Here is a 57,671-nt window from a genome sequence, read left to right as displayed (position 1 = left end):
GATGACAACCTTGCTGAAATTCCTGTGATTATGCTCACTGCACGTGGCGAAGAAGATCACAAAGTTCAAGGTTTAGATGCTGGCGCGGACGACTACATGACTAAGCCGTTCTCGACCCGTGAACTGGTGTCACGTATTAAAGCGGTCTTACGTCGTGCCAATGCCTTAAGCGGTGAAAAAACTATTGATGCCAACGGTTTAATTTTGGACCCAGTCAGCCAGCGTGTCAGTTTTGGTGACAATATTTTAGAAATGGGCCCAACCGAATATCGTCTATTGGCGTTCTTTATGACGCACCCAGAGCGCGCTTACACCCGAGCGCAATTGCTTGACCAAGTCTGGGGCGGCAATGTATATATTGAAGACCGAACTATTGATGTGCATATTCGTCGTTTACGTAAAGTTTTAGAACCGTATGGCGTAGACCGTTTTGTACAAACGGTACGTGGTACAGGCTATCGCTTCTCGACACGTGCGGATGTTGCTTTAGGCTAAAATTATTTTATGTACGAACCTTACCCAGTCCCTGAACTCGCCCGTGACCTCAAACAAGTTCGTTACAGCAGTTTATGGACTTTTGCCAAACAAGATTTTCGTTTATTGGCCTTTTTCCTAATTATTGCAAGCTTGATTGGTTTTGGGATTGGGTATTTTTGGATTTGTATTAGCCTCGCCTTTTTGCTGTTTTTTCTTCAGCAAATGCGCTCCCTCTATTTAGTTAATGATTGGATTTCCAATCGTCCTTATGATGTGCCGCCAAATCTGCATGGTATTTGGGGTGCATTACTGTTCAATGTTTATCGCTCACAACGTCAGGAACGTATCGTTCAGGCCGAAATGGTCGGGTTGATTGATCGCGCCCAGTCTTCATTGGTGGCGTTGGATGAAGCCGTGATGCTGATTGATGAAAATCATCAAATTGAATGGTGGAACCCTGCTGCTGAAAAGCTATTGGGTATTCAGCCTTTAGACCGTGGACGCAACATCCTCACTATTTTGCGCCAACCTAGTTTTATTGAATATTTTAATCATATTGATCAAGCACCTGACGGTTTAAAAATGAAATCTAGCGTGCATGAAGGGCAATATGTGCAAGTCAAAATGACTCAGTTTGGTGGCGATAGCCGTTTGTTATTTGCTTACGACATGACGCGTATGCATAACCTAGAACAAATGCGTAAAGACTTTGTCGATAATATTTCACACGAATTACGCACTCCGCTAACGGTGCTGAGTGGTTATATCGAAACCTTTACCGATCAGGAAGATATTAACCCGCGTTGGAAACGTGCTTTTGAGCAAATGCAGTCACAAACCCGACGCATGAACGCTTTGGTAAATGACCTGCTGCTGCTGTCGCGTCTGGAAAATGAAAAAACCATCGCCAAAAATCAAATTATTGAAATGCCAAGTTTAATGAATCAATTATTTGACGATGCACATGCCTATAACGTCGATTATGGACATACGCTCAACTTAAATATTGACAGTCATTATGATCTGATTGGTTCAGATGTAGAACTGGCTAGCGCCTTTAGCAACCTAATCACCAATGCAATTAAATACACCCCAAAAGGCGGGACGATTACCATTGGCTGGCATGATGATGGCAATCAAGGTTATTTTACTGTGGAAGATACAGGCATCGGGATTGATCCGAAACACTTACCACGCTTAACCGAACGCTTTTATCGTGTAGACAGCGCACGTAGCCGACAAACAGGTGGTACTGGTTTAGGTTTAGCAATTGTGAAGCACGTTTTGATGCAGCATAATGCACACTTAGAAGTCGAATCTAAAGAAAATCAAGGCTCTACATTTAAAGTCGTGTTCCCAAAAGAGCGTTTGTATTACGAGACTTAATAGGAAAACTCTCCCCTCTGATAATATAAGAAGGGAGGGTCTATTTAGTTATATATCACGTTGTTGTAATTGCAGTGTTGGTTGTGTATGAAGCGTAGTCCATTCTTCAAAGCTCATCCACTGTTCTGTCCCGACTTCTGATAAACGCACTTGTTCAACCCAATTTGGATCTTCAGCCAACATAATAATTTCTTCTATTTTTACAGGACCTTTTGGTGTCGAATCAGATAATAAATAGAAGAATTTAGTTGTACTTGGCTTCCCCATATAAACATTTGCTTTATCTACAATTCCTTGTACTTGTTCACTAGACGCAATTTTTTTGCTTGTATCTGCTGCTTTATCCAATACAACTTTAGAGGTTGAGGCTAAGGCTTTAGAACCATCTACAATATTATCTTTTGCTGATTTAAATAAAGCATTCAAACGCTCTCCATCATCCATTTTAAAATCTTTTAAAATAGTTTGTTCTGCATTTTCTATTGTTAAATCAAGATATGGTGCTTCAGAAAAACCCATCCCGTTAGCAACAAAAATCGTAGGGATAGATGAACGATGTGAGTTATAAGCTTTCACGCGAGCATTATATTCATTGCGCCATTGAGAAATTTCATGCTCACATTGCTCAATATTTGTAATTAAGCGATGGTATTGTTGGTCTGCCTTTAAATCAGGGTATCTCTCAGCCATACCCTGTAAGTTCGTTAACATCATATTACTATCTTGATAACTAGAATAGATAGCATTCATTCCTGTTTCTTTAACTACTGTTAAATGTGTCAATTGCTCACTTTCTTGATAACCTCGAACAACATCCATAAGCTGATTAATTAAATTAACTTTTTTACTAATTGAGACAGAAATATTGGATAAAGACTCTTTAATATCATGCGCCTTACGCTGCAGCGAATTATAAGAAGTAAGAACCAAATAAATAATCGCTGCAATTAAGGCAAGTAAAATCCATAACCACATAAATAAAACCCTCATTTTATAATGCATCTGCCTACAAAATAGGCAGATATTTAATATTGAGGGATAATTGTAACGTTATAAATTGAAAATTAAAGTAAAAAGCCTAACTTTTTCCCCATTTCCACCACAGAGTTGGCTTTGAATTCGGCATCCCACTGCATTTTATTTTCTTCAAACAAAACAATCGCGGTTGAACCCAAATAAAAACGTCCTAATTCTGCACCTTTTTCAAGGAATAATTGGTGCTGATTCAGCTCCAAACGCCCCGATGGTTTGACCTTGCCTGTCGCCACGGTTTCAATGCCCGCTACAATCATGGCACCCACTAAAACAACTGCCATACGCCCCAGTTCGGTATCAAACAAACACACCATGCGCTCATTGCGGGCAAATAAACCCGGAATATTTTCGGCTGTGGTTTGATTGACAGAAAACAACTCGCCCGGCACATATAACGTTTCGGTGAGTGTGCCTGCAAAAGGCATGTGTACACGGTGATAATCGCGCGGAGATAAATACACGGTTGCAAATTGACCATTTTTAAATGGTTCAGCCAATTGCGGGTCGGCAATTAAGTTTTCAACAGTAAATTGCTGACCTTTGGCCTGAAAAATTGCCCCATCTTCAATTTTACCCAACTGTGAAATCGCCCCATCTGCAGGCGATACAATGCTGTTCGGATTGCTGTCAATTTCCCGCACACCCTGCTTTAAAGAACGGGTAAAAAATTCATTAAAAGATTTATATTTCAAGGCATTGCTTTGTTCTGCCAAAGACATATCAATGCCGTATTGCGCCTTGAATGCAGTGATCACCGCATTTTTGAGCACAGGATGCTCACTGGCTGCAAGTTTACCCACAACACGTGATAATTGATGTTGTGGCACAACGCGTTGTGCCTGAATGAAAATTTGTTTTTTTAAACGTGATGTGAGGCTCAAGACGGCAACTCTCCAGTAATAACAGGACTGTCAGGGCGGTTGCCCCATTCACTCCACGCACCATCATAGGCCTGAATTTTCCAACCCAATAAACGCCCTAAAATGTAGGCCAAACCTGAACGGTGATGTGACTGACAATACACCACTACAGGTTCGTTTAAATTGAATCCGAGTTGTTCCAGACGCTGTCGTGTGCGTTCTAAGGGATGCAATTTTAAATGATTTTCACGATTAAGGGCAGTACTCCATTCAAAATGCAATGCCCCAGGAATGTGACCGCCGCGTCGTGCAGCCAAACGCAGCCCTGTATATTCATCTATGGTGCGGCAATCCCAAAGTTGCACCGACTGGTTTTGGCACTTTTCTAATAGCTCATCATATTGAATTCGATACTGATTTTTCTCAATAACAGGAACAAGCGTGCTGACGGGTGTTATTGGTTCAATCTCAGAAGTGGTTGGAAAACCTGCTGCCAACCATGCGTGAATCCCACCATTGAGCAAACTGGTATTTTCAAAGCCTAAACAGTGTAAATTCCAAATCAGACGCCCTGCCCATGCGCCACCTTCATCGTCATAGGCGACCACATGATGCTCAGGCGAGATATTCAAATACTGAATCAAGTCTTGTAAAGCCTCGGGTTCAGGCAATAAACCCGATGTATCTTCATCCTGACGTAGCAACATGCTCGGTTTGACCTGTAAAGCATGCGGAAGATGCAATTGCTCGTACACCGAATTGCGGCTCAAATCGACAATGCGCAATTTTTCATGCCCTAAAAAGGGAACTAAATCTTCTGCTTCAATCAGCAGTCCAAAATTGAATGGAGAAGTGCTCATTTTTATGCGGTTCAGTCTGTTTGGCAATCAACTTTAACTTAGTATAGGTCATTTTTGATAGCATGCTGTTTTTTTCATAACTTTCGCAGAATTTTAACAATCACATGCTTTAATCTAGAAAAAAACCGAAGATTTTCTTCGGTTTTTTCAATGTGCTCAGGTTTTAAACAGGCGTTTGTATTTCAAAAACTTGGCGTAAATATGCCAAGAAGGTGTCATTATCGGTCATGGTTTTACCCGGACTATCGGACAATTTCGCCACCGACTGACCATTACATTCCACCAATTTCAACACAATATTTAGCGCAGTTTGCCCCATATCATTGGTTAAGTTGGTACCAATCCCAAAACTAACCTGAAAACGGTCTTTAAAATACTGATGCAAGGCCCATGCTTTTTCGACATTTAAACCATCACTGAAGGTCAGCATTTTAGTTTTACTGTCAATTTTTAGCTTTTTATAATGTGCATAAGCTTTATCGCCCCACACATACGGGTCGCCACTGTCATGTCGCAAGCCATCAAATAACTTGGCAAAATACAAATCAAAGTCACGCAGGAAAGCATCCATCCCGACCACATCAGTCAAGGCAATGCCTAAATCACCCCGATATTCTTGCACCCAAGTTTCTAGTGCGGCTTTTTGGAAGTCACGTAAACGTACATCTAGCGCCTGAAATGCCTGTAAAAACTCATGTGCCATTGTCCCAATTGGGGTAATGCCTAATTCTTTAGCCAACAGTACATTACTAGTACCACGAAACACTTCAGGTACAGCTTGATGAAAAGCCGCAATCACGTGCTTTTGCCATGCAAAACTATAACGGCGGCGCGTACCAAAATCTGAAACCAAAAATGGTGGATCTTCAGGCAGTTGCTGCTGTTGGTAACTTTGAATCAGGGCAATTTTTTGCTGTAAACGGCGCTCACCTTCTGCCCAAACCTCATCATTACGGATGCGCTGAAAATACAGTTCATTGACAATTGCCAGGACAAAAATCTCGAACATCATGGCCTGTACCATCGGGCCTTCTACCCGAATATCCAAACGACCTTGCGCATCAATACTGGCGTGAATAAAACGACGCTTGAGCTGAAATAATTCTAAATAATCAACAAAGTCACTTTTAATAAAGCGTAAATTACGCAAATACTGCAATTCATCTTCTTTAAATTTCAACTGACACAAATGATCAAGCTGCGCATTCAACTCAGCTAAAATATCGCTCAGTGGATACGCGGTATCTTCAAGATTACGGCAGCGGAATTGATACACACTGTGCGTTTGCGGAAATTTATGCAGCACCACCTGTAACATGGTGAATTTATATAAATCAGTATCGAGCAGAGATTGAATAATGGGGGTCATAGGGATCATCATTTCGCGGTACTTCTTGCATTAAAGCATACTTTATTCAGCAAAAAAGGGCTTTTATCGACAATCTTGTTACAACTTTGCTGAAGTGTAGCCTTCCCAAGATATTTTACCTCTCTGCGGGCAGCTACCGTTCTGATGCTTTCGTGATTGATGTTAATGCACGCCAAAGTGCCTAAGTTTGCTACAATCTGCAGCCATCCCCCACACTGAGAAAATTAGTCCCCCATGCGCGCATTATTACAACGAGTTCTTGAAGCCAAAGTCGTGGTCGATGGTGAAATCACTGGCGAGATTCAACAGGGTATTTTGGTATTTTTGGGCTTAGGCAAAGACGATAATTTTGAGAAAGGCAAAAAGCTGATTGATAAAATTTTAAAATATCGTTTTTTTGATGATGAACAAGGCAAAATGGGTTGGAATGTCAGTCAGGCCAATGGCAGTGTGTTATTGGTTTCACAATTTACCCTCATGGCACAGACTCAAAAAGGTTTACGTCCTGATTTTGGCCCTGCGATGCCCCCAAACGATGCCAAAGCGCTGTATGAACAATTGGTGGACTATGCCAAAAGTCAGTTTGACAGGGTGGAAACAGGTATTTTCTCTGCCGATATGAAAGTGCATTTGGTAAATGACGGACCTGTGACTTTTTGTTTGGAAGTCGAGTAAATCACATATAAAAAAACCTCTGTCAAAAATTGATCAGAGGTTTTTGTTTGGGTCTGAGCAGCTTATTTACCCGTTTTTTGTTTAATAAACTGGCGTGCCATTTTAATTTTTTCTTTTACAGGTTTTGGTAGTTTAGGTGGAATCAATTTCGCTGCTTGGTTAAACCACACCAATAAGCCAAAATCACCTTCCATTTTAATGCTGCCATTTTGCATGCCTGTCATAAATGCAGTTGGATCACCTTTCATTAAGGTTTTTACGCCTTGCTCGCTGTCTGCAAACTGCAAAATAAAATCGGCTTTTTCTGCATCGCCTGCCACAGTGTCAATATGTCCATTGTTGACAATAATTTGACGCGCCATACCCAAGTCTGTGCCAATTTGAATACGGAACTGGCGTTCATGCACCAACTCAATAAATTTTGGACTGGTACGTGCCAGTTGTTTCATACGCAATGCCAAACCTGCCACGAGAAGGTCAAGTGGATCGGTGCTGACATCAACCAAAGGAAGTTTGACCACAGGAATTGCAGAAAGTTTCATGACAGTGAAGCCTATTGTAATTGTTGGATAATGAACAGACTCATCCTATCACAACTCCCGCTTTTTGCTGCAAGGCTTTGTATAACAATCTTTAGGAGGGTGTTAAAATTTTGTCGCTGTTTGGATGGCGCAAACTGCCGTACAGATAAAGCAAAAAAGATGCAAACCAGTTGCATCTTTTTAAAGTTTTTGAATTTAGTCTGTACGATTTAGCGGCTTGAGCACTGCTGCTGATCGTCTTCATAGACTGGGGTATGTTCGATATAGCGACGTTTTGCCAAAGCACGCTCTGCCCGACGGTCTTCTCGTAATAATAATAAAGTCACCAAAGTCATCGCCAAGAAAATTGCCGACAAGTAACTGTAGGTAATTGGCAGTTCAAATACGCTTTGCACACTGTAGCGCACCACTTCCAATAAACCCCAAAACACCATACCTGCCAACATAAAGTTTAACCAGCGACGATAAGGCGAAAAGAAAACAGCAATCAACGCAGCTGCGACGAGGCTTAAGCCTACAATGGTCGCTAAATTCGCTGTTAGCATAAAAACCTCCGTCTAAAGATGCAGCCTCTTTTTGAATTGGTCTGCGACTTCAAATACCGTTTAAATAAATAATGGATGTCGATTTAAATTCTATGTCTGCATTATGCTGCGTTTTCTAGATAAAAAAAGACTTGTATTTTTATAAAGCGACACACCTTGTCGCAATATTATATTGTCATTACATTTTTTAAATTTTGTAGTTTTCGGGAAGCTAAGCTAGCTCTTTATTCGCGTGTCATTACAAAAAAACACCTTATTTTTTTGCCTTAAAAAATATTTTTTTCATTCAATGCTGTTGCGGTTTTTATCGACAGTTTTTGTTTACCGTTCATCGTTATCTGCTGATTATACAAACAAAAAACGCAGCATGACTGCTGCGTTTTTTTCATTGAATTGTCATATTAGGCACGGTTCAAGTCTTTGTCATGCACGCCCAATAAGTACAGCACACCATCTAAGCCCACGCTTGAAATGGCTTGATTGGCGTTTTGACGTACCAACGGTTTAGCACGGAACGCCACACCTAAACCTGCAATAGAAAGCATTGGTAAGTCGTTCGCACCATCACCCACCGCAATGGCTTGTTCCAAAGAAATCCCCATTTTGTCTGCCAGTTCACGTAGCAATAATGCCTTACGCGCACCATCCACAATGTGACCTTTTACTTCGCCTGTAACCATGCCATTTTCCACATCTAGAATGTTGGCATGCACTTCATCAATCCCCAATTTTTCCTGCAGATATTCTGCGAAATATTGGAAACCGCCCGACAAAATAGCGGTGCGATAACCCAAAGATTTCAGGGTTGAAATCAGGCGTTCAGCACCTTCGGTCACGGTCAGACGTTCGGCAATTTTAGGCAACACAGCAGCATCTAAACCTTTGAGCAATGCTACGCGCGCGCGGAAACTTTGCTGAAAATCCAGTTCACCCTGCATGGCACGTTCGGTAATGTCCGCCACCTGATCGCCCACACCTGCCTCAATCGCCAACTCATCAATCACTTCTTGTTCAATGAGCGTTGAGTCCATGTCAAAACACACCAAACGGCGGTTACGACGGTAGGCATTGTCTTCTTGTACCGCGACATCCACACTCAGTTCATTCGACAGGCTTAAACACGCAGCACGCATGGCAACTGCATCTAGCATTTGTCCACTTAATCCAAACTGAATGCAAGCACGTTTAGGTTCATCTTCGGCTACATTAAGCTGTGGGCGACCCGACAAACGGGTTACAGTTTCAATGTTAAAACCTTGGCTAGATACAATATGCGTGACCGCCTGTAAATGTGAGGCATTCAGCTCTGGTGCCAGTGCAGTCACGATATAACGGGTACGACCGCCTTCTTTGACCCATTGCTCATATTCAGTTGCAGAGATTGGTTTAAAACGCACAGTTAAGCCAATATCATGTGCTAAAATCAGAATCTCCTTCATGGCTAAAGCAGTTGCAGTCTGGTCTTCTGATGCAACAACAATACCTAAAGTCAGTTGATTATGAATAACAGCTTGGCCAACATCTAAGATTTGTAAGGAATGAGCGGACAATACCTGCATTAATCGAGTAAACTGATTAGGTTGGTCAGGTCCTAAAAATGATATAAGAATGATTTCTCGCATGAATTGACTCGGGTCTGAGCTACAACTATTGTGAGAATCATAATCTAAATTGAATATAAATGCCTTGGAAGTTTTACCTTGAATGCGCCTAGACAAGGGCTATTTGCTAGCCTATTGATTGTAAGTTTTGCTTTTCACACCTTTTTATTGGTGCTTGCAACAACACACCAATTAAATGAAAACCGCGCCAATCAGGGGCAGTTAATGACCAGCCAACTGGTCACAGACAGCCTTTCTGAGCTGGAACCTGCCAATACAGTATCACTGGCATTATTGGTGAATCGTTATGCCACCAATCCAAGCATTGCTTCTATTCGTATTTTAGATGCGCAAAATCAGGTCTTGGCGACAGGTGGACAGTCACGTACCCGTGAAGGTGAAGTCTTTGTCCGCGATGCAATCATCAATGAAAAGAAAGTCGGCAGCATTGAAATTACCTTAATTCAGCCAAGTATTGGTGAAATTCTGCGTACCCAATGGTTAGCGACACTTTTATCATTATTGGTTCATGGCTTGTTATGGTTGGCTTATCGCGCGATTGCCCGTCCAAGTCGTAGTGAATATTTAGCACGCATTAATAATGAATCTCGCCTTAAACACGAATTACAATTATTGACGCAAGCCCTTGAACAAGAAAAACATCAAACGGCTTTGGCACTTGCGCAGGCACAGCAACAGCCTAAACCTGTGATGTCGCCTAAAGCAAACAAAGCCATTGAGCAAAGCCAAGAGCAAAACAACATTGCGCTGAATATTCAGTTTTATGACCCGAAACAATTATTAGACACGGTCACGCAAAGTGTGTCTGTGCCTTATTTTAGCTTATGTCAGATTTTCCTGAACAAAAGCATTGAACTGTGCGTACAACACTACAAGTTAAACCGTTCCGACATTCAAACAGTACAACCATTCCATGAAGATGGCGCAACACTCAGTATTGCAGCCAATACACCAAATGCAGCAGCCTGTATGGCCATGATTGGCACGGTGTTCCAGTTATTGTCTGAAGTGCTGTATAAGCGTTATCGTGAAGAAAAGCGTTTTGTGTTGCAAACTCGCAGTGGTTTATCAACCGCAGTCGAAGCCATGCAGTTATCTGCAGTGCAGGCAGCAGAGCGTTTGGTGCATCAATTATCTGCTCGTGAAAATGCAGTGCATTTACCGAATGAATTACTAGATGAACTGTCTACGCATTATGAATTGGTGAGTATGCCAAATCCGACCAATGTGCTGATGCGCCATGCCTTTATGGTTAATGGCATGGACAGCCAATCGGCTGAGTTGGCGCAAAGCCTGCGAACTGAAATTCTAAAAGGCAAACATTCAAGAGCTTCTTAAAATAATCCATGAGATGCCTTAAAAGCATAAAAACCTGAGTATGCACACATACTCAGGTTTTTTATACTCACAGATGCTAGATCACATCCATTTACTGCAGCCCAATTTACACATTCAACTGCTTCTGCTCGACCAAATACATTTGCGCATTGTGTACAGCAGCCTGCCCCACCACAGCAGCTTTCTGCCATTCGCCATTGGCTTGTAGCTCCCACGCATTTTGATTGTCATGCAAATAACTCAGCAAGCCATCTTCTACAATACGCTGTTTAATTTTCTCATCCAAAATAGGGAAGCAAGTTTCCACCCGTGAAAATAAGTTGCGCCCCATCCAGTCTGCGCTGGCGCAGTACAATTTTTTTGCACCACCATGCTCAAAATAATACACGCGGGTATGTTCCAAAAAGCGTCCCACAATCGAACGGACATGAATACGCTCAGACATACCTTTCACTTTTGGAATCAAACAACAAATCGAGCGGATAATTAAATCGACCTGTACCCCTGCCTGCGAAGCACGGTACAAAGCCGTAATTAACTCAGGCTCAGTCAATGCATTGACTTTAATGATAATTCGGGCAGCTTTGCCTGCTTGTGCAAACCCGATTTCTTGTTCAATCAGTTTGAGCAATTCACTGTGCAAGGTAAATGGTGCATGCAGCAAGTTTTTTAATTTTGCCGATCTGCCCATGCCTGTGAGTTCCTGAAACACCCGATGCACATCTTCACAAATATCAGGATGTGTGGTCATCAAACCATAGTCGGTGTACATACGTGCATTGCCCGCATGATAGTTGCCTGTACCCAAATGCACATAGCGCACCAACTGATCTTGCTCACGACGCACAATCAAAATCATTTTGGCATGGGTTTTATAGCCGACAATGCCATACACCACCACTGCGCCTGCCTCTTGCAAGACGTTGGCGACCATAATGTTGGATTCTTCATCAAAACGTGCGCGTAGCTCGATCACGGCAGTGACTTCTTTGCCATTACGTGCGGCTTCTGCAAGTACCTGCACAATTTCAGAATCTGGGCCACTACGATACAGCGTTTGCTTAATCGCCAACACATTTGGGTCTTTCGCCGCTTCTTTGAGTAAATTAATCACTGGCTGAAAAGAGTCAAATGGGTGATGTAGCAACACATCCTGCTTTTTCAGAATCTCAAACATCGGTTTTTGCTTCCGAAATATTTTTGGAATCACAGGTGCAAAAGGTGGATATTTCAATTCAGGTCGGTCAAAACTACTGGTCAGACGCGACAGGTTAATCGGCCCGCTAATCCGATATAATTGCTGCTCATCTAAATCAAACTCTCTGAGCAAATAATCAATAATATCTTGCGGGCAATCATCTTCAATTTCTAAACGTACCGCACGCCCAAAACGACGTGACGATAATTCATCTTTTAAGGCAACTGCCAAATCATCGACATCTTCGGCCAAAATCAGGTCGGCATTGCGGGTCACTCGAAACGCATAGCAACCTGTGGCTTTCATGCCTGGGAACAGATCATTGATATGCTGCTGAATAATCGCAGTCAAGAAAATATGTTCAGTCGCACTACCTGCCACTTCTTTTGGCAAATTGATTAAACGTGGCAAAGAGCGTGGCGCAGGCACAATCGCCATTTCAATTTCACGTCCAAAAGCATCTTTGCCTTGTAAACTGACAATAAAGTTCAGACTTTTATTGACCAAACGCGGAAATGGATGCGATGGGTCTAGGCTAATTGGCGTTAAAACAGGCTGTACCTGACGGGCAAAATAATCGGCAATCCACGCTTTATGTTTATCCACAATGTCATGGTATTGAATAAAGTGAATCCCTAAACTTTGCAGCTGCGGCAAAATGGCATAATTTAAAGTGTCGTATTGCTGCTTCACCGCCTGATGCACTTTATCAGACAGTTCTACCAAGACCTGTTCAGTCGGAATGGCATCTGGGGTACGGGTAATGGCATTCAAATCGAGTTGCTTCATTAAACCTGCAACGCGAATTTCAAAAAACTCATCTAAATTACGTGAAAAAATAATTAAAAAATTGAGTCGCTCTAAAATAGGTAACTCTGGGTCTAAAGCTTGCGCCAAGACCCGACGGTTAAACTCAATTAAAGAGAGTTCACGATTAAAATAAGTATCAGATGAATGCTGAAAGTGTTCCATATCTTCTCTATGCTGTTTTTAAGACAGTCTGCTTATTTCGCCTCTGTGCAAGGCATGGTAGGTAGAGATTATGACAATCATGTTACACCCACAATCAATCGCAGAACATTTCGTCAAAATTGGGTATATGTAAAAAATTGATTTTTATTTATTTTATTTTACATTTAATCTATTTTTATAGCAAAAAGGAAGATTTCGCCCTTCCCTTTCGCGGCCAGTTCGTTATCTAGTTTTAGCCAAGTAAGTGCTGACTTTGTACTCGCTGTACTCCTTGTGCCAACATCTGTTGCCATGCTTGTTCTAAAGAGCCATTTAAATCAATCGCTTTGGTGGCATCTTCAATCACATAGGTGCTAAAACCCAACTCACAGGCATCTATTGCCGTCCACGCCACACAAAAGTCGGTGGCAATGCCCACAATATAAACCGTATCAATTTCACGGGCTTTTAAATAGGCCGCCAAGCCTGTGGTGGTTTTGCGGTCTGCTTCCATAAAGGCAGAATAACTGTCTATTTGCTCGTGAAAACCTTTGCGTATAATCAATTGTGCTGTAGGCAAATCTAAATCTGGGTGTAATTCAGCATCAGCTGTGCCTTGCACACAATGCACAGGCCACAACACTTGCTCGCCATAACTGAGCTGAATCTGCTCATAGTCCTGTTTGCCTGCATGGTTGGCAGCAAAGGACACATGCGTTGCAGGATGCCAGTCTTGGGTGATCACAATGTTCTGAAACACACGTCCCAACGCATTAATGCAGGGAATAATTTGATCGGCATTTGCAACCGCCAAATTACCTCCTGGACAAAAACCATTTTGCACATCAACCACAATCAAGGCATTATTCAGCTGCTGCATGCTGTTTCCTTTCCCATCTTAAACGCTACCCTCAGCATAGCTGAAATTTAAGTCTGAGTTGTATCGCTTTGATAAAAATAAAAAGAATCGTTTTCGGCACAATGTTGATAGTTCGGTAGCTGTAACAATAATTGCCGTACAAAACGTGGATAGATTTTGGCTTTGCGTGCAGTCGCGGCATGAAAATAAAAATAAGGCAGTGGATGCCGAGTTAAATAATTGACCAAATGCTGTCGGGTTAAACGCATCACCTGAAAGGCATCAATACCTGCGTTGACATCTTCATAAGTAGCTTGATCGGCAAATGCCAGCCACGCGTTTTGTTTTGGAGAAGTCCGTGTTGCTCGAAAATGGCGTTTCAGTTCTAAAATAAATTCATATTCAATCAGATACAGCGAAAACTGCTGTTGATCCAACTGAAATTCTGCAATCAATTTTTTCTGCTTCAAATGATACTCTTATATTTACTGTTTTTTAGGACTTATTATACCTTGCTTGCGTCATTGCCACCCAGTAGAACAGGCAGCTTTGCGACAGTACTTGTCACACTTCATTCGAGCATTTTCTCTCAAAAATCAGCGATCAACATACAAAAAAATAGCCTGCAGGTGCAGGCTATTTGGTCTTTCAACTGTTCTCATCCTTTTAAACAGTTTGAATACGACGTACCAATAACAACATGAAAATGGCTGAAATAATAATACATGGAATGGCTGCTGAAATAACCCCAGCCGCACCAAAGCCTGCTGCCAACAACTGACCTGCAATAGCAGGGCCAAGCATTGCGCCTACACGACCAACAGCAGAGGCAACACCGACCCCAGTACCACGTACTTCGGTTGGGTAGACAATACTACCAAAAGCATATAACACGCCCTGACAGCCAATCACAAAAGCACCGACCAAAGCTGAAGCCATATACATTTGCATGAGTGAACCCGCTGCATTTAGAGCAAATAAACCTGCCAAAATACCACCATACATCAATAAAATCACGTAGGCTTTTTTCCAACGGTCGGTCAGCATACCCAAAATTACAGTACCGACTGTCGCACTCACCATGAAATAGAACTGTGCAGTACTGCCTTCTTTACGCGAGAAACCTAATTCCATAAATAAAGATGGTAACCAGCTCAACATGATGTAAACCACCATCAAGGTAAAGAAGTAACTCACCCAAATAAATAAGGTACGCAATAAGTTTTGTGAATTAAACAAATCTTTAAAAGATGCTTTTGGCGCAGCATTTTGTGCTGTGACATCTTTACCTGCCGCTTGTGCTTTTAAGAATTCACGTGATTCTGGCAATAACCACATCATCAATGGAATGACAATAAATGGCAGCAAACCACCCAAATAGAAAATGTTTTTCCAGTTTGAGCCAAAATCTGTACTGGCAATTAAAGATAAAATGGCTGCACCCACAGGCATACCACAATACATCAAGCCCACAGCACGACCACGGTTTTGTGGCGAAACAGCTTCAGATGCCAAAGTAATTAAAATTGGCATGGCTGCCCCTAAACCTGCACCTGCCAAGAAGCGCACCGCCAATAGGCTTTCAAAGCTATTCACCCACACCGTACATAAGGTAAATAAAGCAAAGACTGCTGTAGACCAGATTAATACTTTTTTACGACCAATACGGTCTGCAAAACGTCCGCCAACCAAAGCACCTGGCAATAAACCTAAAATACCCGCACTAAAAAATACCCCAAGCTGCGAGCTGTCTAAACCAAAATGCTCACGGATACCTGCCGCAGCAATACCTGCTGCCTGAATATCCAGACCTTCAATCACTGCAATTAAAAAGCAGATCGCGACGGTAATAACCGCATGCCGCTGATCGCTATGTTGTGTTGATCTATCCATTGGGTCCCTCTACTAGAATTAGATAGCCATGTGAAAGCCTGCATCTTGCGCAGTTTTAAACTGCAGCAATAGCTATCAATAAGTGTTAGACCAAAGTGAATTTTTTCAGATCAGCGCAAACGTGTTGCGCAGCATGTAGAAAAAAACATAGCGAAAAAAACAATAAATCTGGCAAATTACACGCTATTTTCCCGCTTAAAGCAGTAAATTCAGCGCAAGATTTCTCACCATTTAAGAAGTCAGCGACAACATAGGTAGACTTAAAAGCTATTATTCTTAAGAATCAAAAATCAAAATATCCCGATTAAAACAGTCAGATATAAGAGCTATAAGGTCTGAATTGAGCGTTTTTTTATATAAATATCTAGGGTCTGTTGACAATTCATCTATGTTTGCGACGTGAGAGATATATCTCGCAAGATTTTTTAGCTGATATAAGGCATGAGACAGGAAATTTAGTCATTCTAAATGACTGGCACATAACGCAATAGCAGCAAAAAATATGCTCGCCCTGAAAGGCTGTGGCTAAAACTTTCTCAGATTGCGTTATGAAACTTGGCAATAGTCTCGCTATTCCCTGCGTTTCATGCCTGATCTGCTCAGTTTTAGCCTACAGCGCAAGCCATTTATGAAATGTCAACAGACCCTATATTCAGCGTTGTATTTCAAACTTGAGGCTAAAAAAGTGCTGATGGGGTTGCGCCATACCAATGAAAATTTGGGTACAAAGGAGATGGTTATTATTTTTTTATTTTGAACAACAAGCTGCTGATCCTAAAATACTAAATTAAACAAAGTTTATGATTGCTTTGACGAAAGCATATTGTTCTGACACACTGAATCAGTCATAATTTGGCTAAGCATTATTTAATCAATTTGATTGAATTTTGACCCAAATCAAAATACTGCAACCATCCACATCTACCTTTTCTACACCTCTGTGGATGGAAAAATAGGATCTTTTTAAAAAATGACTCAGCAAGCACAGACCATTCAAGGCTCAATTGTCGCAATTGTCACCCCAATGTTAGAAGATGGCAGCGTAGATTGGAAAGGTCTCGAGAAGCTCGTTGAGTGGCACATAGAACAAGGTACCAACAGTATTGTTGCTGTAGGTACAACTGGTGAAGCATCGACCTTAAGTATGGAAGAGCACACCAAAGTGATCGCAGAAATTATTCGCGTCGCAAATAAGCGTATTCCTGTCATTGCTGGTACTGGTGCAAACTCAACGCATGAAGCCATCGAACTGACCAAAGAAGCACAACAATTGGGCGCAGATGCGGCCTTATTGGTAACGCCTTATTATAATAAGCCAACTCAGGAAGGTTTATACCAGCACTATAAAGCAATTGCAGAAGCAGTTGATTTACCTATCATTTTATATAATGTACCGGGTCGTACTGGTGTAGATATGTCAAATGAAACGGTCATCCGTCTTGCAGACATCCCAAATATTGTGGGCGTAAAAGATGCAACGGGCGATGTGCCACGTGGTCAGCAATTATTGGCTGGCTTAACAGGCAAAAACATGGTGGTGTATTCAGGCGATGACGCTACGGCATATCAATTGATGCTGCACGGTGCAAAAGGCAATATTTCTGTAACTGCCAATGTTGCACCAAAAGCCATGAGCCAAGTTTGCGCGGCTGCAATCGCAGGTGATGCTGCAGGTGCAGAGCAACAAAACAGTGCGATTGCAAATTTACACAATATTCTATTTTGTGAATCGAACCCAATTCCTGTGAAATGGGCACTTCATGAAATGGGATTAATTGGTACAGGAATTCGCCTGCCATTAACTCCGCTTGCAGAACAATATCGTGCACCGTTACGCGAAGCCCTTCAGGCTGCGGGTGTCATTCAATAAAAGAGCTTAGTATGATGCAATTACGTTTTGGTTTTATCGCCGCACTTTCAGTATTGAGTTTGGCTGGTTGTAGTTCTCTTGCCATCAATAATGGTTCATTGGACTATAAAGACGCCGCTACTTTAGCACCACTTCAATATCCAGAAGGTTCTGTGGTTCGACCTGCAACACCGTTGTATCCTGCACCAAGCGTTGACCCTTTAGCAACGGCAAATGCACCTAAGCTTGAAAATGCACGTGGCAACCGTTTTGCGATGCCACGTCCTGAAGCCATGCAAGCCAGCAGCAACACAGTTCAAGACAGTACGCAAATTGGACATCCTCAACCCGTAGTTGACGGAAACCAAAATCCGTTGCTCAAAATTGATGGAAATTCTGCTACAATTTGGCAATACACACTTGCCACCCTCAGCAGTCTGAATTACAGCATTGTTGGTCAAAGTAAGAACCGTTACGAGGCAACCATTAAGGTCGGTCAACAGATTTATGTCTTAAGATTGACCTCTGTCGGTTCGAGCAACAACCTAGCTGTATTCAATGCCGATAACAGCTTTGCAGATCAAGAAAAAGCTGCAGATCTGTTGGCCCAGATTTACCAAAATTGGCCAGCCTAGCCGTACTAGGCATTTTTTTTTGAAAAAGGTTCCCTCATGTTAAAACAAACCTTGCTCTATACTGGTAAAGCAAAATCTGTTTATACCACAGACAGTGCAGACCACCTGATTTTAGTCTTTCGTGATGATGCCTCTGCGTTCAATGGCGAAAAAATCGAACAACTAGATCGTAAAGGTAAGGTGAACAACCGTTTTAACGCCTTTATCATGGAAAAATTGGCTGAAGCGGGTATCGAAACTCACTTTGAAAAACTACTTACACCAAACGAAGTATTGGTGAAAAAGTTAGACATGATTCCTGTAGAGTGCGTTATTCGTAACTACGCTGCAGGTTCACTCTGCCGTCGTTTAGGTGTAGAAGAAGGTAAAGAACTGACCCCACCTACATTTGAATTGTTCTTTAAAGATGACGCTCTTGGCGACCCAATGGTAAACGAATCTCAAGCGATTGCTTTAGGTTGGGCCAATGCTGAACAATTGGCAAAAATGAAAGAATTAACTTACCAAGTCAACGATGTATTAAAAGCATTGTTTGATGCAGGTAACATGATTTTGGTCGACTTCAAACTTGAGTTTGGTGTATTCCACGACCGCATTGTGTTGGGTGATGAGTTCTCTCCAGACGGTTGCCGTTTATGGGACAAAGACACCAAGAAGAAACTCGACAAAGACCGTTTCCGTCAAGGTTTAGGCGGTGTGGTTGAAGCTTATGAAGAAGTTGCTGCACGTTTAGGCATCGACTTAGACAATATCTAATTCAAGCTTTTCAATTTTAAAAGCTGAATTCCCAAAACCGAGCAACATTGCTCGGTTTTTTGTATTTTGCTGTAGACCAAACAGGGTTTACAAACCAAATCTTTGAAAAAATCGCCCCATCCACAATGCCCAGTCTGTCTGCCTATTTTTAAATTTATCTGAATTTAAATTGTGTATTCTGCAATTCCGTGTATGCTTGTTGTCATACTAGAAAAATATGAAGTTCGTTTTAATCGTCTAAGTCCGTAGTTTTATTTTGTAATCCTTCGTTTGTTCAGATTTTAAGTCGCATCTTTTTCCCAGTTATTCCAAATCTTTTTTAGATTGCAACATATTAAAATTCAGCAGGATATTTCCCTATGTCAAATCCGACAATGAAAGGCACGGTAAAGTGGTTTAACGAAACTAAAGGTTTTGGTTTTATTCAACCAGAATCTGGTCCAGATGTGTTTGCGCATTTCAGCGAAATCGCACACTCAGGCTTCAAGACTTTACACGAAGGTCAGCAAGTTGAATTCAGCATTGCGCAAGGTCAAAAAGGCCCGAATGCTGTAAACATCAAACCGCTTTAAACCTTTGAATGCAGCACTCAAGGCTGCAAACAAATCTAAAAAAGCTCAAGTTTATTCTTGAGCTTTTTTTATGCCAATACTTTTACAAATATCTTTTCAGCTATACCAAATCGCTTAGGATTGAGTCTGCTGCCAACGACGTTGTTGTAAACGCTCACCTTCCACTTCACGTTTATTACGTGCCGACTCATACAGCTTTGTGCCTTTCAGTTCAGGCGGCAAATAGTCCTGTAGCACAAAATGCTCTGGGTAATTGTGCGGATACAAATAATCTACGCCATAGCCTTGTTCTTTCATCAGTTTGGTCGGTGCATTACGCAAATGCAGTGGCACAGGTAAGTTGGCGGTTTTTTCAGCCAAATCCATGGCTTTATTAATTGCCAAATAAGTACTGTTACTTTTGGCACTGGTTGCCAAATATACTGCACATTGTCCTAAAATAATCCGCGCTTCGGGCATACCCAGCACTTGTACCGAGCGGAAACACTCGCCTGCCAATAACAAGGCATTCGGATTTGAATTGCCAATATCTTCCGAAGCAGCAATCAACATGCGACGCGCAATAAAGCTCGGGTCTTCACCGCCTTTGAGCATACGCGCCATCCAATACAATGCAGCATCGGGGTCACTGCCACGAATTGACTTAATAAAAGCCGATACCAAATCATAATGTTGCTCGCCTGACTTGTCATAACGGGCAATGTTTTGTTGCGCAACCTTGACCACAATCGCGTTGGTGATGATATTTTCCACCTCGGGTTCAAAGGTGCTTGCCACCAAGTCCAGTAGGTTTAAAGCCTTGCGTGCATCACCTGCAGCAAACTGAATCAGAGCATCAAATTCTTCAATCTGAATATAACGGTCTTTTAAGAATTGATCTTGCTGAATGGCTTGAGTAAGCAAAGTCTGAATCGAATCGGCATCTAAAGCCTTTAAGGTATAGACCTGACAACGTGAAAGCAGCGCACTATTGACTTCAAAAGATGGATTTTCAGTGGTCGCACCAATTAAGGTGATTTTGCCCTTTTCCACCGCATTTAATAAGGCATCTTGCTGCGACTTATTAAAGCGATGAATTTCATCAATAAACACCACTGGTGTGAGCAAATCGCCGCCTTCGGCAATAATTTCACGCAGCTCTTTGACCCCAGTATTCAAGGCAGAAAGGCTGATAAAAGGACGATCTACCGCCTGCGCCAACAGCAAAGCGATGGTGGTTTTCCCCACCCCTGGTGGCCCCCAGAAAATAATTGAAGGCAAATGCCCCTGATCAATCATTTGGCGTAACGGCGCTTGCTCACCTAAAAGATGATCTTGACCAATAATTTGCGATAAATCGCGTGGACGCAAACGCTCAGGCAGTGGAATATGACTCTCTGACATCTTGTTATTTCTATACTTGACTTCAACCTAGTCTACTATGATCTCAAGCTTTGGAGTATTTCTAATCGTACCGATTTATCGCTAAAACACGATTCAAAGTTTATTCTGCAGTATGAATTAACGCACCCAACGCACCACATAATCTTCTATATCTTCTTCTGCAACATCCAGTTCTGAAATACAACGCCCTGCCGCAGATTTTTTGGCTTTAATCACACTTTGGCGTGAGCCCGTATTTAAGTAATGCCAAGATGGCAAATTTTTGCCCTGTTTTAAACGACGATAGGCACAACTTGGCGGCAACCAGTGAATTTTTTCTAGTTTTTCGGGGGTAAGTTGAATGCAATCGGGCACAAAGTCAAAGCGATTGGCATAATCTGAACAACGTGCTGTGTTACAGTCCAGTAACTTGCACGCCACTTTGGTATAGGCCACTTCTTGCGTGTCTTCATCTTCTAGTTTGACCAAACAGCATAAACCGCAACCATCGCACAAGGCTTCCCATTCCGCAGTATTTAAGGCATTCAGCGGATAGTTTTTCCAAAATTCAGGTCGTAATTGATCAGACATAGCGCACAGAAAATAACAAAACTGCGTCATTATAACAGCCTTGTTTCAACTTGTTGCTTTTGTTTAGTCTTTAAATGAATCAAACACTTAACTCAAATAACTGAACATTTAATACACAAAAACAAAACAGTGTGCTGCGTTCAGCTCCCTATACTAAATTTCAGAAGCTATAAAAACACATGGAGAACAATTATGTTTCGTTGGGCTATAATCTTCGCAGTGATTGCGTTAATCGCGAGTTTACTTGGTTTTGGTGGTGTCGCTGGTTTATCCAAAGACTTTGCCATTATTTTATTGGTGATTGCTGTAATTTTGGCAATTGTTGGTTTCCTCTCTCGCGGAAAAATCTAGTGACCTCGTCTATAAATTCCTAAAAATCAGATAAAAAAAGAAGGATTTTTCCTTCTTTTTTTATATCTGCTTTTTACGCAACAAATGCCAATTTGACCATTTTAAAAATATTTTCTCACATTTATAGGCAGTATTTACCCTGTTTTTAAAAATGCGTGCCATATTATTATGCTTTAATCATGGCATTGAAAACGATAAGGAATAAGGCATGGCTTTAGCAATCAAAACTCGCGAAATTGAATATACCGCTGCAGATGGCAGCAAACTGATCGGTTATTTTGCTGCACCAGAAGCTGCACAAGCTATCGCGGGGGTGATTGTCGCACCTGAATGGTGGGGACGTAACGAATACACCGAACAACGCGCGCGTGAATTGGCTGAACATGGGTTTGCAGCCTTAGCGATTGATATGTATGGTGATAAAAAAGTCACCACCACCGCAGCCCAAGCCAATGAATGGATGATGCAAACTTTTGCAGATGCCGACACAATTGTGACTCGTGCGTCTGCAGCTTTGGACACTTTAGCTGCCCAACCTGAAGTAAATCGCGATAAACTCGCTGCAATTGGTTTCTGTTATGGCGGCAAAGTCGTTCTGGATTTGGCTCGTTCTGGCGCAGCATTAAAAGCCGTGGTGACCTTCCACGCCAACCTCAGCCCGAAAGCCCCTGCACAACAAGGTCAGGTACAAGCCGAGATTTTGGTGTTACATGGTGAACTGGACAGCATGGTGACTTTAGACGACGTCGCAAGTTTCCGTGAAGAAATGCACGCGGCTCAAGTAGAGCATGAAGTGATTATTTTTGAAGATGCCAAACACGGCTTTAGTAACCCTCAAGCCGATGAACGTGCAAAAGCCAATGGGGTCGATTTGGGCTACAACGCATCGGCAGAGCAACAAGGTTTAGCTGCCATGTATGAAGTGTTGGATCGTCATTTAGCAGATTAATCTGCTGTTCACATTACGCAGCATATACTCAACGCAAGCCAAGAAAATTTTAAAGAAGAGGATATAACAATGACTGAGCAATGCCCTTATTGCAATTTTGATGATTATGATGTTTTGGCAAAAAATGAATTTGGGGTAATTTTGCCTGAACCCAATGCCCTGTCTAAAGGACATTGCGTGATCATTCCGCTACGTCACGTCGGCTCTTTTTTTGACATTACAGACAAAGAACGTAAAAGTTTATTGTCTTTATTAGAATTGGCGCGCAATGAGTTGCAATTGCGTCATCAACCTGCAGGTTTCCATGTGGGTTTTAATGATGGCGATGTGTTTGATGCTAAATCTGAGCATTTACACATCCACATTATTCCACGCTATGAAGGTCAGACCTTAAAATTGGATAACCGTTGGGGTATGAGCGGTCAAATTTAAACCACGACTCGTTTTATCCCAAACCAAGTGAAACCAAACCTAAAGAAGAAGATGCACGCTCATCTTCTTTTTTTATGCACGTAATTCCCACGCCAGTTTGGCTATACTAAGCCGCTACTTTACAAACTGGGTTCGCATGACTGCTTTTTCATTTTCCGATGCTCTCCTCACGTGGTTCGATCAACACGGACGCCATGACCTGCCGTGGCAAGTCGCCGATGATCCCTATGCGGTGTGGGTGTCTGAAATCATGCTGCAACAAACTCAGGTCAAAACCGTATTGCAATATTTTGAGCGTTTTTTGCAGCGCTTTCCGACAGTGCAAGATTTAGGACGTGCAACTTGGGATGAAGTTGCACCGTATTGGGCAGGTTTAGGCTATTACGCCCGCGCCCGCAACTTGCATAAAGCCGCAGCCATTGTGGCACAGCAAGGACATTTTCCAAGTACGCTCGAACAGTGGATGGCTTTGCCGGGCATTGGTCGCTCTACGGGTGGCGCCATGATGTCGCTGGGTTTACGCCAATACGGCGTCATTATGGATGGCAACGTCAAACGGGTTTTAGCACGTTTTTTTGCTATTGACGATGACTTATCCAAACCTGTGCATGAACGTGCCATGTGGCAACTGGCAGAACAACTCTGCCCCGAAGTACGTAATCATGACTATACGCAGGCCATTATGGATTTGGGCGCAACCATTTGTACCCCCAAAAAACCACTGTGCTTATATTGCCCAATGCAACAACACTGCAAAGCACATCAACAAGGTTTAGAGCAGGAATTGCCCTTTAAAAAACCGAAAAAAGCCGTACCCGTTAAATCTGCACAGGTCTTAGTACTGCAATGCGCAGATCAGTGGTTATGGCAACAACGTCCCAATACAGGACTTTGGGGTGGACTATGGTGTTTGCCTGTCATTGAAGATGCACAGGCTTTTGAGCAACTGTGTCAAAGCTTGAGCCTTAAACAGGTACAGCAACGCGCACAGATTTCACATAGCTTTACCCATTTCACTTGGCAGCTTGAAGCACTGTGTTTTCAGGTCGATGCTGATCTACAAGAACACTTGGCAATAGAACTGAATGCAGATTGGTATAGTCCGCAACAAGCCAGCGATTTGGGCATTCCGACGGCCATGAAAAAATTGATCTCGGCAATCAATCTGTGACATAGTCAAGCATCGTGATGAATGAAATCTTTGCTTTCACTGCCATTACAAGGATGTCTTATGTTTCGATGGATTGCTGTTTTAAGCCTGTCACTCTTTACCTTATTGATTGCGGCCTGTAGTTCTGCACCGAAACGTCCTAGTACCCCACTCCCGCCTGCCTTGGTGCAAAAACTCAATCAAATGAGTTTAAAAACTCGCTTGCCCATTCCTGTGCAGGGCATTAAAGCGCATCAGTTGAATGACACTTGGGGTGCATCTCGTAGTAGCGGACGTTTGCATGAAGGCATTGATATTCTTGCCGCCAAAGGCAGCAAAGTGTATAGCGCTACAGAAGGTTTAATTGCAGACTTACGCGATAATCGCTTAGGTGGTAAAGTAATTTGGATATTAGGGCCTGCAGGCACTTGGCATTACTATGCACACTTGGATGGACATAAACGCGGTTTAAACGTGGGCGATTATGTCAAGGCAGGAACGCATATTGGCTATGTCGGCAATACAGGCAACGCCCGACACACTGCCGCACATTTGCATTACGGACTTTATTTAAATGGTAAAGGACGCGGTGCGGTCAATCCTTATCCTTATTTACGTTAATTTTGTTAGGAACATTTCATGTCTGAAGCCTTGATAAATCGATTGGTGGAATTTGCAGAATCTGGCAATCAACAAAAAATTGTATTGGCAGGACAAGTCCATCAAGGCTGGGTCATGGAAATTACTGAAGATGCCCTGCTCATCAGCACAGGCTATTCAGATAAAGTTGGTAAAGACAACTGGATTTCCTTTCACGATCTGCAACAGGCAGAACTATATTATTGGGATAACCAACATGACCAATGGGCAGCATTTCAGCTTTAAGCCTGTCCCATTCACATCTATTCAATAAGGAGCATGACCCATGACGATACAACGCTGTGGCTGGTGTTCCGATGATCCGCTCTATATTTCCTATCATGATTTAGAGTGGGGACAAGCTGTATTTGCCGAAGCACATTTATTTGAAATGCTGTGTTTGGAAGGACAGCAAGCAGGCTTGTCTTGGATTACTGTATTAAAAAAACGTGAGGCGTATCGTCAGCATTTTTTCCAATACAGCATTGCTGAAATTGCCGCATTTAGTGATGATGATCTTACGCTCAAATTACAAGATGCTGGATTAATTCGCCATCGAGGCAAATTACAAGCAATTCGTGACAACGCACGTGCATGGCAAAAACTAAAAGATGCCGATATAGACGTCGTGACATGGCTTTGGGATTTTGTCGCACAGCGACCTATTAGGAATGATGTACCTGACTATCGTCTTGCACCTGCACAAACCAACGCCAGTGTTACCATGTCGAAAGCCTTAAAGAAAAATGGTTTTAAATTTGTAGGCCCGACCACCTGCTATGCCTTTATGCAGGCTGTGGGCATGGTCGATGACCATGAAAATCACTGTCACTTTAAAACAACATCCAAGCTTTAGTATTCAAAACTGCTCACCCCATAACAGCAAGATCACCAATCAATACAGTCAGTCGATGACAAGGACGGTGCAATATGAGTAATACCATTCGAGCCTATGCCGCAATGCAGGCAGGTGAAGCCCTGCAAGCCTATCAATTTGATGCGGGTGAATTGCAGGCGCATCAGGTAGAAGTCAAAGTCGAATATTGTGGCTTATGCCATTCCGATCTTTCAGTCATTCAAAATGACTGGCATTCCTCGGTATATCCTGTGGTGGCAGGACATGAAATTATTGGCACGATTACCCAATTAGGCAGTGAGGCCAAAGGCTTAACCGTGGGGCAACGTGTAGGCATTGGCTGGACTGCAGACAGTTGCCAACACTGCGATGCCTGTATTGCAGGCGAACAAGTGCTGTGCAGCAATGGCACTACCGCAACCATTGTGGGACATGCAGGTGGTTTTGCCGATAAAGTCCGTGCAGGTTGGCAATGGGTAATTCCATTACCCGATGAGGTCGATCCTGTCAGTGCAGGGCCTTTGCTCTGTGGTGGAATTACCGTATTTGATCCGATCTTGAAACATCAAATTCAGGCAGTACATCATGTTGCGGTGATTGGTATTGGTGGCTTGGGGCATATCGCCATCAAATTATTAAAAGCATGGGGCTGTGAAATTACGGCGTTCAGTTCCAATCCAGACAAAACCGCAGAATTACTGGCTATGGGTGCAGACCATGTAGTGAACAGCCGTGATGCTGCTGCCCTTAAAACCCAGCGTGGCAAGTTTGACCTGATTTTAAGTACGGTAAACGTAAGCTTGGACTGGAATGCTTATTTAAGTACGCTTGCACCACATGGCACTATTCACATGCTAGGTGTAGCGCTAGAACCCATGCAAATTAAGGCGGGCAGCTTAATTGGCGGTGCAAAATCGGTTACTGGTTCATCGACAGGTTCGCCTGCAGCGCTGCGTCAATTACTACAATTTGCCGCACGCAAACAGATTGCCCCACAGGTGGAAGTTTTTCCGATGTCACAGATCAATCAGGCAATTGAACATTTGCATCAGGGCAAGGCACGCTATCGGGTGGTGTTAAAGGCCGACTTTGACTGACTTTTAAGATAAGTCATGATAGTCAAATATATTTCTATCTTTATTTAGGTAAAACCGCTCATCTAAAAACCTAGATCACATGAGGATACTCGGAAGTGTCATCCACAACCTGCGTAGCATTAGACCATTATTGTTTCTGCGAAATAATGAATGAGATACAAGAATTAAACAGGTTTTGTGGATGACAATGGTTTTGCCCACTTTTGCCGAAACAAAAGTGGGTCGAACCGAAGGTTAATCCTATTATTGGACAACAACCCATCAGGACGCTGTCTTGATCATTTATGCGATTACAATAAAAATTTACCTACAGCCCAAACGCAATCTGACTTTTCTTAAATGACCCACATCTAGTCCTGAATTGATAAGATTTATGTATAAAAAATGTTTTAGATATTCAGTCTGTTATAGAATAAACTGCGTAAGCAGCATATATTAAAAAGTTGAATCGACACAGGCTGCAAAGCCACGTGCCAAACTAGAAAAGTCTGTGAAAAAGTCTGCTAAGATGAATGCTGCTTTTTTAACTATAAAATGAATTTGAGAAAACCTATGAGTAAAGCCTTACCCATCGCTGTTGCTGTAATTTTAGGCGGTGCTGCACTTGTTCCTGTTTATTATGCCTCTCAAAACCCAGCAGTGGCGACCTCTAAAGCGTCGGCAAATGCTTCTGCGGTTGAAAAAATCAGCTACGCTTTGGGTTATGAAGTGGCACATCAAACCCCACCAGAGCTAGACATCAACAGCTTTGTAACAGGTGTGCGTGAAGGTCATGCGCGTAAACAACCTGCCTACACCGAAGAAGAATTACAAAAAGCCTATGAGCAATTCCAGCAAGAGTTGCAACAAAAACAAGCCACTCAAGCGCAAGCTGCACAAACAGCCAGTGATTCATTCTTAACTGAAAATGGCAAAAAAGCAGGCGTACAAACCACAGCTTCTGGCTTGCAATATCAAGTGATTAAAGAAGGCACAGGCAAACAGCCAACGGTAAGCTCTGTGGTCAAAGTGCACTACACGGGTAAACTGGTCGATGGCAAAGTATTTGACAGCTCGGTACAACGTGGTGAGCCAATTGAATTCCCACTGAATCAAGTCATTCCGGGCTGGACTGAAGGTTTACAGCTCATGAAGGAAGGCGGTAAAGCTACGCTGTATATTCCATCGAAACTGGGCTACGGCGAACAAGGTGTACCAGGCATGATTCCTGCCAACAGCACCTTAATTTTTGATGTTGAACTGATTGAAGTGAAATAACAACATCACCCTTTCAGGAGAGCTTGGCTCTCCTGTATGGTCTTAGGACGAAAAGAATGAAAAAACACCTTGCCCTTGTGTGTATCGCACTGCTCAGCAGTGGCAGTTTTGCCAAAACCGTGACCAATAAAAGTCCTGTTGCAGATCAGGTCGGTTATAGCTTTGGTTATTTAATGGGGCGCAGCAATGCGGAAACCTTAAAAGATATTGATCTCGAAGCCTTCATTGCTGGCTTAAAAATGGCAACACAAGACCAAGCCGCCAGTTTAAGCGATGAAGAAATGGCACGAGTGCTGACTCAATTCAAAAAGCAAGCCGAAGCCAAACAACTGATTGAGCTTAAAAAAGTAGCCGATAGCAATGCTAAAATTGGGCAAGCCTTTTTAAACAATAATGCCAAAAAGGCAGGGGTCAAAGTCACCAAGTCTGGCTTGCAATATCAAGTCTTACAGGCAGGTACGGGCAAATCACCCAAAGCCACCTCTACCGTTAAAGTCCATTATGAAGGTCGTTTAATTGATGGTACGGTATTTGACAGTTCTATCGCCCGCGATCAAGCTGCAGAATTTCAGGTCAGCCAAGTCATTCAAGGTTGGACTGAAGGCTTACAACTCATGAAAGTTGGTGCCAAATATCGCTTCTTTATTCCTGCTGCTCTAGCCTACGGTCAAATTGGCTCAGGCGATGCAATTGAGCCAAACAGCACGCTTATTTTTGATGTGGAACTTTTAGAAATTGTAAAATAATCCAAAGCCGCATCATCTTTAAACAAAAAAATACCGCAATTTAAATTGCGGTATTTTTTCAGATCAACTTCGCTTCATTAAGGTTTTAAATGACGTGGTCTAAAACCCGTTGCCAACAATCCAACCCCATAGGCCACTACGCCCACCACACACAGCGCAGTGACTTCTGCCACACGCATCCATTGTGATACATCACCGTTATACCAAGTTAAGGCATACCACAACGCAGCAATCATCACGGCATTTGCCACTGCAAACTGCACCATGAGTTTTTTCCAGTGCGCACCAAAACGGAAAATCTTGCGTTGATGCAAATAGAAATACAACATGCCTGCATTCACCAAAGCCGAACCTGATGATGCCAGTGCCAATGCCATGTGTTCAGCTTGCCAGTCAATCAGTTTAAAGAAGCCAATAAACACCACGTTTAAAATCGCATTGGCAGCCACAGCCATTAAACCCACACGTACTGGTGTTTTGGTGTCTTGCTGTGCATAAAAACCCGGTGCAAAGACTTTAATCAGCATGAATGAAATCACCCCTGCACTCATACATTGCAAGGCCAAAGCGGTCATTTGCGTATCTTTAAAACTAAACTGACCACGCTCAAACAAGGCTTGGATAATAGGCGTTGATAACATAAACAGTGCAATACTGGCAGGGACACCTACCAAAATAATCACCCGTGCAGCCCAGTCCATCATGCCGCGGAATTTATCCATATTTTGTTCTGCATGACGCGCAGACAGTGACGGTAAAATGACCGTCCCAATCGCTACACCAATTAAGCCCAAAGGTAGCTCTGTCATACGTTCCGCACTATACAACCACGACACCGAACCATCCTGCATAAAAGATGCCCAAATGGTGTTGAGTAGCAGGTTAATTTGCGTGACCGATACCCCAAATAAAGCAGGCAGCATCAGCTTCATAATCCGATCCACCCCTTCATGCTTGAAATCAACTTTAGGGGGTATCAGCAGCTTTTTACGCCATAGTTCTGGAATTTGAATCGCAAGTTGTAAAGCACCCGCGATAATCACCGCCCAACCCAGTGCCATAATCGGCTCTGCCATGTACGGTGTGAGCCATAATGCACATGCAATCATCGCCACATTCAGCAACACAGGCGCAAAGGCAGGCGTGGTAAATGAGCCATAGCTGTTCAAAATACTGCTGGCAAATGCCGTCAGCGACATAAACAACAAATAAGGAATGGTCAGGCGGAACATATCGGTGGCTAGCGCAAACTTTTCAGGGTCACTATGGAAACCCGGTGCGTAGATATACATCACCGCAGGCGCAGCCACCATGGCGGCGAAAGTTAGCCCTGTCATTACCGTCATTAAACAGCCAAAAACCCGACTAATTAAAATTTGTACTTCGGCATGAGTGCGGCTGGTTTTATATTCGGTCAATACAGGAATAAATGCCTGCGAAAACGCCCCTTCGGCAAACAGTCGCCTGAAAAAGTTGGGGATACGAAACGCCACCACAAAGGTATCGAAATCTTTACCTGCACCAAACACATTCAGCAATACCACATCACGGACTAATCCTAGCACCCGTGACAGCATGGTCATTGCACTGACAATAAAGGTCGATCGCCAAAGCGCCATCGTTACCACCCAATTAAAAATTTAGTCGCTATTGTAATCAAAGCATCAACAAAGTTTTGTTATTGATTGATCAATTTTTCCTGTGATGTCGAAGCTTTAAGTTGAGATAACTGTTCACGAAAATACTGCCAGTCAAAATACGGCCCCGGATCAGTTTTACGTCCCGGTGCAATATCGGAATGTCCTGCAATATGCTGTTGAATACTCGGATAGGCCTGCTGCAAACTGTGTACCACCTGCACCAAACTCTGATATTGCGCTGTTTCAAAAGGCAAGTCATCACTGCCCTCTAATTCAATCCCAATTGAATAGTCATTACATTCAGGCTGTGCCAAATAACTAGAACGCCCCGCATGCCACGCCCGATCTGCAAAATTAACAAATTGCAGCACCTCGCCTGTTCTTAAAATCAACAAATGTGCCGAAACCTGCAGGCCCTGAATGGTCTGAAAGTAAGGATGCTGCGACCAATCCATTTGGTTCTGAAAAAATTGCTCAATATAACCACCACCAAATTGTGACGGCGGCAAACTAATATTGTGAATGACCAGCAATTGAATCTCTTGGTCTGTCGGACGGGCGTTGAAATTCGGAGATGGGACTTGTCTTGCCCCTTGTAATTGACCCTCAACCACCTGAAACGACGGCACATGCTGCATAAGGCAATCCCCAAACCATTAGAATAGAAAAATAGAACAGAAATTTCAGTTTAATGCCAACGCGTGACAATGAACATCTTAAATTACACCCGAACGTGGCTAAAAAACACATCCTGACGCAGAACAGTGTTAATATAACGCGCAATTTTCATGGGCAAGATCGACACGGAAAATCTTATGAGCATCTCTCCAGCTTTGCTTGAACAATCCATCCAAATCAATATTCAGCAAGCCTTGCAAGAAGATATTGGCGATGGTGATATTACCGCATTATTGACCCCTGAAGATGAGCAGGCCACTGCCACCATTATTAGCCGTGAAGACATGATTTTGGCAGGTCAACCGTGGGTAAATGCCCTGATTCAAGCATACGATGCCAATGTGCAAGTCACGTGGTTAAAAAATGATGGCGACCACGTTGCTGCCAATGAAGCCTTTTTGAAATTGGCAGGTTCTGCACGCAGCCTGTTAACGGTAGAACGCCCTGCGCTGAATTTTGTGCAAACCCTGTCTGCTGTTGCGACTAAAACCGCAGCCTATGTGCAACAACTTGAAGGCTTAAATACCAAACTGCTAGATACCCGTAAAACCTTACCGGGTTTACGCATTGCACAAAAATATGCTGTCACGGTCGGTGGTGGACAAAACCATCGTTTAGGCTTATTTGATGCCTTTTTGATTAAAGAAAATCACATTATGGCAGCAGGCGGCATTACTCAGGCAATTGCCAAAGCACATGCCATTGCTCCGGGCAAACCTGTAGAAGTTGAAGTGGAAACTTGGGATGAACTAAATCAAGCCCTTGAAGCCAAAGCTGATATTGTGATGTTGGATAACTTTAGCCAGCAACAAATGATTGATGCGGTCAAGCATGTGGCAGGTCGTTGTAAACTTGAAGCGTCGGGCAACATCACCATTGAAAATTTACGTGAAGTGGCTAGTACAGGCGTAGATTATATTTCGATGGGTGTTTTAACCAAAGATGTCAAAGCTGTGGATTTATCAATGCGTTTTAATGCGTAAACGATTACTTTTAAAATTAAGGGTGCAATCTGCACCCTTAATTTTTTCCAAAAATTGATTTTAAGGAGGCAAATGAGCCTCCTTTTTTTATGCCTCAATTTTGAATTTAATCATCGTCCTTGTTGTCGTTGTCGTTGTCGTTGTCGTTGTCGTTGTCGTTGTCGTTGTCGTTGTCGTTGTCGTTGTCGTTGTCAGAAGCTTGACCGAGTACACTACGATTGTCTTCATTTTCACGCTCAGTACGTGAATCACATGCAGTTAAAAACAACATCATGGCAGACATTAAAATAATCAATAGTTTCATGCTTTCCTCCTCTTTTCATTCAGGCTCTTTGCATACAGTTTTCCATCTTAAAAGAACGCATCCTGCAATATTGTAGCTTTTTGCTTCACGCTTCCTATCGCAATCTAAATCTCATCCATAAAAAAACGCATCCGAAGATGCGCTCTTAAACAGCAGAAAAACATCAAAAAGCTTAGCTTACCAACCTAAAGCTTGCTGCTGTTTTTTTACCAATTCCTGAATACCTTTTTCTGCCATTTCCAACATGGCATTACATTGCACACGATTAAACGGCTTATCTTCAGCAGTACCCTGAATTTCAATAAATTCACCTGCTTGTGTCATCACCACGTTTAAATCAGTTTGGCAATTTGAATCTTCTTCATAGCACAAATCCAATAACACTTGGTCTTGGTACATGCCCACAGAAATTGCAGCCACCAAACCCTTTAATGGGTCATGCTTAATTTTTTTCTTTTCCAGCAACACATTCATAGCATCAATCAATGCCACTGCTGCACCTGTAATGGCTGCAGTACGGGTACCGCCATCGGCCTGAATCACATCGCAGTCAATGGTAATGGTGTTTTCACCCAGTTTCTTCAAATCGACCATGGCACGCAAGCTACGACCAATTAAGCGCTGAATTTCCTGTGTACGTCCGCTTTGTTTACCACGCGCCGCTTCACGGTCACTACGGGTATGAGTTGAACGTGGCAACATGCCATATTCTGCAGTTACCCAACCTTGTCCCTGCCCTTTTAAAAAGCGCGGTACAGAGTTATCAATACTTGCGGTACACAAAACTTTGGTATGACCAAACTCTACCAACACTGAACCTTCAGCATAGCGAGTATAGTTACGGGTAATTTTTACCTCACGTAATTGATCTAAAGCTCGTTGGTCAATACGCATAATGTGTCCTTATTTTTGGCTCAAATAAATTGCCCGCAAGTATAACAGATGCCACAGCGCAGGTCGCTTTTCCAAAGCTTGACGTGTGCTGTTTCGGTAAATTTTGCCTGTATTTTTACAAAGTGGCTTCATTCATCTTTTAGTATTATCGTGAAACACAGGTTTTTGTTAGACTGCGCGGCACTGGCAGAATCAGGAAATACAATGTCGATTCGGGAAGAACGAAAACAACAAAGTCGTCAGGCAATTATGGAGGCAGTGCTGCAACTCAGCAGCGCAGGACGTGCATTTAGCAGCATTAGCTTAAGAGAAATTTCACGACAGATTGGACTGGTGCCCACCGCATTTTATCGGCATTTTCAAGATATGGATGAGTTGGGGCTAGATTTGGTCGATCAAGTTGCCTTGCACATTAAAGGTATTTTGTATCAGTTGGGACAAGCTTATTTATACCAACCCGATGCACAGACCGAAAAGGCATTGACCCTATTTTTTAAATCTGTCGATCAACATCCACAACAATGGATTTTTTTAATTGCCGAACGCTGGGGCGGTTCGACCATTTTACGGCAAGCCATCGCCCGTGAAATTGATTTTTTAATTGAAGATTTAGCTAATGATTTACAACGGGTCGAAAGCGTACAACATTTTCAGCATGCTGAAGATTTTCACATTCTGGCCAATATTTTAATTAATTTATCGTTAAATTGGGCAATGAGCTGGATTGGTTTAGAACGCCAATTTGAAGCCGAAAAATTACCTGAACAACAGCAGCGTTTTATTCAACAAACCATTACTCAAGTACATTTATTATTTCGTGGCATTTGCCACTGGCAACGTCCGCAGCCTGTCGCAGATTAAACATACAACACACTTTTAACCTGCATTAAAAAAACCGCAATGACGTTGCAATCATTGCGGTTTTTAGCGATGCGCTGCTGATTCAGCCTTGCATCATCTTGTTATTGCATCTGCTTATTTCTTAGCTTTACGCTCTTGATCAACCAAGTAGTTCACTACTTGAATCACTTTGCCGTTATCGCCTTGAACGATATATTTACCATTCACCACCACCGCAGGTACACCTGTCAATTGGTACTGACGCGCCAATTGTTTAGCTTGTGAAATTTTAGAGGTGATCGCAAACGAGTTAAACATGCTGTTAAATTTCGCTTCAGGTACACCATATTTCACAAAGAATTTAGCTTGTGATTGTTGGTCAAAAATTTGCTGACCTTTGTCATGAATGGCATGGAAAAGTGGCAAGTGAGTTTTCTTGCGCACACCCAAAGCTTCAGACACATAATAACCACGTGCATTCATTTCCCAAACAGGATTCATGGCTGCAGGAGTACGCACAAAATTCACATCTTTAGGTAACTGGCGTAACCATGTTTGCATATATGGTTCTAAAGTAAAGCAGTGACCACAGCCATACCAAAAGAACTCACGCACTTCAATTTTACCCGGTACATCAACCTTACCCGGGTTGGCGACAACGCTATAATCTTTACCTGCTACAAAATTTGCCGCCATAGTGCTACCAGAAATAGCAAAGATGGCAGTTGCCAAACTACCTAAAAGGAATTTTTTCATTGCGTTTATAATCCTCTAAATCATTCTGTTTAGTGTATGGCAACACTATAAATCAATTATGCTGATTTCGTTTTCCTTCTGTGAACTTTTTTACAGCTTTTATCGCTTTTTTTAGAATTAACGCTACACTAGGGTTTATATCTATTTTTCCAATTATCACGACCCAATTGAGGTGGCACCCATGTCGCATTTGAATGTTGATCCACAAGAAATTGCCAAATTTGAAGCATTTGCAGCCATATGGTGGGATCAGCATTCCGAGTTCCGTCCCCTGCACATGATTAATCCACTGCGCTTAAACTGGATTGATGAGCACGCAGGCGGCTTGGCAGGCAAGAAAGTGCTAGACGTCGGCTGTGGTGGTGGTATTTTGGCAGAAAGCATGGCTCGTCGCGGTGCCAATGTGCTTGGAATTGATATGGGCGAAGCACCTTTAAACGTGGCACGCCTGCATGCAGAACAAGAAGGCGTACACAATATTGAATATCGCCAAATTCCTGTTGAGCAATTGGTAGATGAGCAAGCTGGTCAATACGATGTGGTGACTTGCATGGAAATGTTAGAGCACGTACCTGATCCGGCCTCGATTATTCAAGCCTGCCAAAAACTGGTCAAGCCGGGCGGTCATGTATTTTTCTCCACCATTAACCGCAATCCAAAATCATACTTATTTGCCATTATTGGTGCAGAATACGTGCTGCGTATGCTGGCCAAAGGTACGCACGATTATCATAAATTTATTAAACCATCTGAATTGGCACATGATATTCGCCAAGCGGGTTTAAAACTCAAAGATATGACGGGTTTACACTACAACCCACTGACTAAACGCTATTGGTTGGCACCAAATGTTGATGTGAACTACATGGTCTACACGGTCAATGAGGCAACAGAATGAAAGCCGTTTTATTCGACCTCGATGGCACCTTAATTGATACCGCTGCTGATTTTATTCGCATCATTCAAGACATGTGCCGTGACAAAGGCTGTGAGATTGTGGCAGCAGATGCCATTCGTACACAGGTGTCTGAAGGTGCACGGGCAATGGTAAAACTGGTCTATCCAGAACTTGAGGTAGATGACCCTGTATTTCTTGCGCATCGACAACGCTTTTTAGACCTGTACGGCGCAGATATTGCGGTAGAAACTGATCTGTTCGAGGGCATGTATCCACTGCTCGAAGCTTTGGAACAGCATCAAATTCCGTGGGGAATTGTCACCAATAAACCGCGCTGGCTCAGTGAAGCCTTACTCAATGCACTGAATTTAACTGACCGCTGTGCGGTTTTGGTCTGCCCTGAAGATGTCAGCCACACCAAACCTGACCCAGAACCCATGTATTTGGCAGCCAAACAGATTGAAATTGCCCCTGAAGATTGTATTTATGTGGGCGACCATCCACGTGATATTGATGCAGGCCGCAATGCCAATATGTACACCATTCTGGCCGCTTACGGTTATTTACCGTTACAACACAAAGATGACTTAACAGCGTGGCAAGCAGATTGTATAGTGGATTCAGTCGCTGAATTACATACGGTTTTAGACAAATTGGTGCTGCAAGCCGCAACATTATCAAGCAGCCTGAATGCCAATGCCTGAGTTGATTCTATAACACCTGTCAAAGCACGAATATCACCTTTAAAACATGACCAATAAAAAATCAATATAGGAGGGATGACCATGAAATACTCAGAATATCAACCTCGCCCCGATCTGTTAAAAGATCGCATTATCCTCATTACCGGTGCGGGAGATGGTATTGGACGTGCCGCTGCCCTCAGTTATGCCCTGCATGGGGCCACTGTGGTATTGCATGGTCGTACCCTCAATAAACTTGAAATCATTTATGATGAAATTGAAAGTTTAGGTGCACCACAACCTGCTATTTTACCGCTGCAACTGTCTAGCGCTTCGCCACGTGACTATGAGTTGCTGGTCGATACTCTAGAGAAACAATTCGGACGTTTAGACGGTATTTTGCACAATGCGGGCATTTTAGGTGAACGCACCGAGCTGGCCAATTACCCTGCAGATGTCTGGGATGATGTCATGGCGGTAAATTTACGTGCGCCTTTTGTCTTGACTCAGGAATTATTGCCGCTCTTGGCAAAATCAGAACATGCCTCGGTGGTATTTGCCAGTTCAGGGGTTGGCCGTGAAGCACGTGAACGCTGGGGGGCTTATTCAGTTTCTAAAATTGCGATTGAAGCAGTCAGCCAATTATTTGCCAAAGAGCAAGTTCACCCGAATATTCGCTACAACTGCATTAATCCAGGTGCGACCCGCACAGCCATGCGAGCCAAAGCCTATCCAGATGAAGATCCAAAAACCTTACCAACACCCGATGCAATCATGCCTGCCTATTTATATTTAATGGGCGATGACAGCTTACACATGAACGGTCAAAGTATTGATGCACAGGATTAATCCTGTGCGTCTGCTTCCCGTTTTTTATGACTATGCTTGTGCAAAAAATCGTCATTTTTCAGCTTTTTTAAATTGCTTGAATACGCATCACTTTTTTATATATATGCCATCTATAAACGAAAAACCTTATTTAGATAAAATATAAATATAAATTTTAACAACTTATGCTTTAGTTTTTAGCCCCAATCCATGCCTAGAGTGCATATCTAGAAATGAGATAACTTTACAGCTTTTGCTTATTTTACAGTGCACAGCCCAATCATGATTAATAGTGACATTCCAAATTAATTTATTTTTAGGTTGTTCAGCACATGTCATATTCTCAGCAAAAACCGCTCAATATTGTTGCCATTTCCGGGGGGCTCAATGCACCTTCTAAAACAGAAGCGCTGTTACAGACCCTAGTAGAGCGTTTGGCCAAAGCCATCCCGATTCAGGTACATTTCATTAAATTTAGTGAAATTGCGCCACTTTTAGGTGGTGCAATTTACCGCAATCAATTGCCTCAACAAGTGCAAGACGATTTAGCTACTGTAGAAAATGCAGATGCACTGATTGTAGGAACACCTGTCTATCGGGCTTCATTTACAGGTTTATTTAAACATTTCTTTGACTTTGTTGAACAAAATGCATTGATTGATGTGCCTGTATTATTGGCTGCGTCTGGTGGCAGCGAGCGACATGCACTGGTTTTAGAACATCAATTGCGCCCTTTATTCAGTTTTTTCCAAGCACAAACCTTGCCTATTGGTGTCTATGCCACAGACCGCGATTTTAGTCCTGAATATACCGTACAAAGTGAACTGCTTAATGAGCGAATCAATTTGGCCATTACCCGTGCAGTTCCAGTTTTGCAATGGGAAGCAGCCAAATCACAGTACACTATAGCCCAAACACAAGTGGCTTAATAACCACTACACATAGCACAGCTTGATCACAACCCACCCACACGGGATAGATATATGAAATACATTATCTATCCCACACATGACTTAGCCTTCATGCTGCCAGTGCTACAGCAAATTCAGATCAGCTTTCTTTTTTATGCAAGTTGCATATCATACTGCCAGTTTTCAGACCTTCATCTTGTGTAAAATAAGCACTTAAAGGCCACCGCAGTAATTGTCTGTATGCATCTTGCATAAACAGAATTCACTCGCTACGCTTCTGCCTTTCTATCCCACTCTTACGATGCAGAGAACAACATGACTGAATTAAATAACATCACCGTAACCCCGCTAGAAGATGGCATGGTGTCTTTACTGATTGATGGTCAGCCTATTTCTGAAAAATACGGCATGAAGTTTGAAGCCAGCATCGTGGATGATATTCAAGCGCTCGACAACGGCCAAAAAATCAAATTGTTTGATCAGTTTGTGTTTTCACATACCGATCTCAATTTTGAACACGCTTACCACTATGTCACTGGCATTGAAAAGTTGGATGATCGCTATCACGTGGTTAAAAACTTTGTCTATCGTATTAAAATTGAAGGGCAACCTGAAATTGAACACGTGATTACAAAACAAGGTGCACCGATGACAGCTGAAGATGTACGTGAATTTATTAATGCACATATTCAAAAATCACTCACCGACTATACCGACTTAAACTACGCCTATTAAGCAAAAATCACGGCAACGGGGGGTGTTAATCGTTTTGCTGAATTGATTTTATAAAATTAAACGGTTTTACAAATTAACATACATCACCTATGCTTGATGCATCTCCACAACAAGCATTAGGTAAATTGTGATGACTGATATTCAACGTAAAACTGCCGTGATTCAAAGTATTGAAAGCTTGCAATTAGGTCAGCATTTAATTGTGGCTTTGGATGATCGTGAAACAGCCGAATGTGTTGCCATCGCTGTGCAATCTTTACAAGGCTTAACTGAACATTGGAACTAAAGCAGACCATAGCAGTACGCTGCTATGGTGATGCCTCATCCTTTCCTGAGTACAACAAAAATCATCTAGCCTATTTTTCTGAGCTATACCTGCTAAATTTCGTATTTTGTCGCATAATAGAATCAATACCATGCCGCATCCTGCAGAGCGTATTTAAAAAATTCATGTGCTTTCTTCACAGTTTCTCTGCATTTAATGGTTAAAGTATGAACTGTGATATCAAGATGAGAGAATGAGGGGTTTACATGAAAAAGATTTTGACAGTTCTGGCAATGTCTTTCAGTGCTTTACTAAGCAGCAATTTTGCAACTGCCGCTCCTCAATTTGATCGAGACTCAGCTGACCATCCTCGTCACCAAGCACACAATAAACGTGAATTTCGTGCCGATGCTGAAGAGCGTATGCAAGACAAACGCCGCATGCGTGAAGAACGTGGTGTAAAACGTCTACAGCAACATAAATGGCAAACGGGTTATGTCATGCCGCAGCATTATCGTGGCAATGGTTATAAAGTCGATTATCAGGAACATAACTTGCCCCGCCCTGAACGCAAACAACAATGGTATAAAATCAACCAAGACTACATTTTGGTCGATTTGGAAAACCATCATATCTTGCGTATTGCAGGTTCTTGACATCCTCCCCCCTTAAAAGAGGGTGATTCCTACAGCTAGACGCTTATGCCCAAGCGCAAGTATTTTTAAAACTGTATTTACACAGAATTATTTACACCCTCCAATGCTTAAAGCTAAATTAACATAATCAGCTTATACGCAATTTCAATTTACCCCATATTATTCAATATCTTAGAAAAATCATAAAGCCCAAGTATATATATCTGGGCTTTTTATAGATTCTTTACTTTCCACGGTAATCCCTTCAAAAGAATAGATAACCAAGCACATCTTGGTTTCTCATCTTGCAAAGCGGTACATCCATTCTCCTCATTTTCTCCATCAAATTCACAATTCAGCCAACTATCCACCATCGTTTCTCTTGAGTTCTGCATTAATTTGAATGCATCAACTCAACATTCAAAAGAAACCGAAGGTGAACATTCATGAAAAAAGCGCTCAGCATTCTTGCCCTGTCTGTAACGGCCATCCTGACAACTTCTGCAATGGCTGCACCAGACCACCGTTATGATGACCGTCGCCATCAAGCAAATGCCACTTATAAACATCACAGCAACCACTGGGACAATCAACGTCAGCATACGCAATGGGAGCAAAAACGTTATAATCAGAAACGTGTGAATCCAAGCCGTGACTGGCGTGTAGGTCAAAACTTCCCACGTGGCTATGAAATTTCACGCAATAAAGTCAGTGACCGTGAAGCACGTCGTTTACCCAATACAGGTCGTTACCAACAATGGTACAAAATCAATGGTGACTATGTCCTGATCAATGAACGCACGCATCGTATCATTCGCATTATTGGCTAAAAGCATATTTCAGCCTCAACGATGAGTTCGCATATTCCCAACACCTGAATCACCATTCAGGTGTTTTTTTATATTTAGACTTCCGCTACAGATTTTTTTGATTAGAATCAAAGACAGCACTCGATCATTGAAATAGGCCAGCGCATGACTTCAGCAGAAAACCCTCACAGCACAACCTTACAATATGTGCATTGGTTTCGACATTCTGCGCCTTATATCAATGCCCATCGCAATAAAACCTTCGTGATCATGTTCGATGGCGAAGCGGTGCTGCATGAAAATTTTCAGCATATTATTCACGATATTGCCCTGCTGCATTCGCTGGGAATTCGTCTGATTTTGGTCCACGGCGCACGTCCACAAATTAATCAAAATCTGAAATTCAGCCAAATTGACACCCCTTTTCATTTGCAACGTCGTGTCACCACACGTGAGTCATTATCCTGTGTGATGAATGCGGTGGGTTCAATTCGTCTGCAAATTGAAGCCTTATTGTCGATGGGGCTGGCCAACTCTCCCATGTATGGCGCACGTATCGATGTGGTGTCGGGTAACTTCATTACCGCCAAACCGTATGGCATCCGTGATGGGGTCGATTACCAACTCACAGGTGAAGTCCGCAGTGTCGATACCGATGCCATTCAGCGCCATTTAGAAAACCACAATATTGTGTTGTTAGGGCCTACAGGCTATTCCAGCACAGGTGAAGTATTTAATCTTTTGGCAGAAGAAGTCGCCACCAAAACTGCCATTCATTTAAAAGCTGATAAGCTCATTTTCTTAGGCGAACAGCACGGATTAGTGAATACCGAAAGGCAATTGCAACGTGAAATTCACCCACAACACTTAAATCAATATATTCAGGCTGCGCAACAGCATCATCCTGAATTGGCACTACACTTAAATGCAGCACAAGAGGCTTCGCTCAACGGCGTGCATCGTGTACATCTGATTTCTTATGCTTATGATGGTGCATTATTAGAAGAGCTATTTACCCGCGATGGTTCAGGCACGATGGTCAGTGATGCACATTATGAAGAAGTACGTACAGCCAATATTCAAGATGTTGGCGGTCTGATTCGACTATTACGCCCTTTAGAAGAAGAAGGTGTATTGGTGTATCGCTCACGTGAACGTCTGGAAAATGAAATTGGGCAATTTGCAGTGATTGAGCGAGATGGCATGATTCTAGCCTGTGCAGCACTCTACCCTATTCCTACCACAGGCAATGAATTAAGGTCTGCTGAAATTGCCTGCGTGGCCGTGCATCCTGCTTATCGTAAATCGAACCGTGGCCGCCAAATTCTGGATTATTTAGAAGATAAAGCCAAAGCCATGGGTATTCAGCAGTTGTTTATTTTGACTACCCGCACCGCACATTGGTTTTTAGAACAAGGCTTTTCCCCTGCCAGTGTCGATGAACTGCCCGATGCCCGTCAGGCCTTATATAACTATCAACGCAACTCCATTGTTTGCAAAAAGTCACTATAAAGTGACTTTTTGCCTGTAGGCGATATAGCTCAATTTTGCATAAGCTTATGCAACCAGTTCAAAAAAATACTTCTATTTTGAAAACAAAGCCTTAGCTGTAAATTCACTATATTTATCTCTCAACTTCAATAATAAAAATAAGCAATAAAAATCATAAACTTAAAAATAAATACTGCTGACTATCCTCCTACAATTTGTGCAGTTTTAAACATAAGGTTTGCACTTTTTTATTTATCTCAATTTCTGCTTAGAAATTTCCGATTTATTATTTTTTTCAAAAAACAAACCTGTTTAGCGTATGTGTCATCCAGCCCGCTACACCCGTTGGGGTTTATTTTCAGGAGCACATTTGCATGTACCCAATTTCGACATCTTTTTGGAAAAAAACGATTTTTACATCTACGGCTTGGGTCGGAATCATGCTGCTCTCAGGCTGTACTCCAAACCAAGCTGCCAATCAAATCACCTTAAATATTGGCTATCAAAAATACGGTATTTTGCCAATTGTCAAAGAACGTGCCGTACTAGAAAATGCCCTTAAAAATCAGAATGTCAAAATTAATTGGGTAGAATTTCCTGCAGGCCCTCAGCTCTTAGAAGGCTTAAATGTCGGCAGTGTGGTTTTTGGGGAAGCGGGGGAAGCACCGCCTATTTTTGCACAAGCAGCACAAGCTAACTTGGTGTACGTGGCCAATCAGCCTGCTGCACCTTTGGCTGAAGCATTAATAGTACCCAAAAATTCAAACCTTCAGTCTGTCCAAGATTTAAAAGGCAAACGTATTGCACTGAATAAAGGCTCCAATGTGCATTATCTGCTGTTAAAAGTTTTGCAAGCGCATCAGCTCAAACTTGAAGATATTCATGTGGTGTATTTACCCCCTGCCGATGCCCGCGCTGCATTTGAGCGTGGTGCTGTCGATGCGTGGGTCATTTGGGATCCGTTCTTTGCTGCGGCAGAACAACAGCTCGGTGCACGTGTTCTGGCCACAGGACAAAACTTGGTGAGCAATCATCAGTTTTATTTGGCAGATCGTCAATTTTCCGAAGCTCATCCTGAATTGTTAAACACAGTGGTACAGCAACTGAATACCACCACACAGTGGATTCAGCAACATCCTCAACAGGCTGCACAACTCTTAGAAAAACCGACGGGTTTATCGGTCGATATTTTGAGCCGTTCTATTGCCCGTATGGGCTTTGGAGTGCAAAACATTTCTGCGCAAGTGGTTCAACAACAACAGCAAGTTGCAGATGCCTTCTATCAGCAAAAGTTAATTCCACAAAAAATTGACATTCAAGCTGCAATTTTAAAACCCACAACAAGCACATCGCCATAAAACAAAAATTAGGACAGTTAAATGAAAGCGCTACAAACATTCACATTATTCAGTTTAGGTCTATTCAGTCTGGGCTTCACAGGCTGTGAAAAAATTTCAGCCAATGCTGATTCAGCAAAAAGTTCTGCTGCCCCTCTACAACATCTCAGCATTGGCTACCAAAAGGCGGCTTTGAATTTACTGGTTGCTCGTCAACAAAAGTTATTTGAGCAGCAGCTGCCCAATGTCAAAGTTGACTGGAAAGAGTTTCCTGCTGGCCCACAAATGTTAGAAGCCTTGGCGGTGGGTGCTGTCGATTTTGGCTACGTGGGCAACACCCCACCTATTTTTGCCCAAGCTGCAGGCAAAGATATTCGCTATGTCGGTTATGAAGTGGTGACCCCAAATTCACAGGCTTTGGTCGTTCCATCAGGCAGCCCGATTCAATCGTTGCAAGATTTAAAAGGCAAACGCATTGCCGTACAAAAAGGCTCTAGTGCGCATGAATTATTGGGCAAAGTATTAAAGCAAGCCCAGCTAAGCTGGAAAGACATTCAACCTATTTGGCTTGCGCCTGCAGAAGCTCGTGCAGCATTTGATAAAAACAGCATTGATGCTTGGGTCATTTGGGATCCATTTTTAAGTGCTGCCAAGCTCGATGCGCAAGCACAGGTCTTGATTGATGGCACAGCATTCCCAAAAAGTTATGCCTTCTATATTGGCAATCCTAAATTTATACAGCAGCACCCTCAAGCGGTCAGCAAGGTTTTAGCAAGCTTGAATGCTGCAGATCAATGGATTCTTCAGCACCAAGATCAGGCTTTGTCTATTTACACCCAAAGTACAGGTTTAGCACCACATATTGCCACACCCGTATTTCAGCAACGCTTAAAACCCTCTCCAATTTACCCGCTGAACAATCAGGTCATTCAATCGCAACAACACATTGCCAACAGCTTTCAGCAAGACCAACTGATTCCGCAGTCTATCCAAATTCAAAGCGTGGTTTGGAAAGACCAGCACAGCATTACACCTTAAACATACACAACAAGGATATTAAGATGAAAATTTTTTGGTTTATTCCTACCCACGGTGACAGTCGTTATTTAGGTACCAACAAGGGCGCTCGCCAAGTTGATCATGCCTATATGAAACAAATCGCACTGACTGTTGAACATTTGGGTTATGAAGGGGTTTTAATTCCTACAGGCCGTTCTTGTGAAGATCCGTGGATTACTGCAGCCAGTCTGATTGACGCCACACAAAAGCTCAAATTTTTGGTGGCATTACGTCCGGGTATTACCACACCTGCGTTGGCGGCACGCATGGCTGCAACCTTTGACCGACTATCACATGGTCGTCTTTTACTGAATTTGGTCACAGGTGGCGATGAACAAGAGCTCAAAGGTGATGGGCTCTATGAAGATCACAGCACCCGTTATCAAACTGCGGCAGAATACACCCACATTTGGCGTGAAATTTTAAGTCGCTCACATACAGGTGAGTCGTTCAGTTTTCATGGCAAACGCTTACAGGTTGATGATGCTAAATTGCTATATCCACCTGTACAACATCCACATCCGCCACTATGGTTTGGTGGTTCCTCTGAAGCAGCCATTGAGCTGGCCAGCGAACAGGTGGATACCTATTTAACCTGGGGTGAACCACCTGCTGCAGTCAAAGAAAAACTTGAACTATTAAAAGCCAAAGCAGCTGCTAAAGGACGCAGTTTAAATTACGGCATTCGCTTGCATGTGATTGTTCGTGAAACCAATGCCGAAGCATGGCAAGCAGCAGAAGACCTGATTCAATATGTAGATGATGCCACCATTGCCTCAGCACAGGCTAAGTTCCAAGCCATGGACTCGGTTGGACAACGTCGCATGGCGGCATTGCATCAAGGGAATCGTAGCCAGCTGGAAGTATCGCCTAATCTGTGGGCAGGTGTTGGTTTGGTCCGTGGTGGTGCAGGAACGGCCTTGGTAGGCGACCCTGAAACGGTGGCAGCTCGCATTCAGGAATATGCAGACTTAGGCATCAGTACCTTTATTTTCTCTGGTTATCCGCATTTGGAAGAGTCTATTCGCTTTGCTGAGTTGGTTTTCCCACTGTTACCACTGGAAACCCAAAAGAAACTGGCTCAACCTAATTTAACTGGTCCTTTTGGTGAAATTGTAGCAAATCAATATGTACCTGCTGCTCATACATCTGCACAGCGTAAACTGGAGCAAGTCGAATGAGTCAGCAAATACCCTCAAGTTTAGGCAAAGCGCAAAAGGTTTCACGTGGAACATTGATTGGACAACAACTGCTGCCGTGGTTGTTCCCCGTCGCTTTAATTACCTTGTGGCAACTGGCCTCAAGCACTGGCCTTTTACAAAGCCGCATTTTACCTGCACCAAGTGCTGTACTCAGTGCTTTTTGGACATTACTTAGCAGTGGCGAATTGGCGCAACACGTTCAAGTCAGTGCAGGGCGTGCCCTGCTGGGCTTGCTGATTGGTGGTGGATTAGGGCTGCTGTTAGGCTTACTCAACGGCTCATCTAAAACAGCCTCGACGCTGCTTGACACCACCTTACAAATGATTCGCAACATTCCAGCACTGGCACTGATTCCATTGGTAATTTTATGGTTTGGAATTGATGAAACAGCCAAATTATTTTTAGTTGCTGTGGGGGTATTTTTTCCAGTCTATATCAACACCTACCACGGAATTCGTTCTGTAGATTCACAGTTGCTGGAAATGGGTAAAAGTTATGGGCTCACCCGCTGGCAATTGTATAAAGACATTATTTTACCTGGGGCGATGCCGTCTATTTTAGTCGGTTTACGTTTTTCGCTTGGTTTGGTGTGGGTGCTGTTAATTGTGGCAGAAACAATTTCTGCTCAGGCAGGCATTGGCTATATGACCATGAATGCACGTGAATTCCTACAAACCGATATTGTACTGGTGGGCATTTTACTTTACGCCCTGCTGGGTAAACTGGCCGATGTGTTCGCGGTACTGTTAGAAAAATATTTACTACGCTGGCATCCAGCCTATCAAAAATAAGGATTATCTCCATGACAGATCTAAGCTTGGGACGTCATGTACACAGCACAGACTTCCCTCACCAATCTCCAACTGCGCAGCACAACAATGCAATGGGTGCAGAAATTCTCATTGAACAACTGCACAAGTTTTATGGTTCAGTACAGGTTTTAACCGACTTAAATTTACATATTCAGCCTGGTGAGTTTCTGGCAATTGTTGGACGCAGTGGCTGTGGTAAAAGTACCCTGCTGCGTCTGATTGCCGATCTTGAACAAGCCAGCTACGGTTCCATTCAATTTAAGTCAGCACGACATATTCGGGAAGGCATTACATCCGATGATATACGGGTCATGTTCCAAGACCCTCGCCTATTGCCTTGGCGTAATATCCAACAGAACGTACAACTAGGTTTGGCCAACACTCAGCATGCAGAAGCCGCCAACTTACTTGAAAAGGTCGGTCTGCAAGCGAAGGCCGATTTATGGCCAAGCCAACTTTCTGGAGGACAACGACAACGTGTCGCTTTGGCACGTGCTCTGTCACATCGACCACGCATTTTATTGCTTGATGAGCCCTTAGGCGCATTAGATGCCCTGACACGTTTAGAAATGCAGAACCTGATTGAGCAACTTTGGCTCGAACAAGGTTTCACTGCCATTTTAGTCACGCATGATGTCAGTGAAGCCGTACAACTGGCTGATCGGATTATTTTGCTCGATCAGGGACGTATTGCCCAACAGTTTCAGGTGCCACTGGCTCGACCACGTCAAAAAAGTGTGCAATTTGCTGCATTAGAACAACAGGTCTTAAGTGCAGTATTGGCAACTGAATAATCTTGACGCTAACAATGGGCTCGACTCTCCCATTGTTAGGGCAATGCAAATGCTAATCCATTCCTCTTGATTAAGGCACTCGATTCATTCTTTAATTTTTTTAAATAAACCCAAGCTTAAGCACCGTAAAACTTCACTTTTACCATTTATAAATAAAATCAACAAACGCTAATCATTTAGTCAAAAAATACATGAGCAAATATACTCCCCAACCCTAATTGGTTTTTTGACTGATTGCATAGCTAAACTACAGAATAAATTATAAATATTTTAAAAATACATCTTTTAATGATGCACAAGACTGACGATTTGCCGTACAATTAATAATTCCCTTTTTTCATTGTTTTAAAATTACGAATGGAACAAAAAAAGAGTACACAAAAACGCCATCAGCTTCTCAATGCTGCACTCGACGTATTTTCCTTATACGGGTTTAGCGGTGCAAGTTTGGATGAAATCGCACAAATTGCAGAAATGCATAAGTCGAATATTTTCTATTATTATGAAAATAAAGAGGCGCTCTATGTTGAAGTACTGACCACAGTACTACAAAAATGGCTTGCGCCTTTACAAATGCTTGAAGCCGAACTTGAGCCAGAAGAAGCGATTACCAATTATCTGTTACAGAAAATTGAGGTTTCCCGTACTCAACCGAAAGCATCACGTCTATTTGCTTTAGAAGTGATTCAAGGTGCGCCAAATATTCAGGAAATTTTAAAAGGTCCTCTGAAAAAACTGGTAAAACGCAAAGCCAAAGTCATTACCATGTGGCAAGAACAAGGCAAACTGTCGAAACAGATTGATCCTGAATTGCTGATTTTGAATATTTGGGCGATTACCCAAAACTATGCCGACTTTGCAACGCAAATGGAAATGGTGACAGGTAAAACCCTGCGTAACCGCAGTATGTTGCAACGTGTCTTGCAACATACGGTTCACATGATGCTCTACGGTATTGTGCCTCGTCAGGACGAAATCAATGCTACAGAAGCAACTGTTGTCACGGCTGAACCAGCACAGGAAGCGCAAGAATAATCGCGCCAACCTGAACAAATATCCGAATTTAGCTCACGACCCTAGTTTTTACTCGGGTCGTGGCGTTTTGGGCAACTGTATTACTTAACACTTTGATATAACGATAATAATTTTTGTGCGCCTAGCAACAAGTTTTCTTCCCAGTCTAAATGTGCCGTATCATTGGCACCATCGGTAATATATTTGACCGACAGCATTCGCACCCCTAATTTTTTACAGACTTTGGCAATCGCATAGCCCTCCATGTCAACCAACTGACACGGTACTTTGGGCGTACCCGTTTCAAAGCTATCCCCCGTACCACAAATGCCACTTGGCAAATGCTCAAAATAGCGTTCCAAATGAATTTCTGCAGGATGTTCCTGATCCATTGGCGTGACTCCCACCTGAAAACCCAACGGAGAAACATCCATATCGCGCTGCACAAACTGGCACACTTCCACCAAAGCATGCGCATCAAAATGTGAGCTACCAGCCGTGCCTAAATTCAATAAAGTTTTACAACCAGTCTTTTGAATCACTTCAAAGGCTTTAAACGCAGCATTGACCTTACCAATACCACTATAATGCACCTGAATCCCAGCCTGCTCAAACAAGCCTTTAGACTCACTAGGCAATGCCATAATTAAAGCGAAATCAGAATTCATCACTATTTACTCGTGCAGATCATTGAAACTGAGCACATTAGAAAAGAAAATCTGGTGCGGTGCAAATCCAGTTCACCTTTCGCGCTCAAATAGTCGGATTTTGCCTGATTTTCAGATAATTTTTCAGGTTAAAAACACAACAGCAAGACGAAAGCGCGAGAATATGGCAATATATAGCCCTTACAAATTTTCAACTTTCATCCGATCATGCAGCTGCTCCGCCTGAATGCTTTATCTTCAACCACTGACCTCGCCCAAACTGCCGTGACCATTGGCAATTTTGATGGTGTGCATGTCGGTCATCAGGCGATGATTCAACAGCTCAAAGAAGTTGCTGCGGCGCAACAACTCAAAACCGTGGTGATGCTGTTTGAACCTCAACCATTGGAATTTTTTAAAGGCTACGATGCCCCACCACGCATCAGCTCGTTGCGGGAAAAAGTCGAATATCTGACCGAATTGGGCGTCGACTACATTGCAGTAGCGAAATTTGACAATCATTTCCGCAGTTTAAGTGCCGAAGCCTTTGCAAAACTTTTAAAAAATAGCCTGAATGCCTCGCATTTGGTCTTGGGCGATGACTTCCATTTTGGTAAAAACCGCCAAGGCAATAGCGAATTTTTACGCAACTATGGCTTTCAGGTCACCAATTTAAACACCATTGAACTGAATGGTGAGCGTGTTAGCTCAACTCGTATTCGTCAAACTTTACAAGCAGGTGATTTGGCACTGGCAGCCAAACTGCTTGGACGCCCATATAGCATTACAGGGCGCGTCCAATATGGCGATCAAATTGGTCGCACACTTGATTTTCCAACCATTAATGTACGCTTAAACCGCCATAAACCCTGCTTAAATGGCATTTATGGCGTTGAAGTGGTCTGCGAAACCACCTCCTTAACCGACACAGTCAGCAATGCACATCCTAGCAAAACAGGTGTTGCAGGCTACAGCCCAAACAGTTTATTTGGTGCAGGGCATGTCGGAACTCGTCCTGCCATCAAGCAAGAACATCCCGAATGGCGATTAGAAGTACATTTCCCCAATGTTTCTGCTAATCTGTATGGCTTGTTAATGCGGGTCACGTTTTTAAACTATTTACATGGCGAAAAAAACTACCCTTCGCTTGAAGCACTTAAAGCGGGAATTGATGATGATGTTGAAAAACTTCTTGAATTTCGACAAGATCATCCAAATTTCCCTTTTTAATTTACCCTAAATATTTAATGTAAAACGCGTCAGTCCATGGGCTGATTCAACTGGAAGACAACTTGCATGAGCGATAAGCAAACTCCTGAAAATGCAGTGGATTATAAAGCCACGCTAAACCTCCCAGGTACTGAATTTGCAATGAAAGCAAATCTCGCAGTACGTGAAGCGAAATGGTTAGAAGAGTGGTATGCCGACAACATTTATCAGCAGATTCGTGCATCGCGTATTGGCAAGAAAAAATATGTGCTTCACGATGGCCCTCCATATGCCAATGGTCAAATTCACTTGGGTCATGCGGTCAATAAAGTCCTGAAAGACATCATTATTAAAAGCCGTGTCATGGATGGTTTTGACGCACCCTACGTTCCGGGTTGGGACTGTCACGGTTTACCGATTGAACTCAAAGTAGAAGAAAAAGTGGGTAAAGTGGGTGTAAAAGTCGATGCTTCGACTTTCCGTAAAGCCTGCCGTGAATATGCTTACACCCAAGTCGAATTACAGAAAAAAGACTTCGTGCGTATGGGCGTATTTGGTGATTGGGACAATCCTTACCTCACCATGAACTTCAAGCAAGAAGCCGATATCGTACGTTCATTGGGTGCAATTGCCAAAGCAGGTCATATTGAACCGGGTCTTAAGCCTGTGAACTGGTGTTTGGACTGTGGTTCTGCATTAGCAGAAGCCGAAGTCGAATATGAAGATAAAAAATCCGATGCGATTGATGTCGGTTTTGCTGTGGTCGATTTAGCCGATTTATCTGCACGTTTGGATGTGCAAGTGAATGATGCCACTGACATCGTCATTTGGACGACTACACCGTGGACTTTGCCTGCGAACCAAGCCGTTGCATTGCATGCCGAAATTGAATACCAATTGGTGAAAGCACGTGCCGATGAAAAAGCACCACAAAACTTTATTTTAGCTAAAGAGTTGGTACAGTCAGCAACTGAACGCTATGGCTTTAGCAGCTATGAAGTATTGGCTGACTTCACAGGTGACAAACTTGAAAACCTGATCTTGCAACATCCACTGATTCAAGCTCGTCAAGTGCCTGTAATTTTAGGTGAACACGTGACCGCAACAAGCGGTACAGGTGCAGTACATACCGCACCTGGACACGGTGTGGACGACTATAAAGTTGGCTTACAATACAACCTAAAAGTTGACAATCCTGTCGGTGGCAATGGCGTATATTTACCTACTGCACCAATCTTTGCAGGCGAACACATCTACAAAGCCAATCCACAAATTATTGCGACTTTGGTAGAAAACAATAAGCTTTGGGCACATCACCCAATCAAACACAGCTATCCTCACTGCTGGCGCCATAAATCTCCAATTATTTTCCGTGCTACACCACAATGGTTTATCAGCATGGATGCCAAAGGTTTACGTCAAGGCGCACTCAATGCGATTGAAAATGACATCAGCTTTGTACCTGATTGGGGTAAAAACCGTATCCAAGCGATGATTGAAGGTCGTCCAGACTGGTGTATTTCACGTCAACGTACTTGGGGTGTACCAATTCCATTCTTCGTACACAAAGACACCAACGAATTGCACCCACGCACACCTGAATTGATTGAAGAAGTTGCGAAACTGATCGAACAAGAAGGGATTGATGGCTGGTACAACCGTGAAGCCAAGGACTTCATTGGCGATGATGCCGAGCACTACAATGCAGTACGCGACACCTTAGACGTTTGGTTCGACTCAGGTACGACGCATTATGCAGTTCTACGTGAGCGTGAAGAGTTACAAGACCCAGCCGATTTATATCTTGAAGGTTCAGACCAACACCGTGGCTGGTTCCAGTCTTCATTGCTCACCTCAATTGCGATCAATGAACGCGCACCATACAAAGGCTTGTTAACCCACGGCTTTGTAGTGGATGAAAAAGGTCGCAAAATGTCGAAATCGTTGGGTAACATCATTACTCCACAAGACATTATTAAAGACATGGGTGCAGACGGCTTACGCTTCTGGATTGCATCGGCAGATTACCGCTATGAAATGACCGCAGGTAAGGAAATCTTTAGCCGTGCCTCTGACGGTTATCGTCGTATCCGTAATACTTTGCGTTTCTTGTTGGCTAACTTAAATGGTTTCAAACCCGCTACAGATGCTCTGCCTGTAGATCAGTTGATTGCACTGGATCAATACATCCTGCAACGTGCCGCAGAAGTACAGAAAACCATTCAGCAAGCCTATGAAGATATGAACTTCCATATCGTAACCAGTGCGCTGACCAACTTCTGTATTAATGACTTGGGTGGTTTCTACCTCGATATCATCAAAGACCGTCAGTACACCACCAAAGCAGACTCGCAAGCACGTCATTCTGCACAAACTGCTTTGTATCACTTGGTTCAGGCTTTCGTTCGTTGGATGGCGCCAATCTTAAGCTTTACTGCACAAGAAGCATGGCCGCTAATTCCTGAGCAATCAGAAAAATATGTCTTCACTGCAGAATGGTATGACATTCCAGTGGCTTCTGAAGCTAACATCTTGGCAGAAGCGGAATGGCAAACCCTGATTGCAGTGAAATCTGCCGTCAATAAATTCATTGAAGCAGCACGTACCGCCAAAACAGTCGGTTCCAACTTATCTGCTAAAGTTGAACTTTGGGCGAATGACGAACTCAAAGCCGTATTGGATAAACTAGGCGATGAGCTACGTTTTGTCCTGATTACCTCACAAGTAATTGTGAATGGCTTTGATGCTGCACAAGGTGAAGCCTCTGATTTAGATGGCTTGAACGTGAAAGTTTCTGCAGCAGATGGCGAAAAATGTGTACGTTGCTGGCATGTACTCCCTGATGTGAATACACATTCTGCACATCCAGGTTTATGCTCACGTTGTATTATCAACCTTCCAACAGGTCAAGGCGAAGAGAGAAAATATGCCTAATCCACAACACAAAAAGGGCTTATTCCAGTTCTATCCACATAATTTATGGTGGGTGGGCTTGTCCATTGTCGCGATTATTCTCGACCAATGGACCAAATGGATTGCAGTATCGCATCTGAATTACGCAGATCCAGTGCCTGTATTGCCCTTTTTGAATTGGACTTTACTGCATAACTATGGCGCTGCCTTTAGTTTCTTGTCCGATGCAGGTGGATGGCAACGTTATTTCTTTACCTCACTGGCAGGTTTAGTGTCTGTAATTTTTGTATTTTGGCTAATGCGTATGCCAAAAAATGTCATCGTACTGCCTTTGGCGATTGCCTTGATTTTAGGCGGTGCGATTGGGAATTTAATTGATCGGGTCAGTCTTGGCTACGTGGTCGATTTTATTCACGTGTACTACAACAACAGCCACTTCCCTGCCTTTAATATTGCAGACAGTGCCATCACACTTGGCACCATTCTGCTGTTAATTGATACGTTTTTCCTAGAAAAGCACCGAATTGAACGAGCGCAGGCGCAACATGACTGAAATTATTAATCCAAATGATGAAACTCGTATTGAAGATGGCTCAAAAGTCGAATTGCACTTTTCTGTCGCCATTGAAAATGGTGTAGAAATTGACAACACCCGTAGCCGCGCTGAACCTGTAAGTTTGGTCATGGGCGATGGCAGCCTATTACCTGGTTTTGAAAAGTCATTATTTGGTTTACGTGCAGGTGACCGTCGTACCGTGAGTCTTCCACCTGAAGAAGCATTTGGTCCATGGAATCCTGAAAACGTACAAACTTTTGATACGGTTAAATTTGAGCAACATCCAGTTGAAGGACACATGATTGAATTTGAAGATAAAGCCAAACAAAGCCTCTATGGCGTGGTGAAATCTGTCAACGATGATGTGACTGAAGTAGACTTTAACCACCCTTTAGCGGGTAAAAATATTACCTTTGAAGTTGAAATCTTTAGAGTGACCCCAGCAGGACAACAAGGTATTAAGTTGATGTAATCAATTTGCATACTTACTGCATCTTTCTGCTGTTCAAATCTCCCAAGTACAAGAAAATGAATTTGGGAGATTTTTTATTGAATAAGATAATTATTAAATATAATCAAATACTTAAAATTAAATAAATCCAGTTTATTGATCTATATTTTACCGATATATCGTTGTACGTTTTAGCTTACATGCACTGCAGAAAATTGACGCTAGGCAAAGATCAGCTTTCATTTTATATTTAACACATACAGAAACAGGATGTTTCTAAAAGCAAGAATAACAATAATAAATAATATAACGGCAGGACGCTGAAAGGTATAACAGGAGTAATACCTAAACATAAATCTGAAAAAGCCCCGACATGATGTTGGGGCTTTTTTCTATTTGTTTTTTGTCCTACTTTGAAATAAGTTTAGACCTGAAGAAATTTATTTTATGGAGCCACCAATTTAAGCAATCTGGCAGATTGACCATCTTCAATCACCCAAATATTGCCATCCTGTGCTTGAAGTACGCCACGAATCCGCTGACCCATCTCGATACGCTGTAACTCCCGAACAGGCTGTGCTTGCGTATCCACCACAATAATTGCTTTTGAAGATAAACCACCAAGAATCGCTTTATGCTTCCAATGTGGGAATACATCTCCCGTATAAAACATCAAACTTGAGGGAGAGATGACTGGCGTCCAATCCAGAACAGGGGCTGTAAATTCAGGACGAGTTGCATGGTCTGGAATGGGCAACCCATTATAATGATCACCATTCGACACCAGTGGATAGCCATAGTTTTCGCCCTTGACAATCAGATTCAACTCATCGCCACCTTTAGGTCCCATTTCTGCAACCCAAAGCTGCCCTGCGGGATCGAATGCCATGCCTAAAGGGTTGCGATGCCCCAAACTCCAGACTTGCTTGGCAATCTCTCCATGTGTTTGAAATGGATTGTCTAAAGGGGTTGTGCCATCTGCATTTAGACACAAAATTTTGCCTAAATTAGATTTTAAATCCTGAGCAGGTTCAAACTTTTGTCGCTCACCAGAACTTATCCACAATTTGCCATCTGCACCAAACTTTATACGATGCGCATAGTGCCCCTGTCCCGATACTTTCGGCACTTGCTGCCAGATTCTTTGAATTTGGGTGAGTTTTGGCGTGGGTTTGGCATCTAATACAAGCTTGCCCCGAATCACGACTGCACCGTAACCACCCGCACCCGCTTCGGCATAACTTAAATAAATCTGCTGATTCTGTTTAAAGTCAGGATCTAAAATGACGTCACCCAAACCACCTTGTCCGCCATAGGCGACTTCAGGGATAGCTTGAACATCTAAGCTTTGACCTGTTTTTGGATCAAAAAGTTTTAATTTCCCCGCTTTTTCTGTAATTAATAGGCGTCCATCGGGTAATTCTGCCAATGCCCACGGCTCATTAAAATCTGCAATTGGCTGTATTTGATAGCGTTGTAAATTTTGTGCAGAAGTTGATTTTGACTCTAAAGCAGCCGTGTTCTGTTTCGGCTCAACTTGCGCATTACACCCTGTAGTTAAACCCAATACAACTAGACATATAAATCCATAGTATTGCCGATTTATCTTGAGCATCCTAATTGCTCCTCTATTCATTCAATCTTTGCTTGTGCTAATCAAGACATCATAATCAATGAAATGTACCTCGTGCACAGTAGAAATGTAGCGATACACACTTTCTTACTTAAATCTTCTACAAAGTGAATAGGCAAAAAATTAAGGAGCAATGCTCCTTAATTTCAAAGTCCCAAAACACTAACGATCAATTAACTATAAGATCGGCTGGCTTTTTTAACCACGCTTGGCTCACTCACCACCTGTGATGTACTTTGTAAACGAATCAGTGCTACTGCAATTGCACCAATCACTGCAGGAATCGCCACCGCCAAAAAGTTCATTTTATGTGGTAAATCCATGCCCAAAAGTACGCCAATAATAATAGGGCCTACAATCGCACCGACACGCCCCACTGCAGAAGCACAGCCGATACCTGTAGAACGAATCGTAAGTGGATAATACTGAGCAACAAAGCTATACAATAAAATACTGCTGCCAATGGCAGAAGCACCTGCTAAGCCCACCAATAAATAAATCACAGGCTGTGGTGAATTAAAGCCTAGACCCACTAGAGAGAATGCGCCCAATAAAAACATGCCAATAATCACAGGTTTTAAGTGGAAACGGTCTGCTAAAATCCCGCCACTGATGGTTCCGATCACAGCACCAATGTTCATCGCCATTAAGAACATTAAACTGTTACCCAGCGAATAACCTGCTGCCATCATCAGTTTTGGCAACCAACTGCCCAAAGCATAAACCATCAACAAACACATAAAGAAGCAGCACCAAAACAGCAAAGTACTCATGCCACGGTTATTTTTAAATAAGGCTGCAATTGAGGCATCTGCGGTTTGTACTTCATTTAATACAAATTGTGTTTGTGGGCTGATATTTTCTTGTGGGCTAATTTGCTGGACGATGTGACGCGCTTTTTCATGTTGCTGTTTTTTCACCAAAAAAGTTAAAGATTCTGGTAAGAAAAACCACAATAAAGGCAAAATAAGTAACGGTAATCCCGCAATATAGAACATCACTTCCCAGCCAAAGCTAGGCGTCAACCATGCACCAAGTAAGGCTGCCATAATGCCGCCCACGGCATAGCCGCTGAACATGGTGGTAACTAAGGTACTACGCATTTTTTGTGGTGCATATTCAGAGGTTAAAGCCACGAGGTTAGGCAATACTCCGCCAATCCCTAAACCTGCAATAAAACGTAAAATACCAAACTCTGTTGGGTTGGATGCAAAGCCGCCCCAAAAAGTAAAGCCACTAAATAACGTCACACAAATTAATATGACATTTTTACGGCCAATTTTGTCTGCCAACATGCCAAACAGCATGGCACCAAACATCATGCCTGCCAGTGCCGTACTCGCAAGCATACCTGCCTGTACAGCCGTCATATTCCATTCTTGCATCAGTAGTGGTAAAGCCACACCGTTAATCGCCAAATCATAACCGTCAAAAATAACGACAAATACGCACCAAAGTACAATTTTTAAATGAAAAGGTTTAAACTTTGCTTGATCCACTACAGCATTCACATTCATTGTTGTTGCTGTCATTTTTCCCTCACCTCCAATTGTGAGCTTTTTATTTTATAAAAAATGAATGGTTATTCACTTTTGTATATAAAATGAATCAATATTCACTTTTTGTCTACAGCAAAAACTTAACTCTGGTTAATTTTCTTAAAAACCTAGACTAAAGTTGTAGATAAATTCGACCAAATAGACTTGCAGTAATTTATGATATTTTGATATATGCTATATTTTTCACATAATTTATTATTGTAAATATATTGTTTTAAACTTCTTTCTTCTACTTTTCTTCTTAATATTTTCTTTTCTACATAAAAAAACACCCCCAACATTT

59 protein-coding genes and 1 pseudogene (1 of these 60 running past the window's edge) are annotated in these 57,671 nt (G+C 42.6%); 39 read left to right on the top strand and 21 right to left on the bottom strand.

What is annotated here, in order from left to right; all coding sequences use genetic code 11:
• On the top strand, window positions 1–495 hold the 3' portion of the coding sequence (gene phoB, locus VF675_RS04385; protein ID WP_440204834.1) for a phosphate regulon transcriptional regulator PhoB. 216 nt of this gene lie to the left of the window's left edge; only the last 495 of its 711 coding nucleotides appear in the window; its start codon lies beyond the left edge, outside the window; its stop codon occupies window positions 493–495.
• Between the two features lie 9 nt (window positions 496–504).
• Window positions 505–1,863: a phosphate regulon sensor histidine kinase PhoR gene (gene phoR, locus VF675_RS04380; RefSeq protein WP_131261226.1), complete on the top strand. Its 1,359-nt coding sequence runs from the start codon at window positions 505–507 to the stop codon at window positions 1,861–1,863.
• A gap of 48 nt (window positions 1,864–1,911) precedes the next feature.
• Here the strand turns inward: phoR and VF675_RS04375 are convergent, their stop codons facing one another.
• From VF675_RS04375 to pncB, 4 genes are all read right to left on the bottom strand, one after another.
• Entirely contained in the window at window positions 1,912–2,838 is a 927-nt protein-coding gene (locus tag VF675_RS04375; protein WP_158660398.1) for a LemA family protein, read from the bottom strand.
• Between the two features lie 89 nt (window positions 2,839–2,927).
• Complete coding sequence (gene asd, locus VF675_RS04370; protein WP_104852745.1) at window positions 2,928–3,779, bottom strand: archaetidylserine decarboxylase; 852 nt, start codon at window positions 3,777–3,779, stop codon at window positions 2,928–2,930.
• Window positions 3,776–4,618, bottom strand: coding sequence for a sulfurtransferase (locus VF675_RS04365; protein ID WP_440204833.1), 843 nt, complete (start codon window positions 4,616–4,618; stop codon window positions 3,776–3,778). The genes asd and VF675_RS04365 overlap by 4 nt, the downstream gene beginning before the upstream one ends.
• Window positions 4,619–4,781: 163 nt before the next feature.
• On the bottom strand, window positions 4,782–5,987 hold the full coding sequence (gene pncB, locus VF675_RS04360) for a nicotinate phosphoribosyltransferase (RefSeq protein ID WP_131261228.1): 1,206 nt from the start codon (window positions 5,985–5,987) through the stop codon (window positions 4,782–4,784).
• Between the two features lie 234 nt (window positions 5,988–6,221).
• Between pncB and dtd the strand changes: the two genes are divergently transcribed.
• Window positions 6,222–6,662, top strand: coding sequence for a D-aminoacyl-tRNA deacylase (dtd, locus tag VF675_RS04355; RefSeq protein WP_004974142.1), 441 nt, complete (start codon window positions 6,222–6,224; stop codon window positions 6,660–6,662).
• A gap of 62 nt (window positions 6,663–6,724) precedes the next feature.
• On the opposite strand, the gene VF675_RS04350 is transcribed toward dtd, so the two are convergent.
• The 3 genes from VF675_RS04350 to serB all read right to left on the bottom strand — a co-directional run bounded on the left by VF675_RS04350 (window position 6,725) and on the right by serB (window position 9,371).
• A complete protein-coding gene (locus tag VF675_RS04350) occupies window positions 6,725–7,204 on the bottom strand; it encodes a hypothetical protein (RefSeq protein WP_004974140.1) in 480 nt (159 codons plus the stop codon).
• Window positions 7,205–7,413: 209 nt separating this feature from the next.
• Window positions 7,414–7,749 (bottom strand): ciprofloxacin tolerance protein AciT, encoded by a 336-nt coding sequence (aciT, locus tag VF675_RS04345; protein WP_004974137.1) that lies wholly within the window; start codon window positions 7,747–7,749, stop codon window positions 7,414–7,416.
• A gap of 401 nt (window positions 7,750–8,150) precedes the next feature.
• Complete coding sequence (gene serB, locus VF675_RS04340) at window positions 8,151–9,371, bottom strand: phosphoserine phosphatase SerB (RefSeq protein WP_004974136.1); 1,221 nt, start codon at window positions 9,369–9,371, stop codon at window positions 8,151–8,153.
• A gap of 78 nt (window positions 9,372–9,449) precedes the next feature.
• Here serB and VF675_RS04335 point away from each other — a divergent pair, with 78 nt between their 5' ends.
• Window positions 9,450–10,709, top strand: coding sequence for a hypothetical protein (locus VF675_RS04335; protein WP_004974135.1), 1,260 nt, complete (start codon window positions 9,450–9,452; stop codon window positions 10,707–10,709).
• Window positions 10,710–10,815: 106 nt separating this feature from the next.
• Here the strand turns inward: VF675_RS04335 and ppk1 are convergent, their stop codons facing one another.
• The 4 genes from ppk1 to mhpT all read right to left on the bottom strand — a co-directional run bounded on the left by ppk1 (window position 10,816) and on the right by mhpT (window position 15,610).
• The gene (ppk1, locus tag VF675_RS04330; RefSeq protein ID WP_131261229.1) at window positions 10,816–12,879 is read right to left on the bottom strand and encodes a polyphosphate kinase 1; all 2,064 of its coding nucleotides are present in this window, start codon (window positions 12,877–12,879) and stop codon (window positions 10,816–10,818) included.
• Window positions 12,880–13,111: 232 nt separating this feature from the next.
• Window positions 13,112–13,738, bottom strand: a complete 627-nt coding sequence (gene pncA, locus VF675_RS04325; protein ID WP_104852749.1) for a bifunctional nicotinamidase/pyrazinamidase — start codon at window positions 13,736–13,738, stop codon at window positions 13,112–13,114.
• Window positions 13,739–13,785: 47 nt separating this feature from the next.
• Complete coding sequence (locus VF675_RS04320; protein WP_131261230.1) at window positions 13,786–14,187, bottom strand: hypothetical protein; 402 nt, start codon at window positions 14,185–14,187, stop codon at window positions 13,786–13,788.
• Window positions 14,188–14,383: 196 nt separating this feature from the next.
• Window positions 14,384–15,610: a 3-(3-hydroxy-phenyl)propionate transporter MhpT gene (mhpT, locus tag VF675_RS04315; RefSeq protein ID WP_131261231.1), complete on the bottom strand. Its 1,227-nt coding sequence runs from the start codon at window positions 15,608–15,610 to the stop codon at window positions 14,384–14,386.
• Window positions 15,611–16,580: 970 nt separating this feature from the next.
• On the opposite strand from mhpT, the gene dapA reads away from it, so the two are divergent.
• The 4 genes from dapA to VF675_RS04295 all read left to right on the top strand — a co-directional run bounded on the left by dapA (window position 16,581) and on the right by VF675_RS04295 (window position 19,422).
• Window positions 16,581–17,480 carry a 4-hydroxy-tetrahydrodipicolinate synthase gene (dapA, locus tag VF675_RS04310; protein ID WP_131261232.1) on the top strand — a complete coding sequence of 300 codons (900 nt, stop codon included), beginning with the start codon at window positions 16,581–16,583 and terminating at the stop codon, window positions 17,478–17,480.
• A 14-nt stretch (window positions 17,481–17,494) separates the two neighbouring features.
• Window positions 17,495–18,094: a lipoprotein-34 precursor (NlpB) gene (locus VF675_RS04305; protein ID WP_440204846.1), complete on the top strand. Its 600-nt coding sequence runs from the start codon at window positions 17,495–17,497 to the stop codon at window positions 18,092–18,094.
• Between the two features lie 36 nt (window positions 18,095–18,130).
• Window positions 18,131–18,850 (top strand): phosphoribosylaminoimidazolesuccinocarboxamide synthase, encoded by a 720-nt coding sequence (gene purC / locus VF675_RS04300; RefSeq protein ID WP_004974116.1) that lies wholly within the window; start codon window positions 18,131–18,133, stop codon window positions 18,848–18,850.
• Between the two features lie 359 nt (window positions 18,851–19,209).
• The gene (locus VF675_RS04295; RefSeq protein WP_004974113.1) at window positions 19,210–19,422 is read left to right on the top strand and encodes a cold-shock protein; all 213 of its coding nucleotides are present in this window, start codon (window positions 19,210–19,212) and stop codon (window positions 19,420–19,422) included.
• Window positions 19,423–19,536: 114 nt separating this feature from the next.
• Here the strand turns inward: VF675_RS04295 and VF675_RS04290 are convergent, their stop codons facing one another.
• Window positions 19,537–20,805 (bottom strand): replication-associated recombination protein A, encoded by a 1,269-nt coding sequence (locus VF675_RS04290; protein ID WP_004974112.1) that lies wholly within the window; start codon window positions 20,803–20,805, stop codon window positions 19,537–19,539.
• Between the two features lie 117 nt (window positions 20,806–20,922).
• Complete coding sequence (locus VF675_RS04285; protein WP_136144131.1) at window positions 20,923–21,375, bottom strand: YcgN family cysteine cluster protein; 453 nt, start codon at window positions 21,373–21,375, stop codon at window positions 20,923–20,925.
• A 192-nt stretch (window positions 21,376–21,567) separates the two neighbouring features.
• Between VF675_RS04285 and VF675_RS04280 the strand changes: the two genes are divergently transcribed.
• The 10 genes from VF675_RS04280 (at window position 21,568) to VF675_RS04235 (ending at window position 28,852) form a co-directional block, all read left to right on the top strand.
• Complete coding sequence (locus tag VF675_RS04280; protein ID WP_004974108.1) at window positions 21,568–21,726, top strand: DUF1328 domain-containing protein; 159 nt, start codon at window positions 21,568–21,570, stop codon at window positions 21,724–21,726.
• A gap of 208 nt (window positions 21,727–21,934) precedes the next feature.
• Window positions 21,935–22,675: a dienelactone hydrolase family protein gene (locus VF675_RS04275; protein ID WP_440204832.1), complete on the top strand. Its 741-nt coding sequence runs from the start codon at window positions 21,935–21,937 to the stop codon at window positions 22,673–22,675.
• A gap of 69 nt (window positions 22,676–22,744) precedes the next feature.
• Window positions 22,745–23,107, top strand: a complete 363-nt coding sequence (locus tag VF675_RS04270; RefSeq protein ID WP_070155794.1) for an HIT family protein — start codon at window positions 22,745–22,747, stop codon at window positions 23,105–23,107.
• 136 nt (window positions 23,108–23,243) lie between these two features.
• The gene (gene mutY / locus VF675_RS04265) at window positions 23,244–24,278 is read left to right on the top strand and encodes an A/G-specific adenine glycosylase (protein ID WP_179990734.1); all 1,035 of its coding nucleotides are present in this window, start codon (window positions 23,244–23,246) and stop codon (window positions 24,276–24,278) included.
• 60 nt (window positions 24,279–24,338) lie between these two features.
• A complete protein-coding gene (locus tag VF675_RS04260) occupies window positions 24,339–24,878 on the top strand; it encodes a M23 family metallopeptidase (RefSeq protein ID WP_131261236.1) in 540 nt (179 codons plus the stop codon).
• An 18-nt stretch (window positions 24,879–24,896) separates the two neighbouring features.
• The gene (locus tag VF675_RS04255) at window positions 24,897–25,142 is read left to right on the top strand and encodes a hypothetical protein (protein WP_104852758.1); all 246 of its coding nucleotides are present in this window, start codon (window positions 24,897–24,899) and stop codon (window positions 25,140–25,142) included.
• A 40-nt stretch (window positions 25,143–25,182) separates the two neighbouring features.
• Entirely contained in the window at window positions 25,183–25,752 is a 570-nt protein-coding gene (locus tag VF675_RS04250; RefSeq protein ID WP_286380999.1) for a DNA-3-methyladenine glycosylase I, read from the top strand.
• 74 nt (window positions 25,753–25,826) lie between these two features.
• The gene (ahr, locus tag VF675_RS04245; protein ID WP_004974093.1) at window positions 25,827–26,849 is read left to right on the top strand and encodes an NADPH-dependent aldehyde reductase Ahr; all 1,023 of its coding nucleotides are present in this window, start codon (window positions 25,827–25,829) and stop codon (window positions 26,847–26,849) included.
• A gap of 552 nt (window positions 26,850–27,401) precedes the next feature.
• The gene (locus tag VF675_RS04240; RefSeq protein WP_440204831.1) at window positions 27,402–28,106 is read left to right on the top strand and encodes an FKBP-type peptidyl-prolyl cis-trans isomerase; all 705 of its coding nucleotides are present in this window, start codon (window positions 27,402–27,404) and stop codon (window positions 28,104–28,106) included.
• 56 nt (window positions 28,107–28,162) lie between these two features.
• Window positions 28,163–28,852 carry an FKBP-type peptidyl-prolyl cis-trans isomerase gene (locus tag VF675_RS04235; RefSeq protein WP_004974089.1) on the top strand — a complete coding sequence of 230 codons (690 nt, stop codon included), beginning with the start codon at window positions 28,163–28,165 and terminating at the stop codon, window positions 28,850–28,852.
• 77 nt (window positions 28,853–28,929) lie between these two features.
• Here VF675_RS04235 and murJ read toward each other — a convergent pair whose 3' ends face one another.
• Together murJ and ampD are read right to left on the bottom strand one after the other, a co-directional pair.
• Complete coding sequence (gene murJ, locus VF675_RS04230; RefSeq protein ID WP_440204830.1) at window positions 28,930–30,480, bottom strand: murein biosynthesis integral membrane protein MurJ; 1,551 nt, start codon at window positions 30,478–30,480, stop codon at window positions 28,930–28,932.
• A 50-nt stretch (window positions 30,481–30,530) separates the two neighbouring features.
• Window positions 30,531–31,130: a 1,6-anhydro-N-acetylmuramyl-L-alanine amidase AmpD gene (gene ampD / locus VF675_RS04225; RefSeq protein WP_004974083.1), complete on the bottom strand. Its 600-nt coding sequence runs from the start codon at window positions 31,128–31,130 to the stop codon at window positions 30,531–30,533.
• Between the two features lie 177 nt (window positions 31,131–31,307).
• On the opposite strand from ampD, the gene nadC reads away from it, so the two are divergent.
• Complete coding sequence (gene nadC, locus VF675_RS04220; RefSeq protein ID WP_004974082.1) at window positions 31,308–32,153, top strand: carboxylating nicotinate-nucleotide diphosphorylase; 846 nt, start codon at window positions 31,308–31,310, stop codon at window positions 32,151–32,153.
• 106 nt (window positions 32,154–32,259) lie between these two features.
• Here nadC and VF675_RS04215 read toward each other — a convergent pair whose 3' ends face one another.
• Entirely contained in the window at window positions 32,260–32,457 is a 198-nt protein-coding gene (locus tag VF675_RS04215; protein WP_042068620.1) for a hypothetical protein, read from the bottom strand.
• Window positions 32,458–32,634: 177 nt separating this feature from the next.
• Window positions 32,635–33,351 carry a ribonuclease PH gene (gene rph / locus VF675_RS04210; RefSeq protein WP_004974074.1) on the bottom strand — a complete coding sequence of 239 codons (717 nt, stop codon included), beginning with the start codon at window positions 33,349–33,351 and terminating at the stop codon, window positions 32,635–32,637.
• 204 nt (window positions 33,352–33,555) lie between these two features.
• Between rph and VF675_RS04205 the strand changes: the two genes are divergently transcribed.
• Window positions 33,556–34,212 carry a TetR family transcriptional regulator gene (locus VF675_RS04205; protein ID WP_136144683.1) on the top strand — a complete coding sequence of 219 codons (657 nt, stop codon included), beginning with the start codon at window positions 33,556–33,558 and terminating at the stop codon, window positions 34,210–34,212.
• Between the two features lie 114 nt (window positions 34,213–34,326).
• Here VF675_RS04205 and VF675_RS04200 read toward each other — a convergent pair whose 3' ends face one another.
• A complete protein-coding gene (locus VF675_RS04200) occupies window positions 34,327–34,947 on the bottom strand; it encodes a thiol:disulfide interchange protein DsbA/DsbL (RefSeq protein ID WP_004974070.1) in 621 nt (206 codons plus the stop codon).
• A 181-nt stretch (window positions 34,948–35,128) separates the two neighbouring features.
• Here VF675_RS04200 and ubiG point away from each other — a divergent pair, with 181 nt between their 5' ends.
• The 15 genes and pseudogenes from ubiG (at window position 35,129) to VF675_RS04125 (ending at window position 48,441) form a co-directional block, all read left to right on the top strand.
• On the top strand, window positions 35,129–35,845 hold the full coding sequence (gene ubiG, locus VF675_RS04195) for a bifunctional 2-polyprenyl-6-hydroxyphenol methylase/3-demethylubiquinol 3-O-methyltransferase UbiG (protein ID WP_004974063.1): 717 nt from the start codon (window positions 35,129–35,131) through the stop codon (window positions 35,843–35,845).
• Window positions 35,842–36,549 (top strand): HAD family hydrolase, encoded by a 708-nt coding sequence (locus VF675_RS04190; protein ID WP_440204829.1) that lies wholly within the window; start codon window positions 35,842–35,844, stop codon window positions 36,547–36,549. The genes ubiG and VF675_RS04190 overlap by 4 nt, the downstream gene beginning before the upstream one ends.
• Before the next feature lie 81 nt (window positions 36,550–36,630).
• A complete protein-coding gene (locus VF675_RS04185; RefSeq protein WP_440204828.1) occupies window positions 36,631–37,377 on the top strand; it encodes a YciK family oxidoreductase in 747 nt (248 codons plus the stop codon).
• Window positions 37,378–37,688: 311 nt separating this feature from the next.
• Window positions 37,689–38,255, top strand: a pseudogene (gene msuE, locus VF675_RS04180) (FMN reductase); the annotation flags it as partial.
• A gap of 327 nt (window positions 38,256–38,582) precedes the next feature.
• Window positions 38,583–39,002, top strand: coding sequence for a hypothetical protein (locus tag VF675_RS04175; RefSeq protein WP_178867025.1), 420 nt, complete (start codon window positions 38,583–38,585; stop codon window positions 39,000–39,002).
• Window positions 39,003–39,132: 130 nt separating this feature from the next.
• Window positions 39,133–39,288, top strand: a complete 156-nt coding sequence (locus VF675_RS04170; RefSeq protein WP_004974054.1) for a hypothetical protein — start codon at window positions 39,133–39,135, stop codon at window positions 39,286–39,288.
• A 245-nt stretch (window positions 39,289–39,533) separates the two neighbouring features.
• Window positions 39,534–39,923, top strand: a complete 390-nt coding sequence (locus VF675_RS04165) for an RcnB family protein (protein ID WP_440204827.1) — start codon at window positions 39,534–39,536, stop codon at window positions 39,921–39,923.
• A 425-nt stretch (window positions 39,924–40,348) separates the two neighbouring features.
• Window positions 40,349–40,732, top strand: a complete 384-nt coding sequence (locus tag VF675_RS04160) for an RcnB family protein (protein ID WP_179990744.1) — start codon at window positions 40,349–40,351, stop codon at window positions 40,730–40,732.
• 144 nt (window positions 40,733–40,876) lie between these two features.
• Window positions 40,877–42,223 (top strand): amino-acid N-acetyltransferase, encoded by a 1,347-nt coding sequence (argA, locus tag VF675_RS04155; protein ID WP_131261244.1) that lies wholly within the window; start codon window positions 40,877–40,879, stop codon window positions 42,221–42,223.
• Between the two features lie 353 nt (window positions 42,224–42,576).
• Complete coding sequence (locus VF675_RS04150) at window positions 42,577–43,560, top strand: sulfonate ABC transporter substrate-binding protein (RefSeq protein ID WP_440204826.1); 984 nt, start codon at window positions 42,577–42,579, stop codon at window positions 43,558–43,560.
• Between the two features lie 21 nt (window positions 43,561–43,581).
• Window positions 43,582–44,577, top strand: a complete 996-nt coding sequence (locus tag VF675_RS04145; RefSeq protein WP_440204825.1) for an aliphatic sulfonate ABC transporter substrate-binding protein — start codon at window positions 43,582–43,584, stop codon at window positions 44,575–44,577.
• A gap of 23 nt (window positions 44,578–44,600) precedes the next feature.
• Window positions 44,601–45,779, top strand: a complete 1,179-nt coding sequence (gene ssuD / locus VF675_RS04140; protein ID WP_440204824.1) for an FMNH2-dependent alkanesulfonate monooxygenase — start codon at window positions 44,601–44,603, stop codon at window positions 45,777–45,779.
• Window positions 45,776–46,591 (top strand): aliphatic sulfonate ABC transporter permease SsuC, encoded by an 816-nt coding sequence (ssuC, locus tag VF675_RS04135; RefSeq protein ID WP_440204823.1) that lies wholly within the window; start codon window positions 45,776–45,778, stop codon window positions 46,589–46,591. Before ssuD ends, ssuC begins: the two co-directional genes overlap by 4 nt.
• Before the next feature lie 92 nt (window positions 46,592–46,683).
• Window positions 46,684–47,406, top strand: coding sequence for an ABC transporter ATP-binding protein (locus tag VF675_RS04130; protein WP_419225343.1), 723 nt, complete (start codon window positions 46,684–46,686; stop codon window positions 47,404–47,406).
• Window positions 47,407–47,763: 357 nt separating this feature from the next.
• Complete coding sequence (locus VF675_RS04125; RefSeq protein WP_440204822.1) at window positions 47,764–48,441, top strand: TetR family transcriptional regulator C-terminal domain-containing protein; 678 nt, start codon at window positions 47,764–47,766, stop codon at window positions 48,439–48,441.
• Between the two features lie 80 nt (window positions 48,442–48,521).
• On the opposite strand, the gene VF675_RS04120 is transcribed toward VF675_RS04125, so the two are convergent.
• Window positions 48,522–49,088, bottom strand: coding sequence for a phosphorylase family protein (locus tag VF675_RS04120; protein WP_178319197.1), 567 nt, complete (start codon window positions 49,086–49,088; stop codon window positions 48,522–48,524).
• Between the two features lie 207 nt (window positions 49,089–49,295).
• Here VF675_RS04120 and ribF point away from each other — a divergent pair, with 207 nt between their 5' ends.
• From ribF to VF675_RS04100, 4 genes are all read left to right on the top strand, one after another.
• Window positions 49,296–50,297, top strand: coding sequence for a riboflavin biosynthesis protein RibF (ribF, locus tag VF675_RS04115; RefSeq protein ID WP_440204821.1), 1,002 nt, complete (start codon window positions 49,296–49,298; stop codon window positions 50,295–50,297).
• 66 nt (window positions 50,298–50,363) lie between these two features.
• Window positions 50,364–53,210 carry an isoleucine--tRNA ligase gene (ileS, locus tag VF675_RS04110; protein ID WP_440204820.1) on the top strand — a complete coding sequence of 949 codons (2,847 nt, stop codon included), beginning with the start codon at window positions 50,364–50,366 and terminating at the stop codon, window positions 53,208–53,210.
• Window positions 53,203–53,742, top strand: coding sequence for a signal peptidase II (gene lspA, locus VF675_RS04105; RefSeq protein ID WP_004974039.1), 540 nt, complete (start codon window positions 53,203–53,205; stop codon window positions 53,740–53,742). Before ileS ends, lspA begins: the two co-directional genes overlap by 8 nt.
• Complete coding sequence (locus tag VF675_RS04100) at window positions 53,735–54,217, top strand: FKBP-type peptidyl-prolyl cis-trans isomerase (RefSeq protein ID WP_004974037.1); 483 nt, start codon at window positions 53,735–53,737, stop codon at window positions 54,215–54,217. Before lspA ends, VF675_RS04100 begins: the two co-directional genes overlap by 8 nt.
• A 424-nt stretch (window positions 54,218–54,641) precedes the next feature.
• On the opposite strand, the gene VF675_RS04095 is transcribed toward VF675_RS04100, so the two are convergent.
• Both VF675_RS04095 and VF675_RS04090 read right to left on the bottom strand, forming a co-directional pair.
• The gene (locus VF675_RS04095; protein WP_179991239.1) at window positions 54,642–55,811 is read right to left on the bottom strand and encodes a PQQ-dependent sugar dehydrogenase; all 1,170 of its coding nucleotides are present in this window, start codon (window positions 55,809–55,811) and stop codon (window positions 54,642–54,644) included.
• A gap of 191 nt (window positions 55,812–56,002) precedes the next feature.
• Window positions 56,003–57,361 carry an MFS transporter gene (locus VF675_RS04090; protein WP_004974034.1) on the bottom strand — a complete coding sequence of 453 codons (1,359 nt, stop codon included), beginning with the start codon at window positions 57,359–57,361 and terminating at the stop codon, window positions 56,003–56,005.
• Between the last annotated feature and the right edge of the window lie 310 nt (window positions 57,362–57,671).

It is taken from the genome of Acinetobacter sp. Lyrl_1 (assembly GCF_051948795.1).
GTDB lineage: Bacteria > Pseudomonadota > Gammaproteobacteria > Pseudomonadales > Moraxellaceae > Acinetobacter > Acinetobacter towneri.
The sequence above is the reverse complement of the archived record's forward strand: the minus strand, read 5'-3'. Positions and strand labels throughout refer to the sequence as shown.

Excerpts from the sequence above, each read along its gene's own strand:
- phoR (WP_131261226.1), top strand. The coding sequence starts at position 505 with ATGTACGAACCTTACCCAGTCCCTGAACTCGCCCGTGACCTCAAACAA.
- VF675_RS04375 (WP_158660398.1), bottom strand. The coding sequence starts at position 2,838 with ATGTGGTTATGGATTTTACTTGCCTTAATTGCAGCGATTATTTATTTG.
- VF675_RS04365 (WP_440204833.1), bottom strand. The coding sequence starts at position 4,618 with ATGAGCACTTCTCCATTCAATTTTGGACTGCTGATTGAAGCAGAAGAT.
- pncB (WP_131261228.1), bottom strand. The coding sequence starts at position 5,987 with ATGACCCCCATTATTCAATCTCTGCTCGATACTGATTTATATAAATTC.
- dtd (WP_004974142.1), top strand. The coding sequence starts at position 6,222 with ATGCGCGCATTATTACAACGAGTTCTTGAAGCCAAAGTCGTGGTCGAT.
- VF675_RS04350 (WP_004974140.1), bottom strand. The coding sequence starts at position 7,204 with ATGAAACTTTCTGCAATTCCTGTGGTCAAACTTCCTTTGGTTGATGTC.
- aciT (WP_004974137.1), bottom strand. The coding sequence starts at position 7,749 with ATGCTAACAGCGAATTTAGCGACCATTGTAGGCTTAAGCCTCGTCGCA.
- serB (WP_004974136.1), bottom strand. The coding sequence starts at position 9,371 with ATGCGAGAAATCATTCTTATATCATTTTTAGGACCTGACCAACCTAAT.
- ppk1 (WP_131261229.1), bottom strand. The coding sequence starts at position 12,879 with ATGGAACACTTTCAGCATTCATCTGATACTTATTTTAATCGTGAACTC.
- pncA (WP_104852749.1), bottom strand. The coding sequence starts at position 13,738 with ATGCAGCAGCTGAATAATGCCTTGATTGTGGTTGATGTGCAAAATGGT.
- mhpT (WP_131261231.1), bottom strand. The coding sequence starts at position 15,610 with ATGGATAGATCAACACAACATAGCGATCAGCGGCATGCGGTTATTACC.
- dapA (WP_131261232.1), top strand. The coding sequence starts at position 16,581 with ATGACTCAGCAAGCACAGACCATTCAAGGCTCAATTGTCGCAATTGTC.
- VF675_RS04305 (WP_440204846.1), top strand. The coding sequence starts at position 17,495 with ATGCAATTACGTTTTGGTTTTATCGCCGCACTTTCAGTATTGAGTTTG.
- purC (WP_004974116.1), top strand. The coding sequence starts at position 18,131 with ATGTTAAAACAAACCTTGCTCTATACTGGTAAAGCAAAATCTGTTTAT.
- VF675_RS04295 (WP_004974113.1), top strand. The coding sequence starts at position 19,210 with ATGTCAAATCCGACAATGAAAGGCACGGTAAAGTGGTTTAACGAAACT.
- VF675_RS04290 (WP_004974112.1), bottom strand. The coding sequence starts at position 20,805 with ATGTCAGAGAGTCATATTCCACTGCCTGAGCGTTTGCGTCCACGCGAT.
- VF675_RS04285 (WP_136144131.1), bottom strand. The coding sequence starts at position 21,375 with ATGTCTGATCAATTACGACCTGAATTTTGGAAAAACTATCCGCTGAAT.
- VF675_RS04280 (WP_004974108.1), top strand. The coding sequence starts at position 21,568 with ATGTTTCGTTGGGCTATAATCTTCGCAGTGATTGCGTTAATCGCGAGT.
- VF675_RS04275 (WP_440204832.1), top strand. The coding sequence starts at position 21,935 with ATGGCTTTAGCAATCAAAACTCGCGAAATTGAATATACCGCTGCAGAT.
- VF675_RS04270 (WP_070155794.1), top strand. The coding sequence starts at position 22,745 with ATGACTGAGCAATGCCCTTATTGCAATTTTGATGATTATGATGTTTTG.
- mutY (WP_179990734.1), top strand. The coding sequence starts at position 23,244 with ATGACTGCTTTTTCATTTTCCGATGCTCTCCTCACGTGGTTCGATCAA.
- VF675_RS04260 (WP_131261236.1), top strand. The coding sequence starts at position 24,339 with ATGTTTCGATGGATTGCTGTTTTAAGCCTGTCACTCTTTACCTTATTG.
- VF675_RS04255 (WP_104852758.1), top strand. The coding sequence starts at position 24,897 with ATGTCTGAAGCCTTGATAAATCGATTGGTGGAATTTGCAGAATCTGGC.
- VF675_RS04250 (WP_286380999.1), top strand. The coding sequence starts at position 25,183 with ATGACGATACAACGCTGTGGCTGGTGTTCCGATGATCCGCTCTATATT.
- ahr (WP_004974093.1), top strand. The coding sequence starts at position 25,827 with ATGAGTAATACCATTCGAGCCTATGCCGCAATGCAGGCAGGTGAAGCC.
- VF675_RS04240 (WP_440204831.1), top strand. The coding sequence starts at position 27,402 with ATGAGTAAAGCCTTACCCATCGCTGTTGCTGTAATTTTAGGCGGTGCT.
- VF675_RS04235 (WP_004974089.1), top strand. The coding sequence starts at position 28,163 with ATGAAAAAACACCTTGCCCTTGTGTGTATCGCACTGCTCAGCAGTGGC.
- ampD (WP_004974083.1), bottom strand. The coding sequence starts at position 31,130 with ATGCAGCATGTGCCGTCGTTTCAGGTGGTTGAGGGTCAATTACAAGGG.
- nadC (WP_004974082.1), top strand. The coding sequence starts at position 31,308 with ATGAGCATCTCTCCAGCTTTGCTTGAACAATCCATCCAAATCAATATT.
- VF675_RS04215 (WP_042068620.1), bottom strand. The coding sequence starts at position 32,457 with ATGAAACTATTGATTATTTTAATGTCTGCCATGATGTTGTTTTTAACT.
- rph (WP_004974074.1), bottom strand. The coding sequence starts at position 33,351 with ATGCGTATTGACCAACGAGCTTTAGATCAATTACGTGAGGTAAAAATT.
- VF675_RS04205 (WP_136144683.1), top strand. The coding sequence starts at position 33,556 with ATGTCGATTCGGGAAGAACGAAAACAACAAAGTCGTCAGGCAATTATG.
- VF675_RS04200 (WP_004974070.1), bottom strand. The coding sequence starts at position 34,947 with ATGAAAAAATTCCTTTTAGGTAGTTTGGCAACTGCCATCTTTGCTATT.
- ubiG (WP_004974063.1), top strand. The coding sequence starts at position 35,129 with ATGTCGCATTTGAATGTTGATCCACAAGAAATTGCCAAATTTGAAGCA.
- VF675_RS04190 (WP_440204829.1), top strand. The coding sequence starts at position 35,842 with ATGAAAGCCGTTTTATTCGACCTCGATGGCACCTTAATTGATACCGCT.
- VF675_RS04185 (WP_440204828.1), top strand. The coding sequence starts at position 36,631 with ATGAAATACTCAGAATATCAACCTCGCCCCGATCTGTTAAAAGATCGC.
- VF675_RS04175 (WP_178867025.1), top strand. The coding sequence starts at position 38,583 with ATGACTGAATTAAATAACATCACCGTAACCCCGCTAGAAGATGGCATG.
- VF675_RS04170 (WP_004974054.1), top strand. The coding sequence starts at position 39,133 with ATGACTGATATTCAACGTAAAACTGCCGTGATTCAAAGTATTGAAAGC.
- VF675_RS04165 (WP_440204827.1), top strand. The coding sequence starts at position 39,534 with ATGAAAAAGATTTTGACAGTTCTGGCAATGTCTTTCAGTGCTTTACTA.
- VF675_RS04160 (WP_179990744.1), top strand. The coding sequence starts at position 40,349 with ATGAAAAAAGCGCTCAGCATTCTTGCCCTGTCTGTAACGGCCATCCTG.
- argA (WP_131261244.1), top strand. The coding sequence starts at position 40,877 with ATGACTTCAGCAGAAAACCCTCACAGCACAACCTTACAATATGTGCAT.
- VF675_RS04150 (WP_440204826.1), top strand. The coding sequence starts at position 42,577 with ATGTACCCAATTTCGACATCTTTTTGGAAAAAAACGATTTTTACATCT.
- VF675_RS04145 (WP_440204825.1), top strand. The coding sequence starts at position 43,582 with ATGAAAGCGCTACAAACATTCACATTATTCAGTTTAGGTCTATTCAGT.
- ssuD (WP_440204824.1), top strand. The coding sequence starts at position 44,601 with ATGAAAATTTTTTGGTTTATTCCTACCCACGGTGACAGTCGTTATTTA.
- ssuC (WP_440204823.1), top strand. The coding sequence starts at position 45,776 with ATGAGTCAGCAAATACCCTCAAGTTTAGGCAAAGCGCAAAAGGTTTCA.
- VF675_RS04130 (WP_419225343.1), top strand. The coding sequence starts at position 46,684 with ATGGGTGCAGAAATTCTCATTGAACAACTGCACAAGTTTTATGGTTCA.
- VF675_RS04125 (WP_440204822.1), top strand. The coding sequence starts at position 47,764 with ATGGAACAAAAAAAGAGTACACAAAAACGCCATCAGCTTCTCAATGCT.
- VF675_RS04120 (WP_178319197.1), bottom strand. The coding sequence starts at position 49,088 with ATGAATTCTGATTTCGCTTTAATTATGGCATTGCCTAGTGAGTCTAAA.
- ribF (WP_440204821.1), top strand. The coding sequence starts at position 49,296 with ATGCAGCTGCTCCGCCTGAATGCTTTATCTTCAACCACTGACCTCGCC.
- ileS (WP_440204820.1), top strand. The coding sequence starts at position 50,364 with ATGAGCGATAAGCAAACTCCTGAAAATGCAGTGGATTATAAAGCCACG.
- lspA (WP_004974039.1), top strand. The coding sequence starts at position 53,203 with ATGCCTAATCCACAACACAAAAAGGGCTTATTCCAGTTCTATCCACAT.
- VF675_RS04100 (WP_004974037.1), top strand. The coding sequence starts at position 53,735 with ATGACTGAAATTATTAATCCAAATGATGAAACTCGTATTGAAGATGGC.
- VF675_RS04095 (WP_179991239.1), bottom strand. The coding sequence starts at position 55,811 with ATGCTCAAGATAAATCGGCAATACTATGGATTTATATGTCTAGTTGTA.
- VF675_RS04090 (WP_004974034.1), bottom strand. The coding sequence starts at position 57,361 with ATGACAGCAACAACAATGAATGTGAATGCTGTAGTGGATCAAGCAAAG.